The sequence below is a fragment of the Rummeliibacillus sp. POC4 genome (genome assembly GCF_003576525.1).
In the GTDB taxonomy this organism is placed as follows: Bacteria; Bacillota; Bacilli; order Bacillales_A; family Planococcaceae; genus Rummeliibacillus.
This window is the reverse complement of the sequence record NZ_QWUA01000009.1, coordinates 1-57,671: the sequence shown is the minus strand read 5'-3', so window position 1 is coordinate 57,671 and position 57,671 is coordinate 1. Positions and strand designations below refer to the sequence as shown.

At 35.0% G+C, this 57,671-nt stretch carries 61 protein-coding genes and 1 pseudogene (1 of these 62 running past the window's edge); 21 read left to right on the top strand and 41 right to left on the bottom strand.

Annotation, left to right across the window (positions count from 1 at the left end; translation table 11 throughout):
* A protein-coding gene (locus D1606_RS05000; RefSeq protein ID WP_119414921.1) for an acyl-CoA carboxylase subunit beta crosses the window boundary here: on the bottom strand, window positions 1-411 show its beginning. Its footprint begins 1,143 nt before the window's first position; the window shows 411 of its 1,554 coding nt (coding positions 1-411); it begins with the start codon at window positions 409-411; its stop codon lies off the left edge, out of view.
* A gap of 8 nt (window positions 412-419) precedes the next feature.
* Window positions 420-830: a methylmalonyl-CoA epimerase gene (gene mce / locus D1606_RS04995; protein ID WP_119414920.1), complete on the bottom strand. Its 411-nt coding sequence runs from the start codon at window positions 828-830 to the stop codon at window positions 420-422.
* Window positions 831-925: 95 nt separating this feature from the next.
* Between mce and prli42 the strand changes: the two genes are divergently transcribed.
* Window positions 926-1,051 (top strand): stressosome-associated protein Prli42, encoded by a 126-nt coding sequence (prli42, locus tag D1606_RS04990; RefSeq protein ID WP_255416300.1) that lies wholly within the window; start codon window positions 926-928, stop codon window positions 1,049-1,051.
* Window positions 1,052-1,215: 164 nt separating this feature from the next.
* Window positions 1,216-1,509: a transposase gene (locus D1606_RS04985; protein WP_119414918.1), complete on the top strand. Its 294-nt coding sequence runs from the start codon at window positions 1,216-1,218 to the stop codon at window positions 1,507-1,509.
* A 6-nt stretch (window positions 1,510-1,515) separates the two neighbouring features.
* On the opposite strand, the gene D1606_RS18935 is transcribed toward D1606_RS04985, so the two are convergent.
* From D1606_RS18935 to D1606_RS04975, 3 genes are all read right to left on the bottom strand, one after another.
* Entirely contained in the window at window positions 1,516-1,692 is a 177-nt protein-coding gene (locus tag D1606_RS18935) for a hypothetical protein (protein WP_164489556.1), read from the bottom strand.
* 168 nt (window positions 1,693-1,860) lie between these two features.
* Window positions 1,861-2,187, bottom strand: coding sequence for a hypothetical protein (locus D1606_RS04980; protein WP_119414917.1), 327 nt, complete (start codon window positions 2,185-2,187; stop codon window positions 1,861-1,863).
* Between the two features lie 126 nt (window positions 2,188-2,313).
* Entirely contained in the window at window positions 2,314-2,697 is a 384-nt protein-coding gene (locus D1606_RS04975) for a YhfM domain-containing protein (protein WP_119414916.1), read from the bottom strand.
* A gap of 181 nt (window positions 2,698-2,878) precedes the next feature.
* Between D1606_RS04975 and D1606_RS04970 the strand changes: the two genes are divergently transcribed.
* Both D1606_RS04970 and D1606_RS04965 read left to right on the top strand, forming a co-directional pair.
* Complete coding sequence (locus D1606_RS04970) at window positions 2,879-3,241, top strand: VOC family protein (protein WP_119414915.1); 363 nt, start codon at window positions 2,879-2,881, stop codon at window positions 3,239-3,241.
* A gap of 185 nt (window positions 3,242-3,426) precedes the next feature.
* The gene (locus D1606_RS04965; protein WP_119414914.1) at window positions 3,427-4,053 is read left to right on the top strand and encodes a nitroreductase family protein; all 627 of its coding nucleotides are present in this window, start codon (window positions 3,427-3,429) and stop codon (window positions 4,051-4,053) included.
* A 50-nt stretch (window positions 4,054-4,103) separates the two neighbouring features.
* Here the strand turns inward: D1606_RS04965 and D1606_RS04960 are convergent, their stop codons facing one another.
* The gene (locus D1606_RS04960) at window positions 4,104-5,936 is read right to left on the bottom strand and encodes a DNA ligase D (RefSeq protein WP_119414950.1); all 1,833 of its coding nucleotides are present in this window, start codon (window positions 5,934-5,936) and stop codon (window positions 4,104-4,106) included.
* Window positions 5,937-6,045: 109 nt separating this feature from the next.
* On the opposite strand from D1606_RS04960, the gene ku reads away from it, so the two are divergent.
* Window positions 6,046-6,870: a non-homologous end joining protein Ku gene (gene ku, locus D1606_RS04955; protein ID WP_119414913.1), complete on the top strand. Its 825-nt coding sequence runs from the start codon at window positions 6,046-6,048 to the stop codon at window positions 6,868-6,870.
* A gap of 129 nt (window positions 6,871-6,999) precedes the next feature.
* Here ku and D1606_RS04950 read toward each other — a convergent pair whose 3' ends face one another.
* From D1606_RS04950 to D1606_RS04930, 5 genes are all read right to left on the bottom strand, one after another.
* Window positions 7,000-7,392 carry an NUDIX domain-containing protein gene (locus D1606_RS04950; protein WP_119414912.1) on the bottom strand — a complete coding sequence of 131 codons (393 nt, stop codon included), beginning with the start codon at window positions 7,390-7,392 and terminating at the stop codon, window positions 7,000-7,002.
* 386 nt (window positions 7,393-7,778) lie between these two features.
* Window positions 7,779-8,063, bottom strand: coding sequence for a non-canonical purine NTP pyrophosphatase (locus D1606_RS04945; RefSeq protein WP_119414911.1), 285 nt, complete (start codon window positions 8,061-8,063; stop codon window positions 7,779-7,781).
* A complete protein-coding gene (locus D1606_RS04940) occupies window positions 8,050-8,235 on the bottom strand; it encodes a hypothetical protein (protein WP_119414910.1) in 186 nt (61 codons plus the stop codon). The genes D1606_RS04945 and D1606_RS04940 overlap by 14 nt, the downstream gene beginning before the upstream one ends.
* 18 nt (window positions 8,236-8,253) lie before the next feature.
* Window positions 8,254-8,778, bottom strand: a complete 525-nt coding sequence (locus tag D1606_RS04935; protein ID WP_119414909.1) for a P-loop nucleotide/nucleoside kinase family protein — start codon at window positions 8,776-8,778, stop codon at window positions 8,254-8,256.
* A gap of 331 nt (window positions 8,779-9,109) precedes the next feature.
* On the bottom strand, window positions 9,110-9,886 hold the full coding sequence (locus D1606_RS04930) for a class I SAM-dependent methyltransferase (RefSeq protein ID WP_119414908.1): 777 nt from the start codon (window positions 9,884-9,886) through the stop codon (window positions 9,110-9,112).
* Between the two features lie 219 nt (window positions 9,887-10,105).
* On the opposite strand from D1606_RS04930, the gene D1606_RS04925 reads away from it, so the two are divergent.
* From D1606_RS04925 to D1606_RS04910, 4 genes are all read left to right on the top strand, one after another.
* Entirely contained in the window at window positions 10,106-10,564 is a 459-nt protein-coding gene (locus D1606_RS04925; RefSeq protein ID WP_119414907.1) for a VOC family protein, read from the top strand.
* A 233-nt stretch (window positions 10,565-10,797) separates the two neighbouring features.
* Window positions 10,798-11,079, top strand: coding sequence for a hypothetical protein (locus tag D1606_RS04920; protein ID WP_119414906.1), 282 nt, complete (start codon window positions 10,798-10,800; stop codon window positions 11,077-11,079).
* Between the two features lie 593 nt (window positions 11,080-11,672).
* Window positions 11,673-13,232 (top strand): lipase family alpha/beta hydrolase, encoded by a 1,560-nt coding sequence (locus D1606_RS04915; RefSeq protein WP_119414905.1) that lies wholly within the window; start codon window positions 11,673-11,675, stop codon window positions 13,230-13,232.
* A gap of 540 nt (window positions 13,233-13,772) precedes the next feature.
* Window positions 13,773-14,315 (top strand): SMI1/KNR4 family protein, encoded by a 543-nt coding sequence (locus tag D1606_RS04910; RefSeq protein ID WP_119414904.1) that lies wholly within the window; start codon window positions 13,773-13,775, stop codon window positions 14,313-14,315.
* 362 nt (window positions 14,316-14,677) lie between these two features.
* Here the strand turns inward: D1606_RS04910 and D1606_RS04905 are convergent, their stop codons facing one another.
* The 3 genes from D1606_RS04905 to dacB (D1606_RS04895) form a co-directional block, all read right to left on the bottom strand.
* Window positions 14,678-15,694, bottom strand: a complete 1,017-nt coding sequence (locus tag D1606_RS04905; protein WP_119414903.1) for an aromatic acid exporter family protein — start codon at window positions 15,692-15,694, stop codon at window positions 14,678-14,680.
* A 60-nt stretch (window positions 15,695-15,754) separates the two neighbouring features.
* Window positions 15,755-16,195, bottom strand: coding sequence for a BrxA/BrxB family bacilliredoxin (locus tag D1606_RS04900; protein WP_119414902.1), 441 nt, complete (start codon window positions 16,193-16,195; stop codon window positions 15,755-15,757).
* A 157-nt stretch (window positions 16,196-16,352) separates the two neighbouring features.
* The gene (gene dacB / locus D1606_RS04895; RefSeq protein ID WP_119414901.1) at window positions 16,353-17,801 is read right to left on the bottom strand and encodes a D-alanyl-D-alanine carboxypeptidase/D-alanyl-D-alanine endopeptidase; all 1,449 of its coding nucleotides are present in this window, start codon (window positions 17,799-17,801) and stop codon (window positions 16,353-16,355) included.
* 266 nt (window positions 17,802-18,067) lie between these two features.
* Between dacB (D1606_RS04895) and D1606_RS04890 the strand changes: the two genes are divergently transcribed.
* On the top strand, window positions 18,068-18,772 hold the full coding sequence (locus D1606_RS04890; protein ID WP_119414900.1) for a hypothetical protein: 705 nt from the start codon (window positions 18,068-18,070) through the stop codon (window positions 18,770-18,772).
* A gap of 65 nt (window positions 18,773-18,837) precedes the next feature.
* Here the strand turns inward: D1606_RS04890 and D1606_RS04885 are convergent, their stop codons facing one another.
* The 8 genes from D1606_RS04885 to D1606_RS04850 all read right to left on the bottom strand — a co-directional run bounded on the left by D1606_RS04885 (window position 18,838) and on the right by D1606_RS04850 (window position 25,033).
* Window positions 18,838-19,266 (bottom strand): GatB/YqeY domain-containing protein, encoded by a 429-nt coding sequence (locus tag D1606_RS04885; protein ID WP_119414899.1) that lies wholly within the window; start codon window positions 19,264-19,266, stop codon window positions 18,838-18,840.
* Between the two features lie 86 nt (window positions 19,267-19,352).
* The gene (locus tag D1606_RS04880; protein WP_119414898.1) at window positions 19,353-19,736 is read right to left on the bottom strand and encodes an OsmC family protein; all 384 of its coding nucleotides are present in this window, start codon (window positions 19,734-19,736) and stop codon (window positions 19,353-19,355) included.
* 40 nt (window positions 19,737-19,776) lie between these two features.
* Entirely contained in the window at window positions 19,777-21,231 is a 1,455-nt protein-coding gene (gene dacB, locus D1606_RS04875) for a D-alanyl-D-alanine carboxypeptidase/D-alanyl-D-alanine endopeptidase (protein WP_119414897.1), read from the bottom strand.
* 299 nt (window positions 21,232-21,530) lie between these two features.
* Window positions 21,531-21,764 carry a molybdopterin converting factor subunit 1 gene (gene moaD, locus D1606_RS04870; RefSeq protein ID WP_119414896.1) on the bottom strand — a complete coding sequence of 78 codons (234 nt, stop codon included), beginning with the start codon at window positions 21,762-21,764 and terminating at the stop codon, window positions 21,531-21,533.
* Complete coding sequence (locus tag D1606_RS04865; protein ID WP_119414895.1) at window positions 21,757-22,233, bottom strand: molybdenum cofactor biosynthesis protein MoaE; 477 nt, start codon at window positions 22,231-22,233, stop codon at window positions 21,757-21,759. Before D1606_RS04865 ends, moaD begins: the two co-directional genes overlap by 8 nt.
* A gap of 1 nt (window position 22,234) precedes the next feature.
* On the bottom strand, window positions 22,235-22,750 hold the full coding sequence (gene mobB / locus D1606_RS04860) for a molybdopterin-guanine dinucleotide biosynthesis protein B (protein WP_119414894.1): 516 nt from the start codon (window positions 22,748-22,750) through the stop codon (window positions 22,235-22,237).
* Entirely contained in the window at window positions 22,714-24,003 is a 1,290-nt protein-coding gene (locus D1606_RS04855) for a molybdopterin molybdotransferase MoeA (RefSeq protein ID WP_119414893.1), read from the bottom strand. Before D1606_RS04855 ends, mobB begins: the two co-directional genes overlap by 37 nt.
* Before the next feature lie 13 nt (window positions 24,004-24,016).
* On the bottom strand, window positions 24,017-25,033 hold the full coding sequence (locus D1606_RS04850) for a thiazole biosynthesis adenylyltransferase ThiF (protein ID WP_119414892.1): 1,017 nt from the start codon (window positions 25,031-25,033) through the stop codon (window positions 24,017-24,019).
* Between the two features lie 94 nt (window positions 25,034-25,127).
* Between D1606_RS04850 and D1606_RS04845 the strand changes: the two genes are divergently transcribed.
* The 3 genes from D1606_RS04845 to moaC are packed head-to-tail and all read left to right on the top strand — an operon-like array spanning window position 25,128 to window position 26,699.
* Window positions 25,128-25,619 carry a MogA/MoaB family molybdenum cofactor biosynthesis protein gene (locus tag D1606_RS04845; RefSeq protein ID WP_119414891.1) on the top strand — a complete coding sequence of 164 codons (492 nt, stop codon included), beginning with the start codon at window positions 25,128-25,130 and terminating at the stop codon, window positions 25,617-25,619.
* On the top strand, window positions 25,616-26,218 hold the full coding sequence (locus D1606_RS04840) for a molybdenum cofactor guanylyltransferase (RefSeq protein WP_119414890.1): 603 nt from the start codon (window positions 25,616-25,618) through the stop codon (window positions 26,216-26,218). Before D1606_RS04845 ends, D1606_RS04840 begins: the two co-directional genes overlap by 4 nt.
* On the top strand, window positions 26,211-26,699 hold the full coding sequence (gene moaC / locus D1606_RS04835) for a cyclic pyranopterin monophosphate synthase MoaC (protein ID WP_119414889.1): 489 nt from the start codon (window positions 26,211-26,213) through the stop codon (window positions 26,697-26,699). The genes D1606_RS04840 and moaC overlap by 8 nt, the downstream gene beginning before the upstream one ends.
* A 42-nt stretch (window positions 26,700-26,741) precedes the next feature.
* Here moaC and D1606_RS04830 read toward each other — a convergent pair whose 3' ends face one another.
* Genes D1606_RS04830 through D1606_RS04815 form a run of 4 tightly spaced genes read right to left on the bottom strand, consistent with a single transcriptional unit; the run spans window position 26,742 to window position 29,750 of the window.
* The gene (locus tag D1606_RS04830; RefSeq protein WP_119414888.1) at window positions 26,742-27,524 is read right to left on the bottom strand and encodes a formate/nitrite transporter family protein; all 783 of its coding nucleotides are present in this window, start codon (window positions 27,522-27,524) and stop codon (window positions 26,742-26,744) included.
* A 28-nt stretch (window positions 27,525-27,552) separates the two neighbouring features.
* Window positions 27,553-28,572: a GTP 3',8-cyclase MoaA gene (moaA, locus tag D1606_RS04825; RefSeq protein ID WP_119414887.1), complete on the bottom strand. Its 1,020-nt coding sequence runs from the start codon at window positions 28,570-28,572 to the stop codon at window positions 27,553-27,555.
* A 24-nt stretch (window positions 28,573-28,596) separates the two neighbouring features.
* The gene (gene fdhD, locus D1606_RS04820) at window positions 28,597-29,391 is read right to left on the bottom strand and encodes a formate dehydrogenase accessory sulfurtransferase FdhD (protein ID WP_119414886.1); all 795 of its coding nucleotides are present in this window, start codon (window positions 29,389-29,391) and stop codon (window positions 28,597-28,599) included.
* An 8-nt stretch (window positions 29,392-29,399) separates the two neighbouring features.
* Entirely contained in the window at window positions 29,400-29,750 is a 351-nt protein-coding gene (locus D1606_RS04815) for a Na-translocating system protein MpsC family protein (RefSeq protein WP_119414885.1), read from the bottom strand.
* 541 nt (window positions 29,751-30,291) lie between these two features.
* Here D1606_RS04815 and fdhF point away from each other — a divergent pair.
* From fdhF to D1606_RS04800, 3 genes are read left to right on the top strand one after another with little or no spacing between them, the layout of a single operon-like run.
* Window positions 30,292-33,231 carry a formate dehydrogenase subunit alpha gene (gene fdhF, locus D1606_RS04810; protein WP_119414884.1) on the top strand — a complete coding sequence of 980 codons (2,940 nt, stop codon included), beginning with the start codon at window positions 30,292-30,294 and terminating at the stop codon, window positions 33,229-33,231.
* Between the two features lie 3 nt (window positions 33,232-33,234).
* Complete coding sequence (locus D1606_RS04805; RefSeq protein WP_119414883.1) at window positions 33,235-33,720, top strand: helical membrane plugin domain-containing protein; 486 nt, start codon at window positions 33,235-33,237, stop codon at window positions 33,718-33,720.
* A complete protein-coding gene (locus D1606_RS04800) occupies window positions 33,702-34,769 on the top strand; it encodes an Mrp/NBP35 family ATP-binding protein (RefSeq protein WP_233548022.1) in 1,068 nt (355 codons plus the stop codon). Before D1606_RS04805 ends, D1606_RS04800 begins: the two co-directional genes overlap by 19 nt.
* Before the next feature lie 90 nt (window positions 34,770-34,859).
* Here D1606_RS04800 and modB read toward each other — a convergent pair whose 3' ends face one another.
* A complete protein-coding gene (gene modB, locus D1606_RS04795; RefSeq protein WP_119414882.1) occupies window positions 34,860-35,522 on the bottom strand; it encodes a molybdate ABC transporter permease subunit in 663 nt (220 codons plus the stop codon).
* Window positions 35,523-35,525: 3 nt separating this feature from the next.
* Window positions 35,526-36,323, bottom strand: a complete 798-nt coding sequence (gene modA, locus D1606_RS04790) for a molybdate ABC transporter substrate-binding protein (protein ID WP_119414881.1) — start codon at window positions 36,321-36,323, stop codon at window positions 35,526-35,528.
* Window positions 36,324-36,492: 169 nt separating this feature from the next.
* Here modA and D1606_RS04785 point away from each other — a divergent pair, with 169 nt between their 5' ends.
* From D1606_RS04785 to D1606_RS04770, 4 genes are all read left to right on the top strand, one after another.
* Window positions 36,493-37,407 (top strand): helix-turn-helix transcriptional regulator, encoded by a 915-nt coding sequence (locus D1606_RS04785; protein WP_119414880.1) that lies wholly within the window; start codon window positions 36,493-36,495, stop codon window positions 37,405-37,407.
* Between the two features lie 40 nt (window positions 37,408-37,447).
* Window positions 37,448-38,509 carry an ABC transporter ATP-binding protein gene (locus D1606_RS04780; RefSeq protein WP_119414879.1) on the top strand — a complete coding sequence of 354 codons (1,062 nt, stop codon included), beginning with the start codon at window positions 37,448-37,450 and terminating at the stop codon, window positions 38,507-38,509.
* A 137-nt stretch (window positions 38,510-38,646) separates the two neighbouring features.
* A complete protein-coding gene (locus D1606_RS04775) occupies window positions 38,647-39,084 on the top strand; it encodes a hypothetical protein (protein ID WP_119414878.1) in 438 nt (145 codons plus the stop codon).
* Between the two features lie 84 nt (window positions 39,085-39,168).
* On the top strand, window positions 39,169-39,435 hold the full coding sequence (locus tag D1606_RS04770; RefSeq protein ID WP_119414877.1) for a DinB family protein: 267 nt from the start codon (window positions 39,169-39,171) through the stop codon (window positions 39,433-39,435).
* Window positions 39,436-39,446: 11 nt separating this feature from the next.
* Here D1606_RS04770 and D1606_RS04765 read toward each other — a convergent pair whose 3' ends face one another.
* From D1606_RS04765 to D1606_RS04710, 11 genes and pseudogenes are all read right to left on the bottom strand, one after another.
* Window positions 39,447-40,478, bottom strand: a complete 1,032-nt coding sequence (locus D1606_RS04765) for an alpha/beta fold hydrolase (protein ID WP_119414876.1) — start codon at window positions 40,476-40,478, stop codon at window positions 39,447-39,449.
* An 80-nt stretch (window positions 40,479-40,558) separates the two neighbouring features.
* Window positions 40,559-40,837, bottom strand: a complete 279-nt coding sequence (locus D1606_RS04760) for a hypothetical protein (RefSeq protein ID WP_199670663.1) — start codon at window positions 40,835-40,837, stop codon at window positions 40,559-40,561.
* 339 nt (window positions 40,838-41,176) lie between these two features.
* A complete protein-coding gene (gene meaB, locus D1606_RS04750) occupies window positions 41,177-42,256 on the bottom strand; it encodes a methylmalonyl Co-A mutase-associated GTPase MeaB (protein ID WP_119414873.1) in 1,080 nt (359 codons plus the stop codon).
* A pseudogene (gene scpA / locus D1606_RS04745) lies at window positions 42,256-44,403 on the bottom strand (methylmalonyl-CoA mutase). The gene meaB and the pseudogene scpA overlap by 1 nt, the downstream one beginning before the upstream one ends.
* On the bottom strand, window positions 44,400-46,061 hold the full coding sequence (locus D1606_RS04740; RefSeq protein ID WP_119414872.1) for a methylmalonyl-CoA mutase family protein: 1,662 nt from the start codon (window positions 46,059-46,061) through the stop codon (window positions 44,400-44,402). Before D1606_RS04740 ends, scpA begins: the two are co-directional and overlap by 4 nt.
* Window positions 46,062-46,178: 117 nt before the next feature.
* Window positions 46,179-47,453: a dihydrolipoamide acetyltransferase family protein gene (locus D1606_RS04735; protein ID WP_119414871.1), complete on the bottom strand. Its 1,275-nt coding sequence runs from the start codon at window positions 47,451-47,453 to the stop codon at window positions 46,179-46,181.
* 19 nt (window positions 47,454-47,472) lie between these two features.
* Window positions 47,473-48,456 carry an alpha-ketoacid dehydrogenase subunit beta gene (locus tag D1606_RS04730; RefSeq protein WP_119414870.1) on the bottom strand — a complete coding sequence of 328 codons (984 nt, stop codon included), beginning with the start codon at window positions 48,454-48,456 and terminating at the stop codon, window positions 47,473-47,475.
* Window positions 48,457-48,458: 2 nt separating this feature from the next.
* A complete protein-coding gene (locus D1606_RS04725) occupies window positions 48,459-49,463 on the bottom strand; it encodes a thiamine pyrophosphate-dependent dehydrogenase E1 component subunit alpha (RefSeq protein WP_119414869.1) in 1,005 nt (334 codons plus the stop codon).
* Window positions 49,464-49,478: 15 nt separating this feature from the next.
* Window positions 49,479-50,906: a dihydrolipoyl dehydrogenase gene (gene lpdA / locus D1606_RS04720; protein WP_119414868.1), complete on the bottom strand. Its 1,428-nt coding sequence runs from the start codon at window positions 50,904-50,906 to the stop codon at window positions 49,479-49,481.
* A 179-nt stretch (window positions 50,907-51,085) separates the two neighbouring features.
* Complete coding sequence (locus D1606_RS04715) at window positions 51,086-52,189, bottom strand: Leu/Phe/Val dehydrogenase (protein WP_119414867.1); 1,104 nt, start codon at window positions 52,187-52,189, stop codon at window positions 51,086-51,088.
* A gap of 178 nt (window positions 52,190-52,367) precedes the next feature.
* Window positions 52,368-54,416 (bottom strand): sigma-54 interaction domain-containing protein, encoded by a 2,049-nt coding sequence (locus D1606_RS04710; RefSeq protein ID WP_119414866.1) that lies wholly within the window; start codon window positions 54,414-54,416, stop codon window positions 52,368-52,370.
* Between the two features lie 133 nt (window positions 54,417-54,549).
* On the opposite strand from D1606_RS04710, the gene D1606_RS04705 reads away from it, so the two are divergent.
* Window positions 54,550-54,789: a DUF2627 domain-containing protein gene (locus D1606_RS04705; protein ID WP_119414865.1), complete on the top strand. Its 240-nt coding sequence runs from the start codon at window positions 54,550-54,552 to the stop codon at window positions 54,787-54,789.
* Between the two features lie 56 nt (window positions 54,790-54,845).
* Here D1606_RS04705 and D1606_RS04700 read toward each other — a convergent pair whose 3' ends face one another.
* Window positions 54,846-55,568, bottom strand: coding sequence for a glycerophosphodiester phosphodiesterase (locus tag D1606_RS04700; RefSeq protein ID WP_119414864.1), 723 nt, complete (start codon window positions 55,566-55,568; stop codon window positions 54,846-54,848).
* On the bottom strand, window positions 55,561-57,132 hold the full coding sequence (locus D1606_RS04695; protein ID WP_119414863.1) for a flagellar assembly protein A: 1,572 nt from the start codon (window positions 57,130-57,132) through the stop codon (window positions 55,561-55,563). The genes D1606_RS04700 and D1606_RS04695 overlap by 8 nt, the downstream gene beginning before the upstream one ends.
* Between the last annotated feature and the right edge of the window lie 539 nt (window positions 57,133-57,671).

Here is a 57,671-nt window from a genome sequence, read left to right as displayed (position 1 = left end):
TTCTTGAATACGAGCGCCACCTGAATCATTAATACCAATAAATGGAGCTCCGTTTTTAGCTGCTAAATCCATAACATTCGCAATTTTCTGAGCGTGCATTTCCCCAAGTGCACCACCGAACACTGTAAAGTCTTGTGAGAATAGGTAGACAGGACGACCATTTACTTTACCATAACCAGTAACAACCCCATCACCAGGTCCCTCTTTCTTATCCATACCAAAATCTACTGTACGGTGTTTTACGAAAGGATTGATCTCAACGAAAGTTCCTTCGTCTAGTAATAAGTCGATACGTTCACGAGCTGTCAATTTACCTTTGTTATGTTGCTTTTCGATTCTGGCTTCACCACCGCCAAGTTCGATTTCACTTTTACGATCATACAATTCATTGATTTTATCGTACATATCCATTTAACTGATTACTCCTTTGTTTGACTTCTATCTACTAATTCGTAAAGTACTCCATATGATGATTTAGGGTGAATGAAAACAACCTTTGCTCCACCCGCTCCAATTTTAGGTTCTTCAGATAACAGGCGAGCTCCTTCTTCACGCATTCTAGCCATTTCTTGTTCTATATCAGTAACGGCTAGTGCTATATGATGGATGCCTTCACCACGCTTTTCCAAATATTTATAGATAGCGCTTTCTTTTGTGAGTGGTTCTAACAGTTCAATATGTGTGTTTCCCGCATCGATAAATGCAACTTTTACTTTCTCAGACTCTACTTCTTCTACATTGATTAGCTTCATACCTAACACATTTGTATAATATGTAACGCGTTCATCTAAGTCCTTGACCGCTATACCAATATGATCAACATTCTCCATTAGTCCCCCAACTCCTTCTATGTTGTATAACACAATTGTACATAAATTTTTCAGAAAACTCTAGTACTTGTTAAATAAAATATATTTGATAAAATATTTTTAAAGAAAAAAAGGAGAGAACGAGAATGAGCAATAAGAAAATCCAGAAAATTGTTGTAATATTGATGGCAGCCATTATGGTCCTTTCAATGTTAACTTTCGGTTTAGCAATGATTAATTAGTAAATTCAGCAGATCTATCTAACCTATAATGGGTCTGCTGTAATATTTCTGTCATTGCTAAATCTAAAAACAATGTTTAAAATCCCGTACTATTTTCGTATAAACTACTTCTAGAAAGGAAATAAATTGTTTTAACAACTTTTTTCTGATAGGAGCTAGTTCTTATGAAAGTATTACTTATTATTTCCAGCATTGTCTTACCACTTGTTATGTTCTTCCTACAATTAAAAATAAAAACTTTCCGTTTCATTTTTAATATACTTGCTTTAATAGCTATTGTTATTTTTGGTGATATTGCTTCGACTTCTATTTATCAAATTATTAAAGAAAATGCCGTATTTATGACTACCATCCATGCTATTTTCTTAAATCCATTTTTCTTAGCCACTGGTGGATATCTAGGTATATATTTCATATACAGATTAATCTTACTTACAATTGAAGAAACAAAAGATTGAAGCCATTTAAGTATTTTTTTCTTGTTTAAGCTTTACGTAATAGAACAACCAAACCATCCAGACAATAATATATATACTAATAGCCACTATTTCTACAATTAGTACTAACCACCAAGACCAATTGAGAACACCTACTAATTTCAGTACGATTAAAATAATAGTCAAAAATTCCGTAAATCCCAATTGCCTCACCTTTCGTTTATAATCTTCGTATTACTTTTTCCTTTATGTTGCCTTTTTATGTATTTTTATAATTTAAAAATGAAATTACTGCGATATAGAGCAGACATTTATTATAGAAAGAAAGGGCTATCCCTGAAGTTTTTTTCTTATGGGATAACCCTAACATAATTATTTCACTAATTTTAACTCTTCAACCGATTCTCTCACAACTCTCAAAATTTCGATATAATAGTCTTTGTGTTGATTACATAAACGAGTATTTTCATCGAGGTGAGCAATTTCTTGATCGATTTCATTGATCATATCATTCATAATCAGTTGAGTCATGCCACTACTCGTTTTGCCATAAGCATTCACTAGTATTTGTCTTTTTTGAGCCAAAAATCTTTGGCGGTCGAATGATTGAATAGAGTCTTCATCAAATTGTTGAATTTTACTTACAATTTCATCCATAACTACTGTAGCTGTATCTTTTGTTTGTCGTTCTTCTACCAATTTACTCCCCTCCTACTAAATTTAAATCTAGTATTAGATTATTTAATTGATAGAAGATTTATGATAAAAAATTTTCAGAAGGATAAAAATTAACACTAGCTTCTAATTGCAATATAGAAGTACGTCTTAAAGGTTTTCAATTACTTCTCTTAACTTTTTAGCCGAATCAATTTTATAGATAGTATTAGTATCTTTTATATTCATAATCGTTGCCGTATCATCACTATTCATCCACAAGAAATATTCCGTATCCTTTAACTTAATCTTATATTGTGGAGAACCAATATCTACGATTCCTTCTATTTTTTTAGCTCTGTTCAATGCATTTTGAATAATGTGGATTTGTTCATCATTTGAAATAGTCTTTAGAGAATTAGGTTTTACTTTCGAAAAATCAATTGTTTCCTGAATTTCAACGCTCTTTACAACTTCTGATGAATTTTTTTCAGTATTACAAGCAACTAAACTTAAACAGCAAATAAGAATGAATAGGTACCCTTTTACATTCATCCTTTACACCTCCTCTTTATTAAGACGGATAATAATTAAATTAGTTACATTTTATTACATATTATATATTTATTTTTTTGCAACACAAAATTCTTAAAATAGAATTTTGTATGATTAAAGGTATTTGAAATATCATTAGAGAAATTTACACATAGCGACTATTAAAAAGGAGTGTTGAAACATGGAACTATCACTTTGCATGATTTCTATCAAAGTAAATGATGTAGAAAAGGCAGTTAAATTTTATTGTGATGGATTAGGCTTTAACTTAGAAAAAAATTATGGTGAGAATATTGTAGAATTGAGTTTTGATGGTCACTCCATCATTCTAGAAAAAGCAGAAAAAGAAAATACACTCAATTATTTTGAAAATGCCCAAACGGTTTTAGGAATCCGCTCAAACGATTTACCCGCTGATATGAAGGAATTGCAAGAAAGAGGCATTGAATTATTGTTTAAAGAACCACAAAAATGTCCTCCAGGTATTTTCAATGTAATTCAAGATCCTTTTGGAAATCATATTGAAATTTTAGAATTCCAATAGATTTTCATCCTAAACTCATTCATACATTCAAGCATAATTTTAAGTGATTATGCTTTTTATTATTTCAAAAATTCACTTTCTATATAAACAATTCTAATTTATATTAGTTTGAGCAACTTACTTGGATTTTAAAAGGGAATGTCGTATAGTAGAATCTCAACATGATAGATTAAGGAGCGTAAAAAATGACACTAACACAAAGTACTTTAAATAAAGTAATGCACGAAAGAAAATCCGTACGTAAATATGATCCTCAATTCAAAATTCCACAATCTCAATTAGAGGAACTTTTAACAGAAGCCGCAACTGCACCATCATCAAGTAACCTACAACCTTGGCGTTTTTTAGTCATTCAAGATGACCAAGTAAAAAAAGAATTACGACAAATTTCAAATAACCAAGAACAAGTAGAAACTGCCTCAGCTATTATTGCTGTTTTGGGCGACATCGAAATGTTTAAAAATACAGAGGAAATTTATAACCAAAATTTCGAATCAGGTTATATGGATGAAACTGTAAAAAATAAAATGATTGAAAGCAATTTGAAGCTATATTCAAACCTTCCAGAAGAAATATTAACAAACATCGCTACTTTTGATGCTGGCTTAATTTCTATGCAAATTATGCTTCTTGCAAAAGATATGGGATACGATACAGTTCCAATGGGTGGATTTAATAAAAATGCCTTTGCTGAAAAATTCGAATTACCAAATCATATTAAACCAATCTTACTTATTGCGATCGGTAAAGCAGCTTCACCTGCTCATGGTACTTCCCGTCTACCATTAGATAAAATTGCTAAATTCATCTAACATTCACTAACAAAAGGAGCACTCCATTATTGGAGTGCTCCTTTTTCATTTCAATTATTCTGTAACTGCTGAAGAACTTTATTTAGCGATTGCTCATTTTCTACAACTACGTCTCTAAATGGAAGGAATGGATTCCCCTGTTCCTTAATACGTGCTAGAACATTTGGGATTGAAAATATTTGAGGTTTTAGCGAACGGTTCACTTCATCCCAATGTAAAGGTGTTGCAATTAGTCCCTGAGCATTTCCCCTCGGTGAGTAGGGTGCAACGATTGTCTTTCCTTCACGATGTTGAACATAGTCTAAGTAAAGCTTGTTATGACGATTCTTTTTTAAGCGCTCGATAGTAAACCATTTTGGATTTTGTTCGACCAAAAAATCACATACAAATTTTGTGAATAATCCTGTCTGTTCATATGAAAAGGTATCTTTTGGTATTGGAATATAAATTTGCATACCTTTACCGCCTGATGTTTTGATAAACGACTTTAACTCAAACTGATCAAAAATAGCTTTTAGTTGAAGAGCTGCTTCAACTGCTAAAGAAAATTCATCAACTGAAGGTGGATCTAGATCAAACACAATTTCCGTAGGATAAACCGTCTGAATAGGTTGGAACGGGATATGAAACTCGATAGCCAACTGATTGCCCAACCATAAAAGTGTTTCAATATTGTTGCAAAGGATAAAGTGCGTATCATCTACCAATGCTGTAGAAACAAAATCAGGCACTTTTTCCGGACTACTCTTTTGGTAAAAGCTCTCACCGGGTACACCATGCGGATAACGAATAAGTGTTAATGGTCTATTACGAAGAAAGGATAACATTAATGGCGCTACACTTTGTAAATAATAAAGATAATCTTCTTTAACTATCCCTATAGATTGGAAAATGGGCTTATCAGGATGCGTAATTTGAACAGATTCAGGTATCGGTTTAAGTTGATGTAGCATCTTTTCCCAAGTACATTCTTCTGGTTCAACATTAAGTTTAAATGTATGAAATCTTGGTTCCCTCAACATTCCCCCAAGAAAATCAATACAAGCAATTTCTACACAAAAAGATGGCGCTAACTCCCATACTTCGTTCTTTAACTTAGTCCCACTGTCTTCAAATAACTTCTTTAATACATTGAACTCTTCTTCTTTTAAACCATGACGAAATAAAACAACTTCAACAAGAGCATCATCCTGATATACGGCTCCAGTAAAGTAGCCATTCTTCTTATCAAATTTGGTTACTATAACTGTTACGTAAAACCAATTTTTTATTTTTAACCAATTGGTCGTTCTAGTACCACTCATCCAAGTACTTTTTCTTTTTTTCGCTATAAGACCTTCTCCGTTATGAATCTTTATAATTGTCCACAACTTACTGGCATCCAAAAAATCATCAATCAGTTGAACTCGTCTTTTGTCTTCATAATTAATAGAAGTTGGGATGTTCACACTCCCACATAATTCCTTTAATAATTCCTTTCTTTCTATCAATTCTAAATTTGTTACATCCTCCCCTTTTCGTTCTAGAAGATCAAACACGACGTAATGACACGGAAATTGATGAGCGTTTTTATTAATGGAATTTTGACTTTTCAATCTCCCACGAAGTTGCACGACTGAAAATTGACTTTTGAAATTATTGGATAAGGATACTAATTCTCCGTCTACTTTTAGTGGCAAATAAGAACTTATTTGATCTTTTATTTCTTGTAAATAATCTAGTATTTCTGGAAAGTGAGGATTTAAATTTTTTCCATTTCGACTGATTAAAACAGGTTCATCTACCCATTCTAATATACAGCGAAATCCATCATATTTTGTTTCATAGATCCAATCCTCTCCACTAGGTATTTCATCTGATTGAGTTAATAACATCGGTTTCAACATCCATCCAACCTTCACGCTTTTTTAATAGCTTTTGAACAATTCGAATATCTAATACATAAAAACAACTAATGTCTTCAATAATAAGGAAAAGAAGGTGAGTGAAAATATGCATACAGTTTGGAAAGGTAGTATCAGCTTTGGTTTAGTCAACATTCCGATTAAATTACATGCTGCTACTGAAAATAAGGATGTAAAGTTACGTCAACTGCATAAAGAATGCCATACACCTATTAGTTATAAAAAGGTATGTGAAAGTTGCGGCAAAGAAGTGGAAGAAGCGGATATCGTTAAAGCTTACGAGTATACAAAAAACAAATTTGTCGTATTAGATGCAGAGGACTTAGAAAATTTGAGGAAAGAAAATGAAGATAAAGCTGTTGAAATTATCGATTTTGTTAAACTAGAAGAAATCGATCCCATCTATTTTGAAAGAAGCTATTATATCTCTCCAGATGCAACAGGTTCAAAAGCCTATACGCTTCTACGTAAGACACTAGAGGATTCCGGGAAAATTGGCGTAGCTAAGATTATTATTCGCTCAAAAGAACAATTAGCTGCCCTACGTGTTTATAAAAATACTTTAGTAATGGAAACCATCCATTATCCAGATGAAGTCCGAAGCATTAGCGATGTACCAAATATACCTTCCGAACAAATAGTTGTGGAAAAAGAACTTGAAACGGCATTGATGCTCGTTGATCAACTAACCACAACATTTGATCCGGATAAATATACAGATGATTATAGAACTGCTCTCTTAGACTTAATCGAAGAGAAAAAAGCCGAAAACACAGTTACAGCTAATAATGTAGAAAAAGAACTCCCTGATAACGTGACAGATCTAATGAGCGCACTCCAAGCATCATTGAAAAAGACAAAGAAAAAAACGCCAAGAAAACGGACAAAGACTTTAAAAGAAAAGACATCTTAAAGATAATTTGAAACTTCAATCAGTTTTTGAATCACCGTATAGAAAAAGCCAACGTTGAAGTGAAGTGCACCCAAAACGTTGGCTTTCCATCTATTCAAGAACTGTTAGTTAGCATATTGACCACTCTTTCTACATTTCTACTATCGATTTTTTCAACTCTTCAGGAACTAACTCTATATGTTGAATTTCAGAAATAGGAACCCATGTTGGTTGATAAATATTATTTTCTGAACTTCTCTCTTTTTCTTCTCCATGAATTTCAAATTCACTTTTCTCAAACAGCTCTGTTAGAAAGTAAACTTCTTTCTTCGTCGTTTGAAATTCAACAAATGTTGTAAGATCTTGAGGTGATAATTTTAAATTAATTTCTTCATGAGTTTCACGAATAGCTGCTTCTAATGCACTTTCGTTCTCTTCAACCGTTCCACCAGGATTAACCCAATACTCACGTCCGTTTTTTAGTCTATGAATAAGTAGTACTTCTTTTTCCTTTGGGTTATAAATAACTGTTCCTGCTCGCATGGATTTAATCTTGTCCTTTCGTGTTAACTTGCTATTGTTATATTTTTAGAGTTTGTAAGACGAATTTGACGATTTCCTTATAAAAATCATTATTCATATATTGCTTCCTTAGCACTCAATTCACTATAAAATTTGTTGAACTCCTCAGAATAGTGTAATGATGCTAATGGTCTTCCTGTGATTCTCGCACTTGAGGCAGGCGTTTTAAATATACACTCTTGAACATACAATCCCTTATTAATAATTTTATCTCCAAAAGCAATAACATAGGAAGTTATAATTGTCCCTGTTCCAGTCTTATTTTCGCCGATTAGATTAGTGTAATGTTCAATAATTTCCTCATCTGTTGCATATGGTCCGATTATTCTTCTTATATATGCACCAGGCTATTCTGACTTTGGAAGAAAATCTAAAAATAATCCTTCATCAGTTGCGATTACTGGATATGTCACCTCCATACTACCAGTCAGGGCTTTCGTTTGAGCATTTTTTTCAATATTTGATCCTTCATTACTATTCGATATGTTGTCTATCAAAATCAGTTCAAGGTTTTCGATTTTCTTTAATGTCCTTTTGAATTCTTCATATTTTCCAATGTTTGAAGTGACTAACCCTAATTTCATCATTTGCTCCTCTGCTGTTCTCTCTCTCTCTATTTTATATTCTTTCACCTTTAAACCTTACGATACCATCGCTTGTAACCTCTTTATAGTTTACTCTGATAGTATTCCCTGCAATTGTAACGTATTCTGACTGCATCATCAGTTGGACTGTTTCAAAATCGATCATTTCATCAAACGTTCCTTCCCCTATAACAATTAGTTCGACTTTAAAATTACGCATATGTATCACTACTCCTCGTTAACTATTAATATAATCTATAACTTCGTTAATATATGTATCTAATGATTTCCCACTATTTACCGAAAAGCATTTACAATTTAATGGTCTTTTACTACTTTTAAGCGTCCGATTAAATGTTTCTAGTGATTTCACCTCTGAAATTTGACTAACCATTTTATTCCTTGTTTTTAAACGCCTGTTTATTTCAACAAAATCATCGAGATAGCATTCAATATATTTATAATTAGCATTATATTTTTGAGTGATTATAGTCCCCTTATCGATCAATTCATCATACAAACAAGGACTATCGAGGATAACATTTCTTCCTTGTGATAAATAAAAATCTACTAACGCAAAATCAATATTATACGCGATTCCGCCTAGCGGTTTTCCATTAATCTCATCTTCGTTAATTGAATGTAATAATGCTGATTTCGTTACATCATGATCAATAATAATACAGTTAGTTCTATTAGCTATTTCTAAGGCTAATGTAGATTTACCCGATCCAGGAAACCCAGACATTTGAATAAAAAACATGTATAAATTCCTTTCTATCCCACACTTATTACTTCAAAAATTTAGTAATATTTCTTTCCTAGCTTACTAATTCAGCAAATGTATGTAAAAGAGCACCCATAAGGATGCTCTTAAACGAGTTAAAACTAATTATTAATGAATAAGCCTTTGACTGCATTTTAGTGGTATAGAGCCCTCGCATTGCTCATAAACCATATTCTTATAACAATCCCCATTATTTTATATTCTACATTTTGCGTGTAATTCCTCTTAAATATCTAAAAAGCCTAGTAGTAGTATAAATATTACAGTAAGTGGATTCATAAAGCTAAATGCCTGAAAGAATAAAAAGTTATTTAATAGCCATCCAAATCGTCCATCTATCCTTTTCGACAATGTTGGTCTCTATTGAGATTGACTGATTAATATGATTGGTCAACTTGTCTAATTCATTATTGTCTAATTCATGTAAAATACTTCTACCTGTTCTTTCTTTTAAATCATTTAGCAATTGCTCTTTGTTTTCGTAAACTTTTCGTGTTTCCCATAATTTAAGTTCCGTAACTTCTTTAAATCCAACTTCTTTTAGTTTTTCGATTACCAAATGACTATCATGTCTGCGTTTCGTTTCTTTTTCAACTAATTTTGGAAAGAGCTCAAAGAAATATCCTCTAATATTGCTATTAGTGCCTTCCAACAAACAATCTTCAGGGGTTCGATCTTGGATAATATAAAATCCGTTATCCTCCAACACTCTATACGCTTCTTTAAAACATGCATGTAAATCTTCAATATGATGAATCAATGCTCTTTCAAGTAGTAGATCAAAACTATTGTTATCTAAACCTGTCTCATAAGCATTGCCTTTCTTAAAAAATACGTTTTTATATTCTTTGCAATTTTCTCTTGCCCCTTCAAGTATGGGTTCAGAGAAATCTATGCCAGTGACAGAATCGACTCCCCTATCCGAAAGTGCCTTGCAGTAGATTCCTCCTCCACATCCAATATCTAAAGCTTTAGAAATATCCTTGATAGGAACAAGTTTACTTATTGCTTCAATCCATGAGTTGTGAGCATTTCTAGATGTATAAGAATCTCGAATTTCTTTATTATGAAAATCAATACCCATTCTTTAACATCACCCATCTCTTCTTTTGATTCATTACATTTCCATTTTACCCCATAATTATATATAAGTATAAGTTATGTTTTTTATATAAAGTAATAATTATTTCTTATTGCAATTCGATCAGTCATTATTTGTTCATCCCAAAGTTGTATGTTAACTGATTGAACTTACCTTTATACTCAAAATATACAAAATAATTTGAAAGAAGGTTGTGTTCCAATGATTAAAGGTTTATACGAAGCTCATTTACCAGTTAGTAATCTTCAAAAATCAATTGAGTTTTACCAAAATTTAGATTTAGAGATCGCATATCAATCAAAAAAGGTTGTATTTTTTTGGATTGAAAAGGGAAAGAGTTGGTTAGGTTTATGGGAAACTGATAAAGTGAACACCCCTTATCACCCATCGCTAAGACATGTTGCTTTTCAAATTGATAGAGACGATATGAATAACATTAAAAATTGGTTAGAGGAAAAAGGAATAGCAATAAGACCTGCTTTCGGGTTTTCCGGTGAAGAACAGCCGCTTGTATTAAATAATAATCCTCAAGCCCACGCAGCTATCTATTTTGAAGATCTAGATGGTAATAGTCTTGAATTTATATCTCCTTTAAGATTAGACTTTGAAGAAGCATTTGAAAAAATGACTTTAGAAGAATGGAATCGTACGCAGGAATAAAACAGTATGCATTTACTTTGTTTTATACAATGTTCATAATAGCAATCTTTATAATACAGCGTTCAGTCGGGAAATTTATAACAGCTTAGAATTCGATATAACATATTAGAAACTAATCCTTATAGATTCATAAACTAAATAGCTTGTAAAAATCCTCCATTTAAATATTTGGTTTAATATAATATAATAAAATTTTGTGTAAAGAATAATTTATTTATTAAGGTTGGCTGAAAATGATTAATGAAATTCAAAAAGACTTAAAAAAAGTAATTAGTTTATATCAAGAGAAACCATATCTTCCGTTCTGGGGAGAGCTATTCAAGATCACACAAGACTTAAAGAAAGTTACTCATTTAAAGAAACAGAAAATACTTTTATATGAAACCAACGAGTCAGTTCCAGTTTTTTATCAACCAGATGGCCGATTTTGCATTGCTGCACCTGGTCTCACTATTTTTTTAACACAAGAAGAATTCATCGATTCTTTGTTAAGAGGAATGTTTTGGCCTAAATAAAGGAAAAGCTTCTATATTATTTAAAGCTATTTCTCCATTAAGTATTTCAATATTTTCTTCTACATACTTCCTCGATACTATTATCATTCCCTACACTTTTATTCGTTTTATTATATTCATCTTATATTCATCTAAAAAATGAATGACATAGTGACATTTAATGAACAGCGTTTGATAAGATTGTCACCCACCAGATGATTATATCGATTTAATAAGTTATATAGCCTAGTACATTGGCGAATGCTGTCAAAATCGCAATACTCCTACGAACAGATTGCTTTGATCAGAGTAAGGGCATAGTCATCTGCTTCCAAAGTTAATAAAAATGTACCACTTGAAGTGTTTAAAAATGTGCTTCAAAATGTGATACATTTTTTATTTTGTTTTAATTTTAAAGTACATACAGTCTGTTTCTTTGTATGGAATTGTCGAACATATTCTTCCTTAGTCACAAAGCCTCCATCGGAATACAGGGTGCTTCACAATAATAGAAACCCAACTTAATATTCATTTTTACACATTTGGGAATATCAACTGTTTTCATCACGTAATTGTAGTAAAGTTCAAAAAAGAATTTGTAATGGAGGCGTTTAATGAGTCGATTGATGAAAAGGTTTTTAGTCTTTTTCTTATGTTTAATGGTTTTTACGCCATATGTTCTTTCTTTAGAAGTATCAGCCGGAAAGCTGAAGCCACCTGGTGAAACCTTCACCCCTGGAGAATGGTTCCTTGGTGACCGTCCACCGAATTACACTTCATCAAAACCACCGATTGTCTTTGTCCAAGGGAAGAATGGCAGCTCAACAAGCTGGTATGGGGAAACAACTTATCACGGAGTTAATGACATATATACGAAAGCTTACGAAGCTGGATATCAGACTGTTTTCGTCCAGTTATATGACGCGGCAGGCAATGGTTCTGAAAATCAATACACAAATGGACGCCTACTAGCCTCCATGCTCGGAGAAATATCTCGACACTTTAATGGGCAGAAAGTGAATATCATCGCTCATAGTAAGGGTGGCCCTGATACTCAAGCAGCCCTTATACATTACGGAGCTCATTCATATGTCGGCAGGGTTATCACATTAGGATCACCTCATTATGGATCCGAATTAGCAGACCTTTCATATAGCTGGTATGCAGGATGGCTTGGGGAACTGCTCGGGCAAAATGATGCAGGTACCTATTCATTACAGGTTGGGGAAATGGCAAAATTCCGCTCCGTAACTGACAGCAATTCTAACCGCAGTAAAAATAAATACTATACGGTAGCTGGAACAAACAAAGGACCGGCCCTTTCTGCACTATCCCTCGGTGGAGCCTATTTATCTATCTATGGGGCAAATGACGGACTCGTTACAGAGACCAGCGCAAAGCTGCCTTATGGCACACACTTATTCACCGATAGCACAATTGATCATGATAATATCCGTCAAGGTTCCAAAGTTTTTTCTAGGATTGAACCTTATTTACGCAGTGCTACCGTCAGCCAATTGTCCACTAATAACGAAACATCGAGTCAAACAGACGCGGCTATCCACAGTGAATCCTCCAACTATATCACGGGAGGCAAGCTATCAGATAACCAAATCACCAAAAAAGAAATCTATGTTCCTGCCAAAACAAATGGCACTATCTCCGTCTATACAGCCAGCAATGATACGACTGTTGAGTTAGTTGCACCAGACGGAACAATTATGAAAGCTACAGGCCCAGTAAAAGATGAAATGATTCTCTCTGGCGCAAACGTTTATACATTCCAACCAGATGAACTCGTCGAAGGTTCCTGGACAGTACAAATGAAGGCAGCGAATGACAAGGATGCCTACTTACTAGTCTCCTCCTTTGATGAACCTGGGAAGCTGGAACTCGACATGGCTGGCAAAGGTAAGGCAGATCAAACATCATTCACCTTAAAAACGCCAAAGCAAGCAGGAACAACAAAACTTTCCTTCAAATTCAAAGATCCGAATGGAAAGGAACTAAAGCAAACGATTAATCCTAAGAGCACAAACGGAACCAAGTTCACCTCCAAGCTACCGAAAGTTTCAAAACCCGGCGTATATAACATGACTGTTGACATGAAAACAAAACACCCGAATGGCAAAGAATCAATCTGGACTTTGGTTCGCTCAGTTTATATTGAATAGATAGGCAAAAAGAGCCCTCTTATGAATATAAGAGGGCTTGTTTATGGTGTTAAAAAGGACTAGCGATAAATATAGAAGCGTAAGATTAAGCATTTTTGGAATCACTATGCCGAGGAAAATGTGAATATATGGAATATCTAAATTCAAAAGGTATTATAAGAGATATTACCATCAAAATGACAGCGGTGTTAGAAAGAAATTAGGGCTATACCCGATGGAACATATACTTTATTAAATAATAAATTAGTTAAATTCCCCAATTAGATAAATGGTCTAAAAAAGTAGCTTCTAATATTCGCGCTGATTGGCAAAAAGGAGCAAATTACAATCGAGCTCCAGTAAAAAAATTAGAAATGAATACGAAAAGAAGTATAACGTGCAACCAGATTTGGCCAGGAGATAAAATTGACTTACATCATATAAAAACTGTAGCATATGGAGGAAGATCAAAATTAAATAATTGTATAGGAATTACTAGAAAAACATCAAAAAATCACCTCGAGGTTTGCTAATTATTAAATAGTCGGGAGGTAACAACATATGCCAGAAATCAAAAAAGTTTTAGACAATTTAAAAAGTAAATTAGATGAAAACTTTTCTCGATTAGATCCAGATGGCTTAATCGAACGTGATGGTACTGTTTTACGTGAAAAGTGTATTTTTAATCCCCCAGCAAAAGAAGAAGATATTCGTTCACTTGAGAAAGAATTAGGGATAAAAGCCCCGCAAGATTATAGGGAATTTCTATTGCTACATAATGGTATGACACTTTTCAAAAGTTATCTTATGGAATTTAAATTTTTTAGTCTAGACGAAATTCGTGAAGGATTTAAAGATGTTCAAGAATTTAAGAAAGAAGAAGATCTAAAGACTACAAAAGATTATCCTATTGGAGAATTTCCAGATGTAGGATATATAATGGTGGACGCGCATAAGCTTAAAAAGCATTCTTCGCAAGGTGCAATTTATGTAGGACATATAATGCCTGAGGCAACAGAAGAATCGTTTGTAACTTTTGTTGAGAATGTTATAGAAAACACTGGAGAATTTTTTTGGGAAGATTCTAACCTTCCAGAATATTAATTATTTCATAATGATATAAAACACCAGGACTCTTATTTAGTGAGTATCTGGTGTTTGTTTAGCAGAGATAAGCTACAAGCATACTTTAATTATTAATAACGGTCTTGCAGTGGTACATGTGACTTATAGGGCGTGTGAAGTTATATGATGAATGAAGAACAAAAGAACAAATCCGTTAATCTATTTTAGTCTGCTTTAGAATTTTATTGTGGTGTAAGAGGAATAAGCCTGCCAAATCGTTAATTTTTTATCATATTCGATAGCTTAGGTGACTCATCTGAAATGGTGTTAAAAGCATATATTTACGCTTGTGCACCACCCGAAATGTTAATAACACACTTCAAAGTGATACATTTTTCAACTCAATTTTGGGAACTTCCCTGTTTTCTATCTTTTAATTTTCTTGCCAAACGCCGATATGATGGTCTTATTCCTTTAAAATCTTTCTTAATGACAAGGTATCGATCCATTTCTTCGATGAATTGGTATAGTGACGCCATGGCTAAGAACTTTTCGTGAGTTGTCGGCAATGGGAGCTTTGCAAATTCTATCCTTACATCTTCTAATTTACTACGGTATTTTTGAGTTGTATTACCTGAATGGACGTTTTCAGACAGCTCTTCCATAAAATCTGCTACAAGTTCCGCCTGTTCTACGATGACCGGTAAGTTTGTGATTTTCGGTAAAACTCTCTCAATTATTTCTAGTTGTCGTTCACGTATATCAAAATATTGATAATAGAGATTTTCATGTCTCGTCAGGTGATTTTCTACATCTTGATAAGCAAGTGCCTTACCTTTGTTGATGATTGTATCCGCTTCAACAAGTTCTTTACCATCCCAACTAGTGTCTCCATTACGCAAGTATTTTGTAATTTCCTTAAATATTTTGCTATATAATTCTTCTATTTTCAAACGGTATTCATCTAACTTAATTTGTATATCTGGCATATACATATTCACCGCTAAGGCCGTTCCGAAACCGATCAACATTAATAATAATTCATTTATCAACAAGCCCCATGTGAAATGGGCTGTAGAGAAAATATGTAAAATAATAACGACGGAGGATACAAAACCAGGTGTAACCTTTATCATAACGAGTATAGGCAAGAAGAATAGCACCATCAACCCTAGTATCCACGGGTGATAGCCTAATAATTCAAAGAAAGCAACGGACATGACAATACCTATTAATGTTGCCATAACCCTCGTATAAACTGCATGAATAGATTTACGCTTTGTTGGTTGAATACAAAGGATTGTTAAAATACCTGCTGATGAGAAAAAATCTAAATGACAATATTGTGCAATACCGATTGACAATCCTGCACCTAGTGCCGTTTTTAATATTCGATAGCCAATATGAAATTTTTTCACAGAAACCACCTCCTAAAAAAAGAGCACTATAGAAAATAGCGCTCTTCTCTTTAAAAAAGATTAAATTTCTTCACAGAATTCTTCGAAATAACCTTGAATATTTGTAATAACAGACATTGGGTCATGTCCTTCGATTTCGTGACGACCAATTTCAGCTACTGGTTTACCATCTTTTAATAGTACGAATGATGGAGATGAAGGAATATGATCTTCACCAAAGTGCATACGTGCTTGTGCAGTAGCCTCTTTATCTTGACCTGCAAATACTGTAACTAAATGATCTGGACGTTTATCATAATTTAATGCATGAACAGCTGCTGGGCGAGCAATACCGCCTGCACAACCACATACTGAGTTCACCATTACAAAAGTTGTACCTTCACGTTTAAATGCTTCGTCTACTTCTTCAGCTGTTTTTAGTTCTTCATAACCATTATCAGTCATTTCACTGCGTGCTTGACGTAGCATATCTTGCATAAATAAATCATAATCCATATTCATAGAATAATCGCTCCTTTCAATATCAATTATTACTATAACAGTTGTGGCAATGGTTTTCAAAGTAGTTGTTTCAAAAACGTATCAATTTAATAGGAATATCCAAGTTTTAAACGATTGCATGGTGTAACATAAGAAATTACTTCTCTATCAAATCCCATCATAATTCCTCCGCCATTACTTCTACAATCTCATCAATCACTGGAACCGTTCCTTTTTGGTTCTGTACTAAAATACTGAAAATATACTTTTTCCCACTTTTCCCTATGAAATAGCCACTTAATGTATTGACGCCTTCGATTGCACCTGTTTTCGCAAATACCTTTTCTCTAGTTAACGGCGTAGTAAATCGATTTCTAAGTGATCCTCCGATAATTCGATCTGCATGTGCAGCAACTGGTAAACTATCAAAGAATGTACCATACCATCTCTTTTCTTTCTGAACGACAAACAAGAGATGTGTTAAATCTACGCTTGATACACGATTATTATGTGACATACCAGAGCCATCTTCAAAGGTCCAATCATCAATACGTAAATGTCTCGAAAAAGCATATTGTTTTAGGACACTTAAACCTGCTTTTGTACTTCCTTGTCCTATTCTTACCTTTCCCATTGTTTTGACCAAAATATCTGCAATACTATTGTTACTTAACTTCATATAAGGAATCATAATCTCTGCAAGTGGAATGGATTGTTTTTGAACGATTAACCTTGCTTTTGCTGGCACTTTTTCACGATAGAATTTTTCTTTTGAAAATTGTATTCCATTTTTCTCTAATACGTGTTTAAACAAAGTAATGGTATGTTCAGTTGGATTTTGTACTGTAATCCACTCTTTCGCATCTTTCCCTAGTGGTAAATAGCCACTAATCGTAATTTTATTTGTTCGATATTCTCTTTTTATCTTAAGGGTGCTATATTGATTGGCATAAACGGTTTTAGCATTATTTTCAATCTTTAGGTCGCCTAATTCAGGGGTTATTTTAATCTTTGGTTTCTGCCCGACTTTTTTGCCTATTGCTTCTACAATGATTGAACCAGAATCGTAATCACTGTCAGGGGACATCGTTAGAGCAGTGACAGGTGCTGCGTAATAATAGGACTCGTCCTCTTTTTGAATATCTGGTGTCAATAAGTCTTGATCAAACCAAAAATCATCTGCTACGATACGTCCATCTATTTTCTTTAATCCTGAATATGCAAAAAAACGTGCAAATTCTTCAAGATCCTCGATTGTTAAAGTCGGATCGCCTTTCCCCTGTATATATAAATCCCCATGAAGTACACCATTTTTTACTTTTCCGGTTGTATATATATTCGTAAGAAAACGATAATCCAATCCCAATTCTGTTAAAGCAGCAGCACCGGTTAATAATTTCATATTCGATGCAGGTTTTTGTTGCCGATTTCCATTTAAATCGTAGATGACTTTTCCTTTTTCATCACGAACTGCAATACTTACCTCAGCATTTGCCATTTTACTTTTCACAATTTTCTCAATGGATTTATTTAGTTTTGGAGTAGCAGCTTCTGTAGGAATTTGTAAGCCCAATAAACTGAAGATCATCATACAAGTAACGAGAAGTATACGGATCCTTTTTGACATTTTTCGGCTCCTTGCTCTTAAACAATGGTATTTGTTATTGAAATCGAATTGCAAATTTCATTTGATTTAATAAGCTAAAACTATCATAATTCTTTCCATTTTTAGTTTTGTCGATACTGTTATATATATTCATCTTGAAAGGAATTTAGTAATTTTGTTTCCGATAAATTAATATGGTACTTCTATGTCAATAAAGGTTATCATCTACAGCATTTAAAATAATTTGACATCCTCATTATGTTAAAAAGTATTTTATGTAATATAGTTTGGGGCTTTTCAATATTCACATAATCATTTTCCAAGAAAAATTTACGTATACTGCTATTCAAGGAGGTATTAACATAAGAAAGGTTATTTTCATCCTGTTTTCATTATTCATCGTAGGGAGTATTTTTGTTTTCACTAATCAACTTAATGCTAAAGAAAACACTAGACCTTCAGATAAAGAAATAGTTAATATCTTAGAAAAGCTAAAAGAAAAAACATCAAAAAAATACAAAATAGGTACATATAAAATTAGTTTAAATGAGATAAAAATCGAAGTAGTTGGAAGTCAAGAGTACTATGACTCAGTAAAAGATGAAGTGAAAGAGTTTGTAGAAAATACCATTAAATCAACACCATTTGAAAAGTATGTTGTCAAAGTGACCAAAAGTGAAATAAGTAAACTAGTTAGCAAAGAAGTTATAGAAGAACACCATCTAATGCAAGAAATAAGCACAACAATAGAGGATGCGTTATCAAAGTTTTATCCAAAACAAATGGACCAAATAAATTTAGAGAATACACCCACAGAGTTAAATATTGGAATAAAGACTTTGTTAAGTAGAAAACAAAAAAAGTCTACTATGGGTAAAGAAATGGAAAAGAAAATATTTCTAGAATTAGATAAGTTACATTCAAATAAACTTATAAAAGAAAGAAACATTCAAATAACCATTTATAACAAAAGTGGTGAAAAAATAAATTAAAACAAAAAAAGTTTAAGAGAGTAACAATCGCTACTTTCTTAAACTTTTTTCACTTTATCATCTATCTATTTGATTAAACTTTTAACAGCTTTTGCAATCATTGAACCTTCTGCTTTGCCAGCAAGCAAAGGTTTTGCAATTTTCATCGCTTCACCCATATTCATCCCTGAAGTGATGCCAGCTTCTTTTAAAGTTTCGATTACTTTTTCTTCGGATAATTGCTCAGGTAAAAATGATTTTAAAATTTCAAGCTTTCTATTTTCTTTTTCGATTAAATCAGCACGATTGGCCTTTTCAGCACCTTCTAAAGCTTGATGTGTTTGTTTTACTTCACGGTTTAGAATGGCAATTTCTTCTTCGTGCGTTAATTCAGAACCTTTTTCTTTTTGTGCCAAGTCAAGAGATGATTTTACAATAGTTAAAACGCCTTTTGCTACTACATCTTTTTCTTTCATGGCTTTTTTTAATTGATCAAAAACAACTGTTTTTAACATATTACTCATTCCTTCTTTATTCAATTATATCTATTATAACACTTTTGTTGGTTATCCAATCTTAGTGTTAAATAAATATATTGAATCTAATTCTCGGTAATCTTTACAGTTGCCCCATTTTCAATGGTATTTCCAATAGTACAACCCCTTTTCACACTTTTGAGTAATTTTCTTTTATAGGACTCATCTAAAGTGTCAGGTAACTGAACTTGAATATCAAAAGCTGTTAAACGATTTACACCAGATCCTTTAGTAGATTGTACTGTAACTGTTAGATCATCCAAGTTATAGTTAATCTCATCACGTTTTAAAATTTGACGAGTTGTTAATGCAATGCATAAACCAACAGATGCTTCGATTAACTCTTTAGGATTTAATCCTTCTAGATTACTTTTAGTGGAACCTTTCGCTTGTATACCCGCTCCATTTACAATTTCAATTTGTCGATTTGTATGTTTGATAATCGTCATGTCTCATTCTCCTTTTAACCTATACTTTACTCTTTAGGATTTATAAATTCTCAGCCATTACTTCCACAATTTCATCAATAACTGAGATTGTACCGGATTTGTTCTGTACTAAAATACTAAATGTAAAGCTTTTACCACTACTTCCTATTATATATCCACTTAGTGTATTAACACCTGTCAATGACCCTGTTTTTGCGAAAATTTTTTCCGCTGTAAGTGGTGATTTTAGACGATTACGAAGTGTACCTCCTACCATTCTTTCCGAGTTTGCAGCAACTGGCAGACTATTAAAATAGGTACTAAACCATTTTTCTTTTTGAACAGTATACAAAAGTTTCGTTAAATCATTACTGGATACTCGATTGCTATGTGACATACCTGAGCCATCTTCAAAAATCCATTGATTTATATTTAAATGGCGTGACTCTCCATATTGTCTTAATATTTTCAGACCAGCTTCTGTACTACCTTTTTGCATTTTTACTTTCCCCATTGTTTTCACTAAAATATCCGCAATTCCATTATTGCTTAACTTCATATAAGGAATCATCAATTGTGAAAGCGTCACTGACTGCTTTTGAGTAATTAGTTTGGCACTTTTAGGTGTTTTTGCACGATAAAGCTTGTCCTTTGAGTATTGAATATGGTTTTGTTTTAGTAAATTTTTAAACATTGTTAGTGTATGAGTTGTTGGATTTTGTACAGTTACCCATTCTTTTAAACTCTTATTAATAGGCAAATTTCCACTTACAACAATTTTATTTGTTCTAAATTGACGCTCTATCGTTAACGTATTTGGCTCGTTAGCCTCTACTGTTTTCCCCTTATTCTCAATAACTAAATCCCCTAATTCTGGCGTTATTGTAAGAGATGGTTTCTTTCCTACTTTTTCACCTTTTGCTTCAACAATGATCGTCCCAGAATCATAGTCGTTATTTGGAGAAGTTGTTAATGCTGTGATTGGCGCTGCATAATAATAAGACTCATCCTCTTTAGCAATCCCTGGCGTTAACAAATCTTGGTCAAACCAAAAATCATCTGCTACAATTCTTCCTTCAATACGTTTAATTCCTTGAGCTGCGATACTATTAACAAACTGTTCAAGATCTTCCTTATTTAAAGTTGGATCACCTTTTCCCTGAAGATAAAGATCTCCTTTTAAAACACCATTTTTTACTTTTCCAGTAGAATAAATACTAGTTTTAAATCGATACTTTTCCCCTAATATCTCTAAAGCTGCGGCACTTGTTAATAACTTCATATTCGATGCAGGTTTTTGTTTTTGATTGCCATTCAAGCCATAAATAATTTTCCCCTTATCATCCCTAATCGCAACACTGACATCGGCTCCAGCCATTTTATCGTTGACAATTTGTTTAATAGATTGGTCAAGAGTTTGGGTTTGAGTTGTACTAGCCTCTGCTGACATGTTCGCACCAAACAAACCAAACGTGATAATACAAGAAGTTAGAAAAATACGTAATCTTTTTTTCATATGATTTCCCCTTTGCGAAAGAATATTCTTACTCTTTATAAGAATTCAATATTCTTCTAACCTTTTCCTATTAAGATTAGAAAATCCGTTCTATCGATAGAGTTTTTCGCATTTTATAGGGTATTTCTAATTATTCAATTTAAGATTTTTAAATTTGTTCACTATAATTACATAATAAAAAAACCCCTAACCTCACAAAATAGAGATTAGGAGTATGTAGAGAACTTAAAAATACTATTGAATTCACAAACATGAAACTAGTTATTTTAAAGAACATTACTTGATAGTAGATAGACTTTCTAACCACCACTAATCGGTGGGATTAACGCTACTGTATCACCAGATTTTACAATTGTATCATCGGTTGCAAATTCCTCGTTTACGGCAGTCATCGTTTGGTGTAAAGATGTTAAAGTATACTGCTTCTCTAACCACTCTTTTACTTGTTGAACGGTTACTTCTGAGGCATCCATTGTAACTTGTGAGTGACCAGCTGCCTCTTGTAGTTGTGCAAAAAGTAAGATGTTAATCATGCTTATCTCCTTCCTCAAAAGGTGTTTCTGACGGATAAGGTACATTCTCGAGCTGATCGCCTATCCAAGCTGTACCATCTTCCCAAAATTCCTTTTTCCAAATCGGTACAATTTGCTTTATACGATCAATAGCGTATTCATTTGCCTCATAGGCTATTTTTCGGTGTGGTGAGGACACAGCAATAACAACTGCAATATCTGAAATTTCTAGACGTCCTATACGATGCGTAATAGCAATCTGTACTTCTGGCCATTTTTCTTTTATTTCTTTTTCTATTTGTTGAAACATTTTAATCGCCATTGGTGGATACGCTTGATACTCTAAATGCAAAGTTTTTTTACCCTTTGTCAATTCTCTAACCGTTCCAATAAAAACAGTAATAGCACCTGCATTGCGACTCTCAACCTTTTTTGTAACTTCCTCTACGCGAATAGGCTGATCTGTGATAATAAATAAATTTTCTTCCATTCTAATTCCTCACTTTTTCCAGTAAAAGATTCAAATAAAGATCTTCTTGCTTTATCGGATAGACAGGGCATGTAAAAGTTGATGGGTCTACATCTTGCCAATAAAGCACGCAAATGATATTTGTCAGTTTCTTCAAACTAGCGACATCTTCCTGATGACGGATTAATACGACCTTTGGATAATCTTCATTCTTATAGCCCTCTACTAAAATCAAATCAGGCTGAAATTGTTGATATAATTCAACAAGCTCCTTTAGTTTCCAAGATGCTTGCTGAATAGTCAAAAACAATGTACCTGCTCCTTCGACACCAGCAACAATCGCTCCCGCTTGTTCATGGCGTTGACTGTCTTTTCGATTTACAGCTGTTGGAGCTCCACCATGACCATGATGCTTAATCGTTGCAACACGTGCCCCTTCTGCTGTTGCCGCAATAATTAGTTTCTCCATTAATGTTGTCTTGCCACTATTTTGGTAGCCTACTATCTGTAGGACGGCACAATGTTGTCCCAAGGCCACTCACTCCCTAGTCCATCCTCTAGTAATAATACGTCTACACGCATGCCCTTTTCATAACCGCGCGTACCACCTGGTAGTACGATGAAAGCTTGAGCTTTTGCTAAAGAGGAAACAGCACTCGATTTATTAAAGCCTGATGGTGCTGCAATAAGCTGTCCATTTTCAAAGGATACACTTGCACGGATAAAGCGTGTAAATGGATTTGCCTTTTTGAAATCCTCTCCTAATATTGCCTGTTCTCTGTGTAAATGTGGTGTTGGATTTGAAAATGCTGTCCGTACAACTGGACGAACAAATAGCTCAAAACCAACATAGCAAGCAGAAGGATTTCCTGAAAGTCCATATAATAGCTGTCCATCACGCTGTGCAACAGTTGTCACACTACCGGGACGCATTGCTACTTTATTAAATAACACTTCTGCACCAAGTGCCTTATAAATTGCAGGCAAGTAGTCATAGTCCCCTACTGAAACACCACCAGTTGTTATGAGTATGTCCACTTCCGATAAAGCAGATTTCACTGCTTCAATACAAATATCAAGATTATCACTAAATTTACCAAAGTAACGTGCTTCTGCTCCAACACGTTCGATCTGAGCCAATATCATATAAGCATTACTATTACGAATTTTACCAGGTTGAAGTGCCTCATCTGGTTCTAACAATTCGCTTCCAGTTGCAATCACTCCAATGACTGGTTTACGTGTTACAGGTACTTCACGATAACCAAAAGTAGCTAATAATGCAGAAACACCTGGATTAATATACGTTCCTTTTTGAACAAGTGTTTCTCCTCTTTTCATATCTTCTCCTTGATATGAAATGTTGTCGCCCTCTTTATAAGCACGTTTAATCTCCATATAAGACTTACCGTCTTTTTCATATGTCTTTGATAATTCCAGCATAACAACTGCATTACAGCCTTCTGGAATTGGAGCTCCTGTCATAATACGGACAGCTTGTCCCTCTTGTACTTGTTCTGGAAAAACAAAGCCAGCTCCAATTTCTCCTACCACTTCAAAAGAGACAGGATGATCAGCTGAAGCACATTCGCTGTCCTCAGCACGTATTGCAAAACCGTCATAAGGTGAGCGATCAAAGGCTGGTACGTCATGATCTGCTTTTAAATCTTCTGCTAAAAAACGACCAAACGACTTAGTTAACGGTACCATTTCTTTTGTTCCTGTAAAAGCAAATTGCATTATGCGACGAACAGCCTCACCGACTGCAATTGGTGTTCTTTTTTCTAACATTTTCATACGCTCCTTAACCTAATAAACTGTAATATAAATTTTTTGCTTGCTTTGCATCATTTGTACCATGTACAAGTACTCGACCATCCTTAAAAATCACCAGGCGATAATCCTTTAATTGACATGATATTAAATATGGATTTTGTTGAATAGTGCCATGCTTTTGAAGTTGCTGTGCTAAGTAATTTAAATTATACCCATCTGGTCGAACTGGGCGAATTTGTACAGCATTCCGTCCACATAATACATCCACTTTTGTTTGATTTTCATAAGATAGATATGGGTAAATTGCGCTTTCACCGCATGACAGACAATCATCTTTTTTCGCATTTTGTACACGCATATCATAATGCTGATTATTCCAAACATCAAAGGTTCGATACGTCTTACATACAGCGTTCCAATCTCCCACTAAAATTTTCAAAGCCTCTGCTACTTGATAAGCTGCTACTATTTGAACAGTTGGACTAATTATACCTGCTGTATCGCAAGTAATCGTCATATTCGGCACTGACTGCATTAAACAGTGAAGGCATGGAGTTTTTCCAGGAATGATCGTATAAGTTGTACCGTAACTTCCAACGCACGAGCCATATATCCAAGGAATTTGGTATTTTTGTGCTAGATCATTCATAACAAAACGAATATCAAAATTGTCAGTACCATCAATCATAATATCTACATCATGTACGATACTCTCTAGTGACTCTGCTCTTGCATCCATGACGATTCCATGAATCTCCACGTTCGAATTAATACGTTTTAATCTATCCTGTGCTGCAACTGCCTTAGGTATTTTTTGCTCAGCTTCTTCTTCACTATACAATTGTTGACGTTGTAAATTACTCCATTCAACATAATCTCGGTCCACAATTGTCACTTTACCTACACCGGCTCGTACAATAGCCTCTGCACTAGCACTACCTAATGCTCCAGCTCCTACAATAAGTACATGTTTTTGTTGCAATAGTTCCTGCCCTTTTTCACCAATCGGCTGAAACAATTGTTGTCTAGAATATCGATCATTCATTTAAAACTCTGCCTTTCTCTTATTAAATTTTATTTGACCTTTCATTTTATATCGTTATAATTAATCATTGATTCTATCAATAGGAGGATTCACAATGCATCCAACCCATAAAGATCGTGACATACATGCTGCAGTTTTAACTGTTAGTGATACCCGCACAATAGAGACAGATAAGGGTGGCCAACAAATTAAAGCACTTCTTGAAGAAGTTGGATTTCACACTGCTGATTATTGTATTGTAAAAGATGATGCTGCCACAATTGATCAACAAGTACAAGCTTGGTGTGATGATGATGCTATTAATGCAATCATTGTAACAGGTGGTACAGGATTTACGTTACGAGATGTCACATATGAAGCATTAACACCGCTTTTTGAAAAAGAAATGCATGGGTTTGGTGAACTATTTCGCTCATTGAGCTATGAAGAAATAGGTCCGCGTGCCATGTTTAGTCGCGCTGTTGCCGGTTGCTTAAAACAAACTGCTATTTATGCACTACCTGGTTCAACAAATGCAGTTAAACTTGGGATGAGTAAACTCATCATTCCTACAGTGCAACATTTTATAGGTGAGTTACATCGATGACAAAAATTGCAGGTGTCGTATTAGCTGGTGGTCAATCCTCTAGATATGGAAAGCCAAAAATGTTTGAAAATTTCAATGGGCAACTCTTATATCAATATAGCTTACAAGCATTAAAAAAAACTGGACTTAAACCACTTATTATTTCAACAAACGCATCATTATCCACGAAATTCAAAGACAAGGATGTTCGCTTGAGTATCGAGAAAACAGTACATCAAGGACCGCTTTTTGCGATACATCATATTATATCCAATACACCAGATGCCGATTGGTTTTTCGTACTTGCATGTGATATGCCCTATATAACAACATCTTTTGTTAACAAGATGTTATCCGTTGTAGACGATACATATGACGCTATCGTACCTATGCAATCGGATAAAATACAGCCACTAGCTGCACTCTACCATCGTCGTGTATTGCAAAAAACAGAAAAATTATTGCAGCAAAATAAAAGAAGTATGCAATCATTACTCAACCAACTGAATGTTTGCTATGTATCTATCCCAGATGATGAGCAAGTATTCATCAATATTAACGCCATAACTGATTGGCCCAATTACTCAATACAGCACAAAAAAGGAGTTTATCATGACTGAATTTACGCATTGGAATGAAGAAGGTCGTCCTAAAATGGTCGATATATCCGAAAAAAAAGAAACGAAACGAACAGCTATTGCACGAAGTACTGTTCTATTATCAACTAAATTATACGAAGCCATTCAACAAGGGAATATTAAAAAGGGAGATCCCACACAAGTTGCACAAATTGCAGGAATTATGGGCGCAAAGAAAACCTCTGATCTTATTCCGATGTGTCACACTATCATGTTACAGGGGACGGATTTTACATTTAACTACGAAAAAACAGATTCAGGGTACGCACTTCATATAGAAGTACTTGTAAAATGTAAAGGAAATACAGGGGTTGAGATGGAAGCATTAACAGCTGTCTCCATTGCTGCTCTAACCTTCTACGATATGTGCAAGGCTGTCGATAAATCGATGGTGATTCAAGACACTTATCTTGTACAAAAAACTGGTGGTAAAAGCGGTACCTTTTTAAATGAACGTTTTTAAAAAACCGGCATAAGCCGGTTTTTTTGTGTTCTTTATTTTGTTTTATTTTGTTGTAGTTTTTGATTTTGCATATGAAATATAGTAGAATAAGCCAAAAAAAATGGCACCACCAACAACATTTCCTAAGAAAGCTGGGATAACATTTCCTACGAATGCTCGCCAAGTAACTTGTCCTGCAAAAATTGCAGCTGGAATAACGAACATATTGGCAACAACGTGTTGGAAACCAATTGCAACAAACGCTGTAACAGGGAACCAAATACCTGCAACTTTACCACCAAAATCAGTCGCACCGAAAGATAACCAAACAGCTAAACATACAAGCCAGTTACAACCAGCAGCAGAAATAAATGTTTGTAAGAAAGAATCAGCAGTTTTTGCTTTTGCGATAGCTACTGTTTTATCTAAAAATGGTCCTGTTTCTGTTAAGCCAACAACATGTCCAAAGAAGTAAGCTACAAATAAAGCACCAACTAAGTTGGCAAGTGTTACCCAAAACCAGTTTTTTAATAATGCTGGAATTGAAATTTTCTTAGCATATAAAGCCATTGCTACAGACATCATATTTCCTGTGATTAATTCAGCACCTGCTAATAATACTAAAATAAGGCCTAATGGGAATACTGTTGCACCTACAAATGTTGAGAAGCTTCCCCATGCTTCTGGCATACTACCACTAACTCGAATATCGAGTAAAAAACCTAAGGCGATAAATGCGCCCCCTAAAAATCCTAAGATTAACATCTTTAAAATTGAACTATTTACTTTAGTTACACCTGCATTAATGGCGATTTGTGTAATTTCTTCTGGTTTATTAACTGCCATTCTATAAATCCTCTTTTCTATCAATTTATCATCCACCAATATGAGACATTTCTATCTTTCTCTTAGGGGATGAAGTGTGCTCTTTTCGCTCATCAGAATAGCGATCTGTCCTATTCTGCCAGACGTCGGCAATGCATTTTGCAATTGTCTCATCAGTTTCTCCAGAGCGTAAAAGCTTAAGTAAATCTGTACCTTCTGTTGCAAATAAGCAAGTATAAAGCTTTCCTTCAGCTGAAATACGTGCTCGTGAACAAGTAGAACAAAATGAATCGGTCACAGAAGAAATAATACCTATTTCTTGATCACTATCTTTGTACTGATAACGAGTAGCCACTTCTCCTTTATAATTAGGACTTAATGGCTCTATCGGTGAAAATTGCTGAATCGCATGAAGAATTTCTTTTTTCGATACAACATCATCTAGGCGCCAGCCATTGGAATTTCCTACATCCATATATTCTATAAATCTTAATGTATGTTTTTTGTCTTTAAAGAATTGAGCCATAGGAATGATATCTTGTTCATTTTTTCCCTTTTGTACAACCATATTGACTTTGACCTGGATTCCTGCTTGAGCTGCTTTTTCAATTCCAGCAAGAACATTTTTCACTTTACCACGTTGACCATTCATGGATAAAAAGCGTTCTTCATTTAAAGAATCTAGACTAACAGATACACGTGACAATCCTGCTTTTGCTAAATCCTCTGCAAAACTTTTTAATAGTGAACCATTTGTCGTCATCGCAATATCTTCTACGCCAGGCAAAAGATGAAGTCGCTCAATAAGTTCTACAATATTTTTTCGCAATAAAGGCTCACCGCCTGTAATACGAATCTTTTTTACACCAAAAGAAACAAAGATTTTAACAAGTCGCTCAATTTCATCAAATGACAATATTTGTTGAGATGGTAAAAAGGCATAGTCCGGTCCAAAAATTTCCTCTGGCATGCAATAGCGGCAACGAAAATTGCAACGATCCGTTACGGAAATACGTAAATCTCTCAATGGGCGCTTATATTGATCTTGTATCAAATTCATGCTTTTCATCTCCTTGTTCAGATACTGCTAAACTTATACATCTAATAGAATTCGTTCTGGATGTGTATATACATTTAACGAATTTTGACGAATAAATCCTACAGTTGTTATTCCTAATTGTTCTGCTAATTGTAAAGCTAATTCAGTTGGAGCTGACTTAGAAAGAATGATTTCACATCCGATTTTAGACACCTTAACTAAAATTTCCGATGAAATACGGCCACTAAATACAATAACCTTATCGTGAATCGAAATATCATTTTGTAAGCAATAGCCATAAATTTTATCAAGCGCATTGTGGCGGCCAATATCCTTACGACTCAAAATAATGTCTTTAGCATCACATAAGGCTGCATTGTGAACCCCACCTGTTTTTTGAAAGGTCACTGCATTGTCCTGCATATTTTGCATAAGGTCAAAACAATTTTGTGGAGTCAATTGAATATGAATATCTTCCATTGTCTTAGCAGTTAGTGCATCACTCGCAAATACAAACCCCTGTCTGCTCATTCCACAGCAGGATGTAATATAGCGCTTATTTTGTAACTTATTCGCAAATGGGTTTACCTTTTTGGTTTGGACGTGTACAACGCCCTCTTTTTCTTGAAACCAAATATTTTCAATGTCGTCAAAGTGAGTAATCACTTTTTCTGAGGCTAAATAGCCAATAACCATATCTTTGACATATTCTGGCGTGCAAACCATCGTAACAAATTCTTGTTGATTAACTTTAACGGTTACAGCATATTCTGTTACGATTGTATCTTCAACTTTTTGCACTTGCCCATTTTCTACTCGAAGAATTTCTTTTTTAATTTCAGTATCCATAGATCCTCCTAGTGTTCGTCAATATTTCGGTCAAAGATAAAAACAGAAACAGCCATATCGAGATCAACCTTGATATCTGAAAATAGATGCAATAATTTTGCTTGCATCAATTCTTCCATACCTTCAGGTGTTGCTTTCGCATACAAATCTTGAATTAGTTTTGTACGTGCAGCATGTACCATTTCCAATCCATCTTTTGTACTTGCGATAAATTTTTCTGTAGGTGTTATATTACCATAAAGTGTTGAAACTGCCATATTTTCCACAAATATAGTATTAATACGTTCAGGACCTTTACCAAATAAATCTTTGCGAAGCTTTCGGATAATGTCATTAAATTCATGCACTTTTTTTGACATAATGCGTATCCTCCTATCGAAAAAAAACGGAATATTTTTGGGAACTTAAGCTTATCCATCTCTACAATTCGTTAATCATATAGCAATTACAATAAAATTTAAAGGTCTAATTTTTGGAAATTTATTTTGACAAAATAGTTTTATCTTATATATAACTTACCCAAAAAAATTTTTTGTAATAAAAAAATATAAGATTTGCTTTTCCAATCATTATAGCAATTTAATTAACATATCTTGAATTCAGTATAAACTAATTAAACATTAAATCATTTATAATAATTCAAAAAATTTTTTATATACGTATTCATATTGTTATATTTTTTTCTAAAGCTTATAATGGTATGCATGACCAAAATGAAGCCAAAATATTGAATTACTAATGTTTTGATTTTATTTTATCATCTCAAAAAAATCTTGGATTGGTCTTTTAGCAAGATCTGTTAAAACTCTTATCCACCATGAATTTTTATATACTCTTTTAGTTCGAAGTGTATATGTTCATGGTGGATTTTTTTATTTTGAGAAAATAGGAGGCAATAATATGACGAAGATGAAGATTAACGGCACGCCTTATGAAGTAAGTCCTGGCGAGTCGATTTTAGACGTCATTAACAAAAATGAAATTCCACATCCACAAATTTGTCATGTACCAGAAGTGGACCCTATTCAAACTTGCGATACATGTATCGTTGAAGTAGATGGTCAACTTGTTCGTTCATGTTCAACAAAAGCAATGGATGGAATGAATGTAGAACTTACATCACAAAAAGCCGTAGAAGCTCGTACTGAAGCTATGGACCGTTTACTAGAAAACCATATGTTATATTGTACAGTTTGTGATAATAACAATGGTAACTGTAAACTACACAATACGGTAGAAATGATGGAAGTTGAACATCAAAAATATGAATACAAACCAAAAGTGGACCCTTCAGAAGTAGATATGTCACATCCATTTTATCGCTATGATCCAAACCAATGTATCGCTTGTGGTCAATGCGTTGAAGTGTGCCAAAACCTTCAAGTAAATGAAACTATTTCGATTGATTGGGAAGCTGAACGTCCTCGTGTTATTTGGGATGAAGGCGTTGATATCAATGATTCTTCATGCGTTAGCTGTGGTCAATGTGTATCTATTTGTCCATGTAACGCGTTGATGGAAAAATCAATGCTTGGCGAAGCTGGTTTTATGACTGGACTAGAACAAGATATGCTAGATCCAATGATTGATGTAATCAAAGAAGTAGAACCTGGATATAGCGGTATCTTCGCTATCTCTGAAATTGAAGCTGCTATGCGAAGCAAACGTACTAAGAAAACAAAAACTGTATGTACTTTCTGTGGTGTCGGTTGTACATTCGAAGTTTGGACAAAAGGTCGTCATCTCTTAAAAGTACAACCATCTGATGGTCCTGTTAATGCTATTTCTACATGTGTTAAAGGTAAATTTGGTTGGGACTTCGTAAATTCAGAAGACCGTATTACAAAACCATTAATCCGTAAAGGCGATGAGTTTGTAGAAGCTTCTTGGGATGAAGCATTAGATTTAGTTGCTTCTAAATTAGGCGGTATTCAAAAAGAACACGGTCCTGGTTCAGTCGGCTTTATCTCATCTTCTAAAATTACAAATGAAGAAAACTACCTTATTCAAAAAATGGCACGTCAATTATTCAACACAAATGACGTTGACAACTGTTCACGTTATTGCCAATCTCCAGCAACAGACGGCTTAAGCCGCACAGTTGGTATCGGTGGTGACGCAGGTACAATTAAAGATATTGCTAAAGCAGGTCTTGTTATCATCATTGGTGCAAACCCAGCTGAAGGTCACCCAGTACTTGCAACACGTGTAAAACGTGCACACAAATTACATGGTCAAAAATTAATCGTTGCCGATATCCGTAAAAATGAAATGGCTGAACGCTCAGACATTCACATTCGTCCTCAACAAGGTACGGACCAAGTGTGGTTAATGGCTGTTACAAAATACATGATTGACCAAGGCTGGCACGATCAAAAATTCATTGACGAAAACGTAAATGATTATGAAGCATTCAAAAAAGTATTAGAAAAATACACACTTGAATATGCTGAAAAAGAAACAAAAATCCCACAAGCTACATTGATTAACATTGCTGAAATGATTCGCGATGCTGATGGTACATGTGTACTTTGGGGTATGGGTGTTACACAAAATACTGGTGGTTCTTACACTTCTGCTGCTATCTCAAACCTATTATTAGCAACAGGTAACTACCGTCGCCCAGGTGCAGGTGCTTATCCATTACGCGGTCACAACAACGTACAAGGTGCTTGTGACATGGGTACATTACCAAACCTTTTCCCAGGCTATCAAAAAGTAACGGATGATGCAGCTCGTGCGAAATTCGAAGAAGCTTACGGTGCGAAAATCCCAGCAACACCGGGTCGTACAAACATGGCTATGCTTGATGCCGTTATGGAAAACAAAATGAAAGCTATGTACATCGTCGGTGAAGATATGGCATTAGTTGATTCGAACGCTAACCACATTGACGAAGTATTATCTCACTTAGAATTCTGTGTTGTAGAAGATGTATTCTTATCTCGTACTGCTCAATATGCAGACGTTATCTTACCAGCTTCTCCTTCATTAGAAAAAGAAGGTACTTTCACAAATACTGAACGTCGTGTTCAACGTTTATATGAAGTATTACCTCCACTTGGTGAATCTCGTCCAGACTGGCGCATCGTACAAGACGTTGCAAATCGTCTAGGTGCTAACTGGAACTACGAACACCCAAGTGACATTTACGCTGAAATGGCAAGCTTAACACCAATCTTTGCACAAAACAGCTACGATTATATGGAAGGCTGGAATAGCTTCGTTTGGGGTGACCCAATTAACGGTGCAGATACACCATTACTATTCTTAGACGGCTTCAACTTCCCAGACAAAAAAGCGCGCTTCGCACTAAATGACTGGGCACCAGTAGTTGAATATGCTTGCGAATATGACTGTCATATCAACAATGGTCGTATGTTAGAACACTTCCACGAAGGTAACATGACAAATAAATCAACTGGTATCCAATTAAAAGTACCTGAGATTTTCGTTGAAGTATCACCAGAATTTGCAAAAGAACGTAATATTGAAACAGGTGCACTACTTCGCCTCGTATCTCCATACGGTGCATTAAAAGTACCAGCACTTATTACAGACCGTGTTCAAGGTAACGAATTATTCTTACCAATGAACTCAACAGATAAAGATTCTTCTATTAACTTCTTAACAGGTCCACAAGGTGATGCAAATACATCTACACCAGCTTACAAACAAACGAAGATTCGTGTAGAAGTATTAAAACGCAAAGGTAAAAATCCATTACCAGCGGCAAACCCTCGTAATAAAAAACGTCATCCGCAAAATGGTGTGGAAGTACAACGCAAATGGGCTCGCCCAGGCTATGTTCACTTAACAACGAATAACGAAGAGGTGTAGAAAATGGCAGCACCAATTACAAATATTAAAAAGCAACAAGTTTCAGAAGAACAAATTGCAGAGCAAAAAATAAATGATTTAAAAGAATTGCTTACAGAAAATGATGAAGCACTTCAACAAATTTTTTCTATCGTTTCTGATTTAAATGATATTGGCGTATTAGATGCAGTCAATAAAATGCTTGCAGCCAAAGAAGAAATTGCCCATATTGCACTTGGACAAATTTCTCGTAAGCCTGTAACTAACGTCATCAATCAACTATTAGCAGTTGCTGGTCTATTGTCAGCAATAGATCCAGAGAATACGAAGAAATTAATGGGTAGTTTAAATACCGGACTTGATGATGCAAACAACGCATTAGCTAGCGATGAAAAAGTAACAATCTTTAGCTTGATGAAAGTCATCAAAGATCCTGATGTTAACCGTGCATTAAACTTCGGTATTCACTTCTTAAAAGGTCTTGGAAAAGGATTGAAAGAAGAACGTTAACAAATAAAGCCGTATTAGAGGCACTTAAAAAAATCAATGACCCTGAAATTCATAAAAGCATTGTGGAATTGAATATGGTGCGCAATATTAAAATTGACGGCACGAATATTCAACTAGAAGTAGTACTTACTATTCGAGGCTGTCCTTTAAAAGCCCAAATTAAAAGGGAAATTGAAGAAGCACTAAAAGAAATCGGCGCAACACATGTTGAACTTACTTTTGGTTCTATGACAGCTCAAGAACGACAAGTATTAACTGCTTCTTTGAAAAAACAAGCAACAACAGAAACTGGAATGCCAAAAATATTAAAACCTGACTCCGGTGTACACTTTATCGCTATTACTAGCGGTAAAGGCGGCGTTGGTAAATCTACCGTCACTATTAACTTAGCCGTAGCCCTTGCAAGACAAGGAAAACGTGTTGGTATTATAGATGCCGATATTTATGGTTTTAGTATTCCAACTATGATGAAAATTGATGAGAAACCAACGATGATTGAGCAAACAGCGATACCTGTTGTGAGCCATGGTGTAAAAGTTATGTCAATGGGCTTTTATGCAAAAAACAACCAACCTGTCATGTGGAGAGGACCTATGTTAAACAAATGGATTCGCAACTTTATAGCGAATACCCATTGGAGCGACCTAGATTACTTACTATTAGATCTACCTCCAGGTACTGGTGATGTGGCAATTGATGTTGCTGCAATGATCCCTCATGCACAGGAAATCATCGTTACGACACCACATAATGCTGCTTCATATGTTGCTTCAAGAGCAGGTGTGATGGCACAACATACTAAGCACAAAATTATCGGTGTAGTTGAAAATATGGCTTACTTTGAAAATCACGAAGGTGATCGTAATTATCTATTTGGCCAAGGTGGCGGCGAAGCATTAGCTAAGCAACTACAAACTGAGGTCATAGCCCAAGTTCCTTTCGTACAACCGGAAGAAAATACTGGTTCTTCTGTTTATGATGAAGATTCAGTTGTTGGAGAAGCCTTCACTCATTTAGCTGAAGATCTTATCTTTACCTACAATAAATAATTTTTAAAAAAACAAGCCAACGTAAAATAACGTTTGGCTTGTTTTTTACATAGATTTATTTTTCTTGAACATACGTAAATACCATCTTACTTACGTGCGTACCTTTATCAAATGGACTCCGAGTAGCATAATAAAGGATAAACTAACCATCACAATCACCCATGCCCAAGCTAATGTCATGTTGCCAGAATCAATTGCAACATAAATAGCCAGAGGTGTAGTTTGCGTTTTCCCTGGTAAGTTTCCTGCAAACATAAGTGTAGCACCAAACTCGCCTAACGCTCGAGTAAAACTTAAAATACTACCTGAAACAATGGACTTCATCGCTAAAGGAATAGAAACGAAAAGAAAAACTTGCCATTCCTTTGCACCATCAATGCGTGCTGCATTTTCAAGCTTTTCATCTACAGCTTCAAATCCGGTTTTTACAGATTGATACATTAAGGGAAAAGCGACAACTGTTGAAGCAATAACAGCAGCCCACCAGGTAAACATGATTGGTTGATGAAAAAACCATTCAATTGCTTGTCCTAGCCAGCTACTTTTACCAAATACCATGATAAGTAAAAAACCAACAACTGTTGGAGGCAATACTAAAGGAAGCAACAAAATAGTTTCCAAAATAGTTTTGCCCTTAAATGTTTTTTTAGCCATCCACTTTCCAATAAAAATGCCAAATACAATAACAATAAATGCCGAAACAAATGCGATTTCAATTGATAGACGAATCGGCGTCCAAAAATCCATCGCCATTTACTATTTTACTCCTTTAAAGCCACAGCTTTTAAAAACATCCATTGCCTTTTTACTTTGAAGGAAATCATAGAAAGCTTTTGTTTCTTTTGTATGTTGACTATCTTTAATCATGCCTAGTGGATAAATAATCGGTGTATGTGACTTATCATCAGCTACAGCGACAATTTTTGCTTTTTTTGAAACTATTGCATCTGTTCGATAAACGATTCCTGCATCAACATTACCAGTTTCAACATATGTTAGTACTTGTCTTACGTCTTTTGCGTACACAACTTTAGGTTTTACTGTATTCCAAACCTTAATATTTTTTAATGTTTCTGTCGCATATTGACCAGCTGGTACTGCTTCAGGTGTGCCAAGTGCCACTTTTTTTGCCTTTGTTAAATCTTGAAAGTTTTGAATTCCTGTCTCATTCTTTTTAGGAACGACTAAAACTAAATCATTTGATAATAAATCTACACCTTGTGATTTTTCAATAAGACCTTCTTTAACAAGTTGATCAAATTTATCTTCTGCTGCCGAGAAGAACAAATCTACAGGTGCACCTTGTGAAATTTGCTGTTGTAATGCACCAGAACCACCAAAGTTATAGGTGATTTTCACATTAGAATGTTCCTTCTCATACGTTGTTTTAAGTGAATTGAGTGCATCTTGCAGACTTGCTGCTGCTGACACAGTTATTTCAACTTGGCTTTCCTTTGATGTATCCTTGCTTTTTTGCTGTTCTTGACTACCGCAGCCAGATAATATGCCAAGTACAAGCATTATCGAAAATAATAAATAACTAAACTTTTTCATTGTTTTGTCCTTCCTTATTGCAAATAAGAACTAGATATAATAAGTTATAATTAGATATAACTATTTATAACCTATTATATCTTATTATAATTAATTATAAAATAAAAAATCATCTTTTTTTACAAAAGCAAAATATATACGTTACTATAAGAGTATTGGAGGGATTGCTATGTTACAGGAACGTTCCTACACTATTGAAGAAGTAGCACAACTATTAAAAGTATCCAAACTCACTACATATGACCTTGTGAAAAAAGGAGATCTTCCTGTCTTTCGAGTTGGTCGTCAAATGCGAATTGATGCTCTTGATTTAGAAGCTTATATTGGAAAACAAAAAATTATTAATACGGATGCTACGTTAAAACCGATGACAAGAGATCATCAAACAATTATTATTAGTGGCCAGGACTTAGTACTTGATTTATTAGGAAAATATATTACTAAAAACAATTATTTTACAACACTCCGTTCACACGAGGGAAGCTTGAATGGATTAATAGCTCTATATAAAGGAGATATAGATATTGCCAGCTTACATTTATATGATGGCGATACAGGCGAATATAATGTACCGTATGTGAAGAAGTTTTTCGTTAGCCAACCTTATATTTTATTTAACGTTGTATCGCGCAAAGCTGGATTTTACGTTCAAAAGGACAATCCCCTAAACATTCGTTCCTTTAAAGATTTAGCAAATCCAAATGTTTTCATCATGAACCGTGAAAAAGGTTCTGGTGCACGCACACTTCTAGATGAACAGCTCCGCATCAATCATATTATACCTTCGACAATAAATGGCTATAACAGAGAAGAAGCGAATCATTTGGGTGTTGCAACTGCAGTAGCAAATGGTGAAGCAAATGTTGGGATTGGTATAGAAAAAACAGCTAAATTGGTGGATGTAGATTTTGTGCCGTTTATTGATGAAAGTTATGATATTGTTCTATTAAAAACTAAAAAAAATAACCTGCTTATTGAAGAAGTAAAGAATATATTAACTTCTGAAGCATTCCACTCTGAATTGAGTTCAATTGGAGGTTATGACTTTTCTAAAACAGGAACAATTATTCACGAAACGTTTTGAGTATCTTCTATTATATATCAATTTAGTGGAGGCAAGATGTATGGCTTTTATAGAGCTCAAGCATTTACAGAAAACCTATAATCAGCAGCAATTCGTTCTAAAGGATATTCATGTTGATATTCAAAAGGGAGAATTTTTTGTGCTCGTTGGTCCATCAGGTTCTGGTAAAAGTACATTATTAAATATGATTGCTGGATTAGAAAGTATTTCAGACGGTGAGCTTATCATCAATGATCAGAGAATGAACGAAATACCACCCCGTAACCGCCATATTTCGATGGTTTTTCAACAATATGCGCTTTACCCACACCTAACAGTAAAGCAAAATATTCTATTTAATTTAAAAATGAGGAAGAAAGCAAAGAAAGAACAAGAAGAACGACTTAAAGATGCTGTAGTATTAACTGGATTAGAAAGCTTTTTATCCCGTAAACCACATAAATTATCAGGTGGCCAGCAACAGCGCGTTGCATTAGCACGTGCAATCGTCAACGATGCACCTATTTGCTTAATGGATGAACCTTTATCAAATTTGGATGCTCAGCTTCGAACACAAATGAGGACTGAAATTCGCCGTATTCAACAAAAGCTCGGACTAACGATTCTTTACGTCACCCATGACCAAACGGAAGCTATGACCATGGGTGATCGCATTATGGTCCTTCACGAAGGCATCGTTCAACAAATCGGAAAGCCGCTTGATTTATACAATCATCCTCAGAATGTATTTGTCGCCCGTTTTATCGGCTCACCAAAAATGAATATCGCGAAAGCCATCTGTAATAAGCAACACTTAGTTATTGAAGAGAAATGGGAAATTGAATTACCACAGTCAATCTCCTCTTCCCTTCCTCAACTAAAGGAATTTCTTGTAGGTATACGTCCTGAGCATATCCAACTAGGTGGGAACTTACAAATGCAAGTTCGAAGTATTGAACAACTCGGACATGAAACGCACGTTACCTTTGACATGCCCGGCGAATCATGGAATGCCAAATGGAGTGGGCAGCATCCAATAGACATTGGAACACCCCTCTCCATCAGCATCGATCCTCAAAATATCTATTTTTTTGATAGAGAAACTCAAAAAGTTTTACTATAGTTTTTGTAAAAAGGGTAATATAACGGCATAAGTGCTAGATAGTATTTATGTCGTTCATATTAATAAATGCAAATTGTTCGATTTAATGGTTATTAAATTTTTGTAATTTTTAAAATTCATTATTTTAGGAGGCTTTTATGAAATTCCATCGATTACAAATAATATCTTGTTTGTTATTATCTATGATATTAATTGCCTGTGGAAAGGATGATGCCATGGAAACTTCAGAAAAAGTAAAATTCACCATTGAACTTAAGGATTCTACAAATAACGAACAAAGTTATTTGATTCGGATACTGTCAGACGGCAAACAAACTGATAAAGTAGCAATCACTCCACAAGATATGTCACTTATTTCAGGTGATCAAAAAAAAGTAACTGCAAACTTATATATCAATGTACCTTATACGATTAAAATTTATAAAACAGACAAGAAATCAATGGATGAATATTTTAGTAAACCAAAGTCTGGTAGCACTGACACCACCGAACAACAGGAGGAGCACCCAATAGCTACAAAAACGATTACACCAACCCGCAATACAAATACAATTACCATCTCTATTCCTGAATAACTTAATTTATATTAAAAGATTTCCAGATAACTTCTTGTTCAATTATTAGAAAAATATTAATTACAGAAGGAGATTCTCTCAAATATGATAAATATGTTATTTAACTATAATTGGAAAGTTCGCGAAGAATGGTTTGAATGGTGTGAGAAGATTCCACATGAAGAGTTAACAAAAGAACGAATCGGTGGGATGAAAAGCTTTTTACATACACTATTTCATGTAATCGATTGTGAACAAATTTGGGTTCATCAAATGCTTGGAAAGCCAGTTATTAAAAAAGACATACAGACAATTCAATCGTTGCAAGAAGTAAAGGAATATGCAAGAACGATAATTGGTAGACTTTACTGATATATATATTTTTATTTAACAAATGTATCAACCATCCATTTATCAAACTTTTTCTTCTCTTCAAATTGTGGATAATGCGCTGATTTCTCAAAAGTGATAAATTCTTTTTGACTGGCGTCAATCCGGTCAAAATAGTTTTTTGCTTCGTTATATGTCGTCATATAATCATATTTTCCCATAACAAAATAACAAGGTATTTCAAGTTTCTTTACTTTAGTGGGTAATGGATTTTTTAATACTTCTTTTAACAAAGCATTTTGCGAGTAAGATACTCCAAAGTTATAGCGAATAACATCTAATAAGTTATATTCACTACTTAATAGCATATCCAGATTATTTCCATCGGGATTATCAATCAGTCTTACACTGCCCCCGTATTTTGCAACATAATTTCTTGGGGTAAATGTATCACCATTTTTAATATTTTCCGTTGACCTTTGTAAATCTGTAACATCATCCTTATTTCCCTCTTTTTGAGCCTGATTTATAGAGTAGTTCAAAGTTTCTATCTCACTTTTTACTGTATCACTCATCTGACCAATCCCAATATAGGCTTCATATTTTTTTGGAGCTTTAGAGGCAGCTTGTGTTGCAATATATGTACCATACGAATGACCAATCAGAATTACTTTTTCTTTGCCAAGACGTTCGGATATGTAATCTGTTAAAGCTAATAAATCATCCACTAATAACTCCGATGAAAGATTCGAATAGTCCTCAAAAAAATGATATGATTTTCCACTTGCCCGTTGATCATAATTTACAACCGTAAAATTTTCTTCTAGTAAGTCTTGATATTTTTTAGCATAGGGTATCTCTGAACATCCTGGTCCCCCATGGACAAAAATAATAACCGGATTATGCCGGTCTTTACCGCGAATCATTATTTCATGACCACTTCCATTAATCTCTACTTGTTCTAATGTACTAATACTCTTCTCGCCATTTTTATGCGGAGTCCATGTAGGGAAAAAAAGTGCTATGATTAATAATAAAACTATAATTACTCCGAAAAATTTAATTGATTGTAATATTTTTTTCATAAGACTCCCTTTAACAATAAATTTTACTTGAAGAGCGTTAACCTATTCTTAGATCAACGCTCGTCAAAGTTTTAAATAATTTATTTTTCGCCAATTCCCATCGCTAATAATAATAAAGATGCAACCCCTAGAACAAGTACGTTTCCTAATAAACCGGTCATTAAAAGAATAAGTCGTCTCGACAAAAGCCAAGAACGTATTGCAAGGGCAATACCAATTATTGATAATACGCTATAGATGGCGATTATCACAGATATATCAGCATCAGGCCCTCTTAGTAAAAAGAAAATTACAATATTTATGATGATGGGTAATAATGCTACAAGCCCTAAAATATTTCCTTTTTCTCTCTTATCCAAAACTTCTAAGCCTCCTTTTATTTACAAAATGTTTTAATTTTAACCATTAACAAATTATACCAAATATTAGTTTTTCAGTAAATGCATATCTTCAATATCTTGTAAAAAAAGTATTCAAAAATTTTTCTAGCGACCCCGTTATTTGTTCCGCTAGTTTATCCGCGATATTTGATGTAACTTCCGCGGTTTTCGGTTGTCGTTCCGCGATTTTCACTGGTTGTTCCGCGGTTTTGAAAATTGTTCCGCGTTCAGCACAATTTATATCTTCATCTGCGAACAATTATTACCTTATTATCCTAAATATCACTTTATACTCAAACAAAAAAAACTGAGTAAAAATTACTCAGCCTCTTTTGGAAATAACTGCTCGACACCTTGTGCGACAGTGATTTGTCCATTTAGTATTTGTTGTTCTAAGGTTTGTACCTGATTCTTTCTATCGGGATTTCCGTAGAAGGAATCGATTAAGTGATCGTGAATCATGGATTGGAACCAATCGGTCGTTTGTTTACTTCGACGACTATCCCAAACCCCATTTTCTAATCCTTGTTTTTGGAATTCTAAGATAGTTTCAAGTACTTTGTCTAATCCCTTATTTTCATAAGAGGATGCTGTCAAAGAGCGAGTTGTCCAGCCTGGCGTTGCGGGTTGTAACAGATGAAGAATTTGTTTGTATTCTGCAGCTGTTTTTTTGGCATTGCGGATATTATCACCATCTGCTTTATGCACTAGAATTGTATCTGCAAGTTCCATAATTCCCTTTTTCATGCCTTGTAGTTCGTCACCCGCACCAGTCAAGACTAGTAAAAGGAAGAAATCTACCATGCCACGGACAATGGTTTCACTTTGCCCAACGCCAACGGTTTCGATCAAAATAATGTCATAGCCAGCAGCTTCACATAAAAGCATGGTTTCACGCGTTTTTTTGTGTACGCCACCAAGTGTACCAGCAGAAGGAGACGGACGGATGAAAGCATTCTTCTCACGAGATAATTCTTCCATCCTTGTTTTATCTCCTAAAATACTACCACCGGTAACAGTTGAACTCGGGTCAATGGCTAGTACCGCTACTTTGTGACCTTGACTACAAAGCATTTTTCCAAAGGCTTCGATAAACGTACTCTTTCCTGCACCAGGTACACCGGTAATTCCAATTCGAATAGAATTTCCTGTATAAGGGAGGAGTTTTTTTAATAACTCCTGCCCCTCTACTTTATCATCAACATTCGAACTTTCTAAAAGTGTGATGGCTTTGGCTAAATGTAAGCGAGAACCTTCTCGAACCTCTGACGCTAACTCATCCAAATCTTGCTTTTCTTTCTTTTTCTTCACAAACTTTTTTCGCTTTGTTGGCTCCATACCATCGTGAATCGCTTTAACACCTGGTTGTACAAAAAGCGCGGATTCTTTATCAGGCATTAAGCTTCCTCATAGCCCAAGTTTTTGTATATGATTTCAAGCATTTTTTGTGATGCGATTGGCAATACAGTACCAGGTCAAAAGATTGCAGCTGCACCATGTTCATATAAGAAATCATAATCTTGTGCTGGAATAACTCCACCAACAATAACGATAATATCTTCACGACCTAATTTTTTCAATTCTGCAACAAGTTCAGGAACCAATGTTTTGTGACCCGCAGCAAGTGAAGAAACACCTACAACATGAACATCATTTTCTACTGCCATTTGAGCTGTTTCTTCTGGTGTCATAAATAATGGTGAAATATCAACGTCAAAACCGAAATCAGCGTAAGCAGTTGCAACTACTTTCGCACCACGGTCATGACCATCTTGACCCATTTTTGCTACTAGAATACGTGGACGACGACCTTCATTTTCTAGGAATTCGTCAGTCATTTGTTTTATTTCTTTAATCGCATCTTCATCTGAATAGTTCGTAGCGTACACCCCACTAATTGAGCGAATAACTGCTTTGTGACGTCCAGATACTTTTTCAATAGCATCTGAAATTTCGCCTAGTGTTGCACGTGCACGAGCTGCATCTACTGCAACAGCAAGTAAGTTTTCTTCGCCTGTTTCAGCAGCTTTTGTTAGGCGTGCTAAGTGGCGTTTCACTTCTGCATCGTCTCGCTCAGCTTTCATTTTGTTAATACGGTCAATTTGAGATTGACGTACTAATGTATTATCAATATCTAAAATTTCAATCGGTTCTTCTTCTGTAAGACGATATTTGTTCACACCTATAATCGTTTCTGCTTTTGAGTCAATTTTTGCTTGGCGTTTTGCTGCTGCTTCTTCGACCTTCATCTTTGGTAGACCTGTTTCGATCGCTTTTGCCATACCGCCAAGATCCTCAATTTCTTCGATCAATTTCCAAGCGGATTGAGTTAGTTCATCTGTAAGTTTTTCAACATAGTATGAACCGCCCCATGGATCGATTGTTTTCGTCATACCTGTTTCGTTTTGCAAGAACAATTGCGTATTACGCGCAATTCGAGCTGAGAAATCAGTCGGTAGAGCAATTGCTTCATCAAGTGCATTTGTATGAAGGGATTGCGTATGTCCCATTGTTGCTGCGTTTGCTTCGATTAGTGTACGTGTCACGTTGTTAAATGGATCTTGCTCTGTTAAAGACCAACCAGAAGTTTGTGAGTGAGTACGTAATGCTAATGTTTTTGGATTTTTCGGATTGAATGTAGACATCATTTGTGCCCAAATTCGACGAGCTGCACGCATTTTCGCAATTTCCATGTAATAGTTCATACCGATTGCCCAGAAGAAAGATAAACGTGGAGCAAATTTATCGATATCAATGCCTGCTTTTAATCCTGTACGAACATATTCAAGACCATCTGCTAGTGTGTATGCAAGTTCAATATCATTCGTAGCCCCAGCTTCTTGAATATGGTAACCAGAAATAGAGATTGAGTTAAATTTCGGCATGAATTTTGATGTATATTCAAAAATATCAGCGATAATCTTCATAGACATTTCTGGAGGATAAATATATGTGTTACGAACCATATATTCTTTTAAAATGTCATTTTGGATTGTACCTGATAATTTATCAGGTGTTACGCCTTGTTCTTCTGCTGTTACAATATAAAACGCAAGAACAGGTAGTACCGCACCATTCATCGTCATGGATACAGACATTTGATCAAGTGGAATACCATCAAATAGAATTTTTGTATCTTCTACTGAGTCGATTGCAACGCCGGCTTTACCAACATCACCTGTTACGCGAGGGTGATCTGAGTCATAGCCACGGTGTGTTGCAAGGTCAAATGCAACTGATAAACCTTTTTGACCCATCGCAAGGTTACGACGATAGAAAGCATTTGATTCTTCAGCTGTAGAGAAACCTGCGTATTGACGGATTGTCCAAGGACGTCCTACATACATTGTCGGATAAGGTCCACGTGTATTTGGAGCAATTCCAGCTACATCATTTAGATGTTTTAATCCTTTGTAATCTTCTTTCGTATATACATTTTTCACTTCAATATTTTCATTTGTATGAAATGTTTTATCTGAAACAGGAACTTCTTCTGTTTTTAAAACTTCTTCTATCGAAATATCAGCAAAATTTGGCTTGCTCATCGTTGAACCTCCTTCAAGGTATCTTGGATGCCTTGTAATTTCTCAATAATATTTTGACCAGCGAAGACAAAACCATTTAGTCCTTGTTCTTCCCAATCTTCATCAAATTTACCCGCAGCATCTAATAATATATGTCCTGGTTTTGAAGCTAATAATGCAGGAATGACTTCTTTTGTATCGTCATCAGTTGCACTAAATACTACATAGTCAGCTGTCGTATTTGATAACCACTCTTTTGCTTTTTCGATATCTGTAAATGGATCTGTTACTTCTGCAGTAATACCTGCAGTCGCGAATATACCTTTTACAAAGTCAGTACGTGGTTTAATATTTTTGAGAATTCCATATGTTAAAATCGCAACATGTACCGGTGATTGTTTGAATTGTTGTCGAAGTTCTTCGAATGGTTTTGCAATTCGATTTACTTCATAGAATGATTCTGATGGTACTTCTTCGTTCGCATTTGCGAAATTATTTGTACCAACTAAAACAGTTTTGCGACGTTCTACATCGTTGATACGTTTTGCCATCATTTCGTCAAGTTCTTTTTGAAGTTTTCCTGATTCAGCATATGCGCTATAGCCGCCAGCTTCCTCGATTTCGACAAATTTCGCCCAAGCCTTTTTCACTAACTCATGAGTCAATGATTCAACGTAATAAGAACCGCCAGCAGGATCTAGAACTTGCGTTATATGAGATTCTTCTTTAATCACTAAGGATACGTTACGTGCGATACGAATTGATTGGTTTGTTGGTTTAGTTAGTACATCATGAGGATGAACTGTCACCACGTCCGCTCCACCTAATACAGCAGAAAATGCTTCATTTCCGGCACGTAAAAGATTTACATAAACATCTAATTTTGAAAAGCTACGTAAAGATGTTTCTGCAAAAATTTTAACTGGTTGAGGATTTTCTACACCATAAGCTTTTGCAAAAGCCTTCCATAATACTCTAAATGCACGGATTTTTGCGATTTCCATAAAGAATTTTGTATCGATTGCGAAGGATACGAAAAATTGTTTTTCAAATTCAGCGAATTCCATGTTGTTAGCTAACTCACTTGCTTTAGCTAATGCAATCGCTAATTCTTGAACTGCATTTGCACCTTGATAATGCGCATCTTGAATGTAAGCGTTTAACTTTCGAACATTCGGAAAATCCAGAATAGTTTGTTCCTCTTTTGAAATGATAAAGCCTGAAATATCTTTATTCTCAACATATTTAAATACGTCAACAACTGCTGGATCAACAACATTGATAACAAATGGATGTTTTTCAAGTAATGCTGCTAATTGTTTTAATGCATTTTCATTCCATTCAAATTTCACTTTGCCAACTGTAACATATTGGTTACCTCGTTCAAACGAATCCTCTGTTTGAGCGATGAATTCTTCAATCGAATCTCCATATGCTGCTTGAGCTACAGTAAATGCACTATCCACTTGCATTGCTCGAATAGTTGATACTTGTTCCTCTAATTTCCCGTCAACTTTTGCCATTAGGCTTTCAGTTGTGTATAAAGGTTCAAGAGTAATCCCCTCAATTGTTTTTGTAAATAATGATTCAAAAGGTTTTCCTTTAAGAGCCTTAATCGATGCTTCTTGCCATTCATCGTAAGAAGGTTTTTTAAATTCTACTTCTTTCATGTTTGTCATACGGACGCGATGACGCTTCCCCCCTTCAGTGATTCTATTACTATTTTACACAACAATGTGACTTCATAAAAGAAAAAAAAGTCTGAAAACCGTAATATTACGGTCTTCAGACATCTATCAATAGATTGAAGTTGTGTCTTTTGATATATTTTCGAGAATTTCTTTTACACGAGCTAGAAATTTCCCGCTTACGAATCCATCTAAAATTCTATGATCAATGGATAAACAAATATTCACCATATCTCTTGCAGCAAACATTCCACCGTTCATAATTACAGGACGTTTTACAATAGATTCTATTTGTAATATCGCTGCCTGTGGATAATTGATAATACCCATCGATTGAACAGAGCCAAATGAACCTGTGTTATTTACAGTGAATGTTCCACCTTGCATATCTTCGGATTTCAACTTGCCGCTTCGTACTTTAATGGCAAGTTCATGGACCTCTTTTGCGATACCTTTAATCGACTTGTCATCTGCATGATGAATAACTGGAACATACAATGCATCTTCTGTTGTTACAGCAATAGAAAGGTTGATATCCTTTTTCTGAATAATTTTGTCACCTTGCCATTGTGAATTCATCATTGGAAACTCTTTTAAAGCTTGGGAAACTGCTTTTACAAAGAAAGCAAAGTACGTAAGATTATATCCTTCTTTCTTTTTAAAATCCTCTTTTATCGAATCGCGATAACTTACTAAATCAGTGACATCCACTTCCATCATCATCCAGGCATGCGGTATTTCTTGTGTACTCATCACCATGTTCTTGGCAATTGCACGTCGAACACCTGATACTGGGATTTCAATATCACCGATGCTTGATGGCTGCGTTTCTATGTGATTTGTTAACTTCACTTCAGGTATAACTTGTTGCGTGGCTATATTTGGTTGTTCCACCTTTTGTTTTGTCGCTTTAGGAATATTACCCGTTTCAATAATCTTTTGGATATCTTTTCGTGTTATTCGTCCAGAAGCGCCGCTACCTTCTACTTGCGTGAGGTCAATTTGATGTTCTGAAGCTAAGCGTACAACAGCTGGTGAATATCTTGTTTTCATTGATTTTTCGTTCGAAGTATTAGTATTTTGATCTTCGTTAGAACTTTCTTTTGAATGAGTAGTTACTGTTGGTGGGTTTACAACAGCATCTTCAATTTCGATGGTACAAACGATCTTACCCACTTCAATTGTATCGCCTTCATGCGCGATTAGTTCAGATATTGTCCCTGTGAATGATGATGGTAATTCTGCTGTCACCTTGTCTGTTTGAACTTCAGCTAAAGCATCGTATTTTTTTACTTGGTCACCAGGTTTGATCAGCCATTTTTCAATTGTACCTTCTGTAACACTTTCACCAAGTTGTGGCATTGTAATATTTTGTATGGTCATATTATTCCCCTCCTTAGCACTAAAATGCTGCCAATTCGCGCATGGCCTGTTCTACTTTTTCAGGACTAATCATAAAGAATTTTTCCATTGTTGGCGCGTAAGGCATAGCTGGTACATCTGGTCCTGCTAAGCGTTTAATCGGTGCATCCAAATCAAATAAAGCATATTCCGCGATAATTGCTGCTACTTCACTCATTACACTGCCTTCTTTAGTGTCTTCTGTAATTAGAAGAACTTTTCCCGTTTTCTTCGCAGCTTCAATAATAGCTTCTTGATCGAGTGGATAGATTGTTCGCAAATCTAATATATGTGCGCTAATTCCATCTTTTTCAATTCTTTCAGCTGCTTGCAATGCAAAATGCACACCTAAGCCATACGTAATAACCGTAATATCATCGCCTTCACGTTTTACGTCTGCTTTCCCAATTTCAATGGTATAGTCGTCATCAGGAACTTCGCCTTTGATCAAACGATATGCTCTTTTATGTTCGAAAAATAATACAGGATCATCATCACGAATTGCAGCTTTTAATAAGCCTTTTGCATCGTATGGAGTAGATGGAATGACAATTTTTAACCCTGGTTGGTTCGCAAATACTGCTTCAACAGATTGTGAATGATAAAGTGCTCCATGAACACCACCACCAAAAGGTGCACGAATGACCATTGGACAATTCCAATCATTATTTGAACGATAGCGAACTTTTGCTGCTTCAGAAACGATTTGGTTGACAGCTGGCATGATAAAATCAGCAAATTGCATTTCTGCAATTGGTCTTAAGCCATACATAGCAGCACCAATTCCGACACCTGCTATTGCAGATTCTGCTAATGGTGTATCGATTACTCTGTCTTCGCCAAATTGTTCATATAAGCCGTTTGTTGCTTTGAATACGCCACCTTTACGACCAACATCTTCACCAAGGATAAAAACTCGTTCATCTCTTTCCATTTCTTCTTTCATCGCAAGTGTAATTGCATCAATATAAGATAAAACGGCCATTTTTATACTTCCTCCTGTTCTGCATAAACGTATTTTAATGCATGCTCAGGTGCTGCATATGGGGCCTGTTCTGCATATTCAGTAGCTTCATCAATTTCAGCCATGATGTCATTTTGCATTTTCTCTTCAAGTTCTGATGTTAAAATGTTCAATTCTTTTAAGTAATTTGAGAATCTCATAATCGGATCATGTGCTTTTCCTTCTGCTAAATCTTCTTCTGTCCGATATTGACGTTGATCATCATCAGATGAATGCGCAGTCAAACGATAGCAAACTGTTTCGATAAGACTTGGTCCTTTCCCCTCTCTCGCTCGATCAGCTGCTTCTTTTACTACTTTATAAACTTCAATTGGATCATTACCATCTACCGTTACACCTGGCATTCCATACCCTTTGGCACGATCAGATACATTTTCACAAGCAAGTTGTTTTTTTAACGGAACAGATATAGCATAGCGATTATTTTCTACCATAATAATAACCGGTAGTTTATGAACGCCCGCAAAATTAGCCCCTTCGTGGAAATCACCTTGGTTAGAGGATCCTTCACCTAGAGTTACAAATGTCACAAAATCTTTCTTTTGCATTTTACTAGCCAAAGCTACCCCTACTGCATGGGGTACTTGTGTTGTTACGGGTGATGAGCCTGTTATAATACGATTTTTCTTTTGTCCAAAGTGTCCTGGCATTTGTCTACCACCGGAGTTTGGGTCTTCTGCTTTTGCGAAAGCAGATAGCATTAGTTCTTGTGTAGTCATTCCGAAACGAAGGACAACCCCCATATCTCGATAATAAGGCGCGATATAATCTTTTTCGTTGTCTAATGCATAAGCCGCCCCTACTTGTGCTGCTTCTTGGCCTTGACAAGAAATAACAAATGGGATTTTACCTGCGCGATTTAGAAGCCACATTCTTTCATCTATTCGTCGTGCTAATAGCATTGTTCTATACATTTCAAGTACTTTTTCATCTGATAAACCTAATGCAGCATGTCTGTTTTCAGTCATTTTCTCATCTCTCCTTTACTGATGAATCGCTTTTCCTTCAACAGCTAAAGCTGCTTCTCCAATTGCTTCTGAAAGCGACGGATGTGGGTGGATATGTGCTGACATTTCCCACGGAGTCGCATCTACTAACATCGCAAGACTTGCTTCGGATATAAGTTCTGTTGCATGAGCACCAATGATATGTATCCCGACAATATCATCCGACTTTTTGTCTGCGATTATTTTCACAAATCCTTCTGTTTCACCGTAAACAAGCGCTTTTCCAATAGCAGCAAATGGAAATTTACCTATGGCGATTTCTAAACCCTGTTCTTTTGCTTGTTTTTCTGTAAAACCAATGCTTGCAACTTCTGGACTACCATAAATACAACGTGCTATCTTATGAAGTTCAATTTTCTCAGGTTGATATCCAGCAATATGTTCCACTGCATGGATTCCTTCATGAGATGCAACATGAGCAAGTTGCAAACCACCAATAACATCACCAATTGCATAGATATGAGTTTCTTTTGTTTGATAATGTTCATTTACTTCTACAAATCCGCGGTGTACTTCAATATCTGTATTATCTAGACCGATATTTTCTACATTTGCTTGTCTGCCAACTGATAATAATAATTTTTCTGCGGATAATTTTTGCTGTGAACCATTCACTTCAGCTGATATCTCAATGTGATCAGCATTTGCTTGCAGTGTTTCCGGAAGTATATTGGCATTGGTTAAAACACGGATACCCCTTTTTTCAAACGAAGTTGTCATTAATTTTTGAACATCATAATCTTCTGTTGGCAAAATAGCATCGGAATATTCAACAATCGTTACTTCTACACCAAAATCATGTAACATTGATGCCCATTCAATCCCGATTACGCCACCACCCACAATGATTAATGATTGTGGTAACTGTTCCAATGACATTAAATCATCTGATGTTAATATTGTTTTGCTATCTGGTGTCAAACCTTTTAAGCCTCTTGGTCTGGATCCTGTTGCAATGATGACATTTTTCGGAATGAGCATTTCATTTTCACGGTCATCTTCAAATTCCACCGAAATAGTACCAGACATCGGTGAAAAAATAGATGGTCCTAATATTCTTCCATAGCCTTTATATACATCAATTTTTCCTTTTTTCATCAAGCCTTGAACGCCTTTATGTAATTGATCAACAATTCCATTTTTGCGTTTTTGAGCCTGTTCAAAGTTAAATTTTATATCATATGCTTCCACACCAAATGTATGAGCTTGCTCTTTTGTTGTCCGATAGACTTCCGCACTGCGTAGCAAAGCTTTACTTGGAATACATCCTTTATGTAAACAAGTACCCCCTAGTTTACTTTGTTCCACAATGGCAGTAGAAAGGCCGAGTTGTGCGGCACGAATAGCTGCAACATAACCTCCTGGTCCTCCTCCTAATATGACAAGGTCATAATTCTTAGCCATAAGAACACACTCCTATTTTTATATTTCCCTATTAGTTATATCATTAAATTTTATATATAAAACGTGATAACTGTCATATTCAAATAAATAATAGCACTATCAAACATGACAGTTATATTTTTATTACCTGGTACTAAATTATAGCATACTTATTTTAAAAGTCACCTGATTTATATCTTCTAATCTCTTTCTCTATTTGATAGAATATTCTTTTCATTACGCAAAAATGTGCTTCGTGATTTTGAAATTCGATTGATACGATCTTCTGCTAATTGGTTGGCAGCCAAATAGGTCGGTATATTATCTCTTTTTGATATTGCTATAATTTTAGCTATGCTATCATAAATACCTTCCACTCTTTTCATCGCACGTTCACGATTATAGCCATATAACTCATCTGCAACATTAATCACACCGCCAGCATTAATAACGTAATCTGGCGCGTAAACAATGCCTGTTTCATGTAATATCTGGCCATGTACTGAATGTTGAAGCTGATTGTTAGCAGATCCGGCAATCACTTTTGCTTTCAGTTGTGGGATGGTTTGATCATTAATAATTGCACCTAATGCACATGGTGAGAAAATATCCACTTCTTGTTTATATATTTCATGTGGTTCTACAGCTGTTGCACCAAATTCTTCTACAACTCGTGTTACAGCTAGTTCATTAATATCTGTTACAATCAATTCTGCCCCTTCTTCATATAAATACTGACACAATGTATAAGCAACATTACCAAGCCCTTGAACAGCAATTTTTTTACCTTTCAAATTATCGCTACCAAACGCCTCTTTTGCAGCCGCTTTCATCCCTACATATACACCATATGCCGTTACTGGTGATGGGTTACCTGATGACCCAAATGCAGGAGAAATACCAGTGACATAATCGGTCTCTTCATGAATCAAATCCATATCAGCAACTGTTGTACCAACATCCTCCGCTGTAATATAACGGCCATTCAATCCTTGTATAAATCTACCGAGCGCACGAAACATTTCATCATTTTTATCTTTGAATGGATCACCCATAATAACCGTTTTTCCACCACCTAGATTTAAACCAGCTGCTGCATTTTTATATGTCATACCACGAGCCAATCGTAGCGCATCTTCTATAGCATCCGCTTCTGATGCATAAGTCCACATTCTTGTACCACCAAGCGCAGGCCCTAGTGTTGTATCATGTATAGCAATAATTGCTTTTAACCCTGAAGATTGATCTTGACACATTACAATTTGTTCATAATCATATTTTTCCATATACTTGAAGATTTCCATTGATATGTCCCCCTTTGAAGTTGTGAACTATTTCTGGTTTTTATAAATCCCAGTTACCATTATTTAATGCAAGAAGCATGCCAAATGTAAAAAGCCTACCTTAAATGAATTTCATTTAAGGTAGGCTTTTAAATTCCGTGCAATATTTTGCGCAATGTGCAATTTGTTGCGCGCCATTTTATGCAAGACCATATTTTTCTAATTTATAATATAAACTTCTAATCGAAATATTGAGCATATGAGCCGTCTTTGTTTTATTGTATTGACAGGTTTCTAATGCTTGTTCAATAATTTGTTTTTCATGACGATGCATGATTTCTTCGAGTGAACCTTGAATGATCTTCAGAGCCTTATCGTTTTCAGCAAAATCATTCTGATTACTAGAAATTTGAACAAAACGTTCATGTATTTCTGTTTCAGAAATTGGCATGAAAATCATAGCCCGCCCAATGACATTTTCTAATTCACGGACATTACCAGGCCAATTGTAGGATTGTAGTTTTGGAATAACCGCTGGTGAAACCGTGGTCACATTTCTCCCATATTCACGATTTAGCTTTGTCAACAAACGCTCTACAAGTTGTGGTATATCCTGTAATCGATTTCGTAATGGCGGGATATAAATCGGCATTCGATTTAATCGATAATATAGATCTTCACGAAAAGTATGATCATGTAGCGCCTTTTCCATATTGACATTCGTTGCAGCAATAATACGAACATCAATCGGAATTGGTTTTACACCACCTACTCGCACAATTTCTCTTTCCTGTAGAACTCTTAATAATTTAGCTTGTGTATTTAACGATAATTCCCCAATCTCATCTAAGAAGATACTACCACCATTTGCTTCTTCAAAAAGGCCCCGCTTTCCTCCTTTTTTCGCACCCGTAAAGGCTCCGTCTTCATAACCAAATAGTTCACTTTCTAATAAGTTTTCTGCAATTGCTGCACAATTTACGCGGATAAACTTTTCATAATGCCGGTTACTTTCACTATGAATGGCATGAGCAAATAATTCCTTTCCAGTTCCTGATTCTCCTCTTAAAAACACCGTGACAGGCGTTTTAGCAGCCAATTTTGCTTGTTCTATAGCCAATGTCATTTCTTCCGAATTACCGATGATATCATCAAATACATATTTTGACTCTAAAGATCTAATAATTGTTTTTGCTTTGTTTAATTCCTGGGCAAGCGAACGCATTTCTGTGACATCATGAATAACACCTACACTACCTTTTAGTTCATTTTCTACGATAATAGGTGCCACATTCACGATAACTTCCCGCATACTCGGTCCTAGACGCATATTGACACCACGAATTGGCTTTTTCGTTTCAATTACTTTAAGATGCATACTTTCACCCTCGGAGATATCTGTTGTAGCTGGCTTTCCGATGATTTCCTCTGGAGGAAGCCCTGTAATTCTTGTATACGCAGGATTTACAAGAATACCTCGGCCTTGTTCATCCACTACAGAAATAGCATCGTCACTCGATTGGATAATTGCTTCTAGCATCGTTTTGATTTCTTTTAAATCTGTAATTTCTTCGGCTAAAGATACTACTTCGCTAATATCCTTGAAGATGGCAAATGCACCGATTTGCATCGAATGTTCATCCAACATTGGAAATCTGGAAGTGACAATTTTTTTGCCCGTTTTTAATAGTAGTTCCTGATTGGTTTCAGCTTGACCAGTTTCTATGACTCTATTTAATCCGCTATTTGGAATGACAACATCTATATGTTGACCTATTGCTTCATCCATTGAGATTCCTGTAATTCGTTGTGCACTTTGGTTAAAAAAAGTGACAATTCCTGAAGGATTAATACTTATCATACCCTCTTCAATCGAATTAAATATAATTTGTTGTCGCTTTGAGAAAGATTGCAGTTTCTGAATATAGTAATCTTTTTCTTGTAATAGTTGTACAATAATTTCAGCGAATCCACCCGGTATCAACATTGTTTCTTTTGGTAAAGTCGCCCTTAACTCTTCAAAAACTTTGTGATCACCAGTTACATCAATGACCATTTCAATTGAATCTTGTAAAAAACTTCGCCAGTCATTTCCCGTTTGAATGCCCATTTTCTTTGCCTCAATGATTCCACTGGCATCGTCCTTGATATCTATAACTGCTACGGTTTGCCATTTAGATGCGTGTCCCAATAACCGTAAGATAGCCGTTCCCCCATTGCCTGCACCTACTATCATTATTCTATGCAAATTTTTTCACTTCCTATCTATTTTAGTTCAAGTATTTTCCTATAATTATTGATATTATAGTATCGAATGTTGATACGCTTGACAATCTATACAATACACGTGAGAATATAAAAGATTAGAGGAGTTGAACGAAATGGGTCGTTTTATAGCTTTTATCATATTAGCCATTCCCGCCATTATGGCTGCAACCGGGATAAAATTAATGCGCGATACTTTTTTTGCAAAATTAGCTGATCCCATACCTTACCTATGGTTGCAATTTACAATTGGAATTATCTTATTTTTAATAGGATTTGGTTTTTTTGCAGGATACTTATTAAACAGAGATCGAAAAAATGGACGAGTAGCAACAAAATATTCTAAGAAGAAATAAAATTGAATGATAGAAAATGCGAAGCCTCTACGGAATTTCATATCCCATAGAGGCTTTTATACTTTTCTTTGTGCTGCTCGGACTATTTCAGGATAGTCAGTAATCCATCCAATCACGTTTTTATGTGGTGATGTAATGTATTTTTCATTACCGTGGATATTGTAAAATCTGCATTTTTTATGATGACGAAAACAGGCATCTAAATATCGTTCTTTGTAATACCAAGTTTTGTTGGCATGAATCGTATCGATATAAGGCAATTGATCTAACTCGTCCCAATTCAATAATTTTGTAGCGATAAAGGCTGTTTCTATGTTTGGTGCTAGCCTTTTGACATTTTTAAGAAGGTCTAGATGAAATGAGGAAAAATGAATATACGGGATTTCCATACATCTTTCTACTGTTGTTTTTAATGCATTGGAATTCTCTATAAAAGATTCTTTAAGCTCAATATTTAACGGTACTTTTGTCCTTGAATGCCAAGATAGAAATTCCTCAAATGTTAAAATCGCTGGTCCTCTAAATCTTCTTATAAAAAGCTTACCAACCTTCAAGGATTTGAGTTCTTTTAAAGTTAGATCGGATACTAATGCGTTTTTGCCCGTCAATCTTCTCAAATTGTAATCGTGTACTACGACCGGTATTTGATCCTTTGTCATTTGAATATCAAGTTCTAACCCATCTGCTTGCAATTCTAAGGCTAGTTGAAAAGCATCAAGGGAATTTTCAATCGCATAAGCTGAAGCACCACGATGTGCGAAGACTAATGGTCTAGACATTCAGCTCGCCATTTTCCAAGGTGAATTTTCCACAAGTCGAGCTATTCAATATAGTTGACTTCTTCCCAATTTGAATAACAGTACCAGGAAAAGCTTCTTTAGTAATATTAATGTTCTCATCTCCCGTGCTTTTTAGTTGTTGGAAAATACTGTTTATTTCTGTTTCTAATTGATTTAACTCAGATTCCTTTTTATGAATCGTTTCGATAGTATCATCATATGTTTTTCGTTGAATTTCGTTCATTTGTTCTAAAAATGGTTTAAGAGAAAATACTTTCTCATCTAAATGCGCAATTTCCTTTTCAATCTCCATAATTTTATCTTTTTTATCTTTGATAATTTTAGCACTTTCTTTTCGGTCTGGTAGAGTAAGGATTAGCTCTGTCTTTCTTTCTAACCTATTTCCTGAAATGGCAGCGTTGATAGAATTTGTAGCTTCCGCAGAACCGCCAATAATTTTGCCACTTTGTTCATTGACAAAAATATTTTGTGCCTTAAGATTGGAATCCATGGAATAAGAGCCTATAAAAATATCTTTTGAAGCTTGTAGCGTACTATCATTTGTATGTTTTACGTAAATATTGCCCCCTGCACGTACAACGGTCTCACCATTTCCAAAAATCCCACCACGAATATAGATATCACCATATTTAGATTCAATCAGTTTAGCTCCAGTTACTCCTTCAATTCCTTCAATTGAAATATCTCCAGTAGCTTCTACAGAGAAACCTGCAACAACGGTTTCACTGATCGTAATCGATCCATCAAATTTTAAATTTCCTGTTTCTAAACCGACATCTTTTTTAATCTGAAGATGCTTATTAATCGCTAATTTTTCGTTTGTGTTATCAATTACCCCATTATTCTTTGCTCTAATAATAATCTTACCATCGACTTCTTGTTCATAAATGGAACTAGCATCATATTTTAATGGAATGTCCTTACCATCAATTGCTGGAATTGTTTCGCCAAGTACATTCTTACCTGGTATTCCAGGCTTTGCTGGGATTTTTTCTCCTAACCATGCATCTTGTTCGATTTCAAAGATAAAATTCATATCATAGTAATCTGCACGGCCACTCTCCAAAATTTGAGGCTTTCTCTCTGGAATTTCTAAGTACGTTATTTTAGCATCCGGTCCCTTTTGTGGCGGTAATCCTGCAGCCACTGTTACAGGTTTTCCAGATTTCACATCATTTAATGATAAGGTATGAAGACCAAATGTAACCCCGACATTTTCCGCAACTTCTCTGATTTGCTTATTCAAATTGTCATCATCTTGGAAGATGGTCGTTGGATCCTCATTAATATACATAGTGGCAAGCATTCGATCTCTTGATACAACAATTTCTAATGGTAGTAGCCAAGCACCAATTTCGACTTGTTCACTCCCCACAGTATTTAAAGCCTTTCTTAAATTCGCAAAACTTGTTAATTTTATGCGCGGATTCTTTTTTAAAATCATATCAAAATCTTTTAAAGAAAAGCCTTCTTTATTCACTTGGATATAAACTTTTGTTTGTTCCTCTAATAATTGTATGTAATCGTTCTCATAAATTAGCAAGACTATTCACCCTTCCAAGCACATATTCCCGTAAACTCTAGTTACTATATTATCGTAATATTTTTGGATTTTTTTAGTGTATTTGTTCCGAAAGTAAATATGATTAATAAAACCTTAGCTACAGAAAATAGAAAATTCTAATAATACTGTTTATAGGCAATGAATTATTATTTTATTTCACTAAAACTATTTATATAGGTGTTGTCTATATATTCATTTCCTTTATTTTAGTTTAGAAGTAAAACTTAAAAATTCCAACAATATGGAAATAATATATTCTATAATTATTTTACCTGAAAATGGATTAAGTTTAAATCAATCGATTAAATTTTTGTAAAAAAATTCATATTAGCCTTATATAATTAATAGCAGAATTTCACTCACTTATAACTATTTTAATATAGTTTTATACCTGCAATGAATTATTATATAAAATCAATTATTATAAAAATCTATTTTAAGCTCTTTGGTTGTTTAACTATTGATATAATAGTGTTATACCATTGTTACATTTTCTGTTTATAAAGGAAAAATTATAA

Coding starts and splice junctions, on each gene's coding strand:
- fdhF (WP_119414884.1), top strand. CDS start 30,292: ATGACGAAGATGAAGATTAACGGCACGCCTTATGAAGTAAGTCCTGGC.
- dacB (WP_119414901.1), bottom strand. CDS start 17,801: ATGTCAAAAAGGATCCGTATACTTCTCGTTACTTGTATGATGATCTTC.
- D1606_RS04950 (WP_119414912.1), bottom strand. CDS start 7,392: ATGCGAGCAGGAACAGTTATTTATAACCCAAAGGAAAAAGAAGTACTA.
- modA (WP_119414881.1), bottom strand. CDS start 36,323: ATGAAAAAGTTTAGTTATTTATTATTTTCGATAATGCTTGTACTTGGC.
- D1606_RS04805 (WP_119414883.1), top strand. CDS start 33,235: ATGGCAGCACCAATTACAAATATTAAAAAGCAACAAGTTTCAGAAGAA.
- D1606_RS04940 (WP_119414910.1), bottom strand. CDS start 8,235: ATGCGTAATTTTAAAGTCGAACTAATTGTTATAGGGGAAGGAACGTTT.
- lpdA (WP_119414868.1), bottom strand. CDS start 50,906: ATGGCTAAGAATTATGACCTTGTCATATTAGGAGGAGGACCAGGAGGT.
- D1606_RS04740 (WP_119414872.1), bottom strand. CDS start 46,061: ATGACAAACATGAAAGAAGTAGAATTTAAAAAACCTTCTTACGATGAA.
- D1606_RS04855 (WP_119414893.1), bottom strand. CDS start 24,003: ATGTTAGAAAAAAGAACACCAATTGCAGTCGGTGAGGCTGTTCGTCGC.
- D1606_RS04815 (WP_119414885.1), bottom strand. CDS start 29,750: ATGTCAAAAAAAGTGCATGAATTTAATGACATTATCCGAAAGCTTCGC.
- moaD (WP_119414896.1), bottom strand. CDS start 21,764: ATGATTAACATCTTACTTTTTGCACAACTACAAGAGGCAGCTGGTCAC.
- D1606_RS04845 (WP_119414891.1), top strand. CDS start 25,128: ATGCATCCAACCCATAAAGATCGTGACATACATGCTGCAGTTTTAACT.
- meaB (WP_119414873.1), bottom strand. CDS start 42,256: ATGCCTGATAAAGAATCCGCGCTTTTTGTACAACCAGGTGTTAAAGCG.
- mce (WP_119414920.1), bottom strand. CDS start 830: ATGGAGAATGTTGATCATATTGGTATAGCGGTCAAGGACTTAGATGAA.
- D1606_RS04715 (WP_119414867.1), bottom strand. CDS start 52,189: ATGGAAATCTTCAAGTATATGGAAAAATATGATTATGAACAAATTGTA.
- D1606_RS04730 (WP_119414870.1), bottom strand. CDS start 48,456: ATGGCCGTTTTATCTTATATTGATGCAATTACACTTGCGATGAAAGAA.
- D1606_RS04850 (WP_119414892.1), bottom strand. CDS start 25,033: ATGAATGATCGATATTCTAGACAACAATTGTTTCAGCCGATTGGTGAA.
- D1606_RS04830 (WP_119414888.1), bottom strand. CDS start 27,524: ATGGCAGTTAATAAACCAGAAGAAATTACACAAATCGCCATTAATGCA.
- D1606_RS04880 (WP_119414898.1), bottom strand. CDS start 19,736: ATGACGATTATCAAACATACAAATCGACAAATTGAAATTGTAAATGGA.
- moaC (WP_119414889.1), top strand. CDS start 26,211: ATGACTGAATTTACGCATTGGAATGAAGAAGGTCGTCCTAAAATGGTC.
- D1606_RS04700 (WP_119414864.1), bottom strand. CDS start 55,568: ATGTCTAGACCATTAGTCTTCGCACATCGTGGTGCTTCAGCTTATGCG.
- D1606_RS04775 (WP_119414878.1), top strand. CDS start 38,647: ATGAAATTCCATCGATTACAAATAATATCTTGTTTGTTATTATCTATG.
- D1606_RS04865 (WP_119414895.1), bottom strand. CDS start 22,233: ATGGAAGAAAATTTATTTATTATCACAGATCAGCCTATTCGCGTAGAG.
- D1606_RS04985 (WP_119414918.1), top strand. CDS start 1,216: ATGAAAGTATTACTTATTATTTCCAGCATTGTCTTACCACTTGTTATG.
- D1606_RS04705 (WP_119414865.1), top strand. CDS start 54,550: ATGGGTCGTTTTATAGCTTTTATCATATTAGCCATTCCCGCCATTATG.
- D1606_RS04970 (WP_119414915.1), top strand. CDS start 2,879: ATGGAACTATCACTTTGCATGATTTCTATCAAAGTAAATGATGTAGAA.
- D1606_RS04725 (WP_119414869.1), bottom strand. CDS start 49,463: ATGACTGAAAACAGACATGCTGCATTAGGTTTATCAGATGAAAAAGTA.
- D1606_RS04975 (WP_119414916.1), bottom strand. CDS start 2,697: ATGAATGTAAAAGGGTACCTATTCATTCTTATTTGCTGTTTAAGTTTA.
- fdhD (WP_119414886.1), bottom strand. CDS start 29,391: ATGGATACTGAAATTAAAAAAGAAATTCTTCGAGTAGAAAATGGGCAA.
- D1606_RS04900 (WP_119414902.1), bottom strand. CDS start 16,195: ATGAATATGGATTATGATTTATTTATGCAAGATATGCTACGTCAAGCA.
- D1606_RS04920 (WP_119414906.1), top strand. CDS start 10,798: ATGATTAATGAAATTCAAAAAGACTTAAAAAAAGTAATTAGTTTATAT.
- D1606_RS04965 (WP_119414914.1), top strand. CDS start 3,427: ATGACACTAACACAAAGTACTTTAAATAAAGTAATGCACGAAAGAAAA.
- D1606_RS04765 (WP_119414876.1), bottom strand. CDS start 40,478: ATGAAAAAAATATTACAATCAATTAAATTTTTCGGAGTAATTATAGTT.
- moaA (WP_119414887.1), bottom strand. CDS start 28,572: ATGAAAAGCATGAATTTGATACAAGATCAATATAAGCGCCCATTGAGA.
- D1606_RS04735 (WP_119414871.1), bottom strand. CDS start 47,453: ATGACCATACAAAATATTACAATGCCACAACTTGGTGAAAGTGTTACA.
- D1606_RS04935 (WP_119414909.1), bottom strand. CDS start 8,778: ATGTTTTTTATTCAAATGTCTGGGTTTCCTGGATCGGGTAAATCTACA.
- ku (WP_119414913.1), top strand. CDS start 6,046: ATGCATACAGTTTGGAAAGGTAGTATCAGCTTTGGTTTAGTCAACATT.
- D1606_RS04785 (WP_119414880.1), top strand. CDS start 36,493: ATGTTACAGGAACGTTCCTACACTATTGAAGAAGTAGCACAACTATTA.
- D1606_RS04770 (WP_119414877.1), top strand. CDS start 39,169: ATGATAAATATGTTATTTAACTATAATTGGAAAGTTCGCGAAGAATGG.
- D1606_RS04885 (WP_119414899.1), bottom strand. CDS start 19,266: ATGTTAAAAACAGTTGTTTTTGATCAATTAAAAAAAGCCATGAAAGAA.
- modB (WP_119414882.1), bottom strand. CDS start 35,522: ATGGCGATGGATTTTTGGACGCCGATTCGTCTATCAATTGAAATCGCA.
- D1606_RS04840 (WP_119414890.1), top strand. CDS start 25,616: ATGACAAAAATTGCAGGTGTCGTATTAGCTGGTGGTCAATCCTCTAGA.
- D1606_RS04910 (WP_119414904.1), top strand. CDS start 13,773: ATGCCAGAAATCAAAAAAGTTTTAGACAATTTAAAAAGTAAATTAGAT.
- D1606_RS04925 (WP_119414907.1), top strand. CDS start 10,106: ATGATTAAAGGTTTATACGAAGCTCATTTACCAGTTAGTAATCTTCAA.
- dacB (WP_119414897.1), bottom strand. CDS start 21,231: ATGAAAAAAAGATTACGTATTTTTCTAACTTCTTGTATTATCACGTTT.
- D1606_RS04930 (WP_119414908.1), bottom strand. CDS start 9,886: ATGGGTATTGATTTTCATAATAAAGAAATTCGAGATTCTTATACATCT.
- D1606_RS04915 (WP_119414905.1), top strand. CDS start 11,673: ATGAGTCGATTGATGAAAAGGTTTTTAGTCTTTTTCTTATGTTTAATG.
- D1606_RS04780 (WP_119414879.1), top strand. CDS start 37,448: ATGGCTTTTATAGAGCTCAAGCATTTACAGAAAACCTATAATCAGCAG.